This window comes from Bacteroidia bacterium (genome assembly GCA_020852255.1).
In the GTDB taxonomy this organism is placed as follows: Bacteria; Bacteroidota; Bacteroidia; order JADZBD01; family JADZBD01; genus JADZBD01.
This window is the reverse complement of the sequence record JADZBD010000003.1, coordinates 1-56,090: the sequence shown is the minus strand read 5'-3', so window position 1 is coordinate 56,090 and position 56,090 is coordinate 1. Positions and strand designations below refer to the sequence as shown.

The window sequence follows — 56,090 nt, the reverse complement described above, 5'->3', positions numbered from 1 at the left end:
TCACTATTTTAGCACCCACTTAAAATCGTCATAAACGTTAACAATCACCTTATGAGCATGAAAAACATCCGGGCCGCAGCGATCGTTCTCTTCCTTTCGGCTTCTGTGAGCCTTTTTGCACAGAAGAATTTCTACCGCGACGCCGAGAAAGCATTCAACAGCCATGAATATTTTACGGCCATTGAACTATATAAGAAGGCACTCTCTAAAGCAGGAAAAGCGAAGAAGGCAGAGATCCTTTTCAAGACGGCGGAGTGTTACCGGATGATCAACGATATGAAGCAGGCCGAAACGTATTATGGAAAGGCCATCAAAGCAAAGTATTCAGACCCGATCGCAATCCTGTACTATGCAGATGCCAAGAAGATTCAGGAGAAATATGCAGAGGCCATTGCCGAATACAACAATTACAAAAAGGAAGTTCCCTCCGATAAGAGAGGAGAAGACGGCGCAAAATCCTGCGAACTTGCTCAAAAGTGGAAAGATAATCCCACCCGTCACAAAGTGGAAAACGTGCAGCAGATCAATACAAAAGACTGGGATTACGCACCGGCCTATGCCGACAAGAAATACACCACGCTCTATATCTCCTCCACCCGCGACGGTGCAACCGGCGGTGTAACAGATGGAGGTGTAGGACAACTTTTCGCTGATATTTTTGAAACCAAGGTAGATAAGAACGGAAAGTGGAGTGCTCCCGCACCTCTTCCTGCTCCGCTGAATTCAAAATTCAATGAGGCGGCCTGTTTGATGAACAAGAAGCAGAATACAATGTATTTTACCCGCTGCGGAAATGAGAAGAACAAACATGTGAAGTGTCAGATCTACCGTGTGGCAAAAAAGGGAAATAACTGGGATGAGCCACAGCTTCTTCCGTTCAACATTGACACCAGCAACTTCGGCCACCCGGCTGTTGATAAAGACGAAACCATCATGATTTTCGCATCTGATATGCAGGGCGGTTTCGGCGGACTGGATCTTTGGATCTCCAAGTTCGACAAGAAAGCAAAAGAATGGGGTACACCCGTAAACCTGGGCCCTACCATCAATACACAGGGCGATGAGCTCTATCCGAGCATTCACGAAAACGGCGCACTGTATTTTTCATCTAACGGCCACCTTGGAATGGGTGGGCTGGATCTTTTTAAAGCGGATAACAAGGGCGATGCCAAATACGACAACGTAACCAATTTAAAATACCCGCTTAATTCTGCCGGTGATGACTTTGCGATCATCTTCGAAGGGAAGAGAGAAGATAAGGGCTACTTCACCTCTAACCGGATCGGCGGAAAGGGCGGTGATGATATTTATTCCTTCAGTCTCCCCCCCGTACTTTTTACACTTAGCGGAGTGTGCGTTGAGAAGGAAAGCCGTAAGCCCATTGAGAACGCCACGGTTACACTCATCGGTTCCGATGGCACCAAGTTTGAGCTGAAAACTGATAAAACAGGATTCTATAAATATGATATAAACGGAAATGCCCGTTACATCAATGCCCAGACGTCCTATGTGGTAGGCGCCTCCGGAATCGACATTAAAACGCAGGATGCACCCGACGGATACCTGGGTAATCCCAAAGGAAAACTTACCACCGTAGGAGTGGAAAAGGCGACCGATTTCAAGCAGGATTTTGAACTTCTTCTCGTGAAGAAGGAGATCCGCATGCCTTTGGTTCTGTTCAACCTCGACAAATATGACCTCCTGCACCCATCTAACCCCAAAGACTCTCTGGAGTTCCTGTATAAAGTTTTGGTGGAGAATCCAACCATCACTGTAGAGTTAGGTGCTCATACGGATTACCGCTCTGCTGCAGACTATAACCAGAAACTTTCCTTTAACCGGGCGAAAACCTGTGTGGAATACATTATTTCCAAAGGTGTAGCCGGCGATCGCATCACGGCGAAAGGATACGGAGAGTCTAAACCGAAAACACTGGATACCACCATTACCCTGCCTTCCGGAAAAACAGTTCCAAAAGGAACCGTGCTTACAGAGCAGGTTTGTAATAAGTATAAAGCAGATAAGAAGGATTTTGAATACATCATGCAGATCAACCGTCGTGTGGTATTCTCCATCCTCCGTAAGGATTATAAACCTAAGGATGGCGGTGTGAACGAAAATCCATTCCCGGAGATCCAACTCAATGACTCAGATTCAGAGGGAGGTGATGAGGACGGCGATTCCAACATTGGTGACACGAAAAATGAGAAGAAAGGGGAGGTACCCAATACTCCGCCAAAGGATACTCCGCCCAATAACACAACCACTCCCAATAAACCCAAAATGCAATAAAGGAGACAGCCCGGTGAAAATCGGGCTGCTTCGTTTTTAGACGGATATGAGTGATCAGAAATACCGGACACGGGGCGTTTCCGCAGGCAAAGAAGATGTTCACAATGCAATTCGTGGAATAGACAAGGGTCTCTTCCCGAAAGCATTCTGCAAAATAGTTCCCGACCTGCTTGGGAACAGCCCCGAACACTGCGTAGTGATGCACGCAGACGGGGCAGGAACAAAGTCATCGCTGGCATACGCCTACTGGAAAGAGACCGGCGACCTGCGGGTTTGGAAAGGCATAGCTCAGGATGCCGTTGTGATGAATACGGATGATCTTCTTTGCGTTGGAGCCTACACTCATATACTGCTCTCTTCCACCATCGGACGCAACAAAAGACTCATTCCCGGTGAGGTGATAGCTGCTATTATTAACGGAACGGAGGAAGTGCTGGAGATGCTGCGATCCTACGGAATGGATATCCGCTCTACCGGCGGAGAAACGGCCGATGTGGGCGACCTCGTGCGTACGCTGATCGTTGACAGCACCGTTGCCTGCCGTATGAAACGGAGCAGTGTGATTGATAACAGAAATATTAAAGCAGGTCAGGTGATCGTAGGACTGGCTTCCTTCGGAAAAACTTCCTACGAGGAAGAGTACAATGGCGGAATGGGTTCAAACGGACTAACCTCCGCACGGCACGATGTTTTCTCTGCAATGATGAAGGAGAAATTCCCCGAAACGTACGATGCTGCCATCCCTCCGGAACTAGCCTATTGCGGTAGCCGGTGGCTTACCGATGCAGTGGAAATTGAGAAAGGGCGATTCCATGAAGCATGTACAATGAACGCCGCCCAGCTTGTGTTGTCACCAACGCGCACCTACGCTCCGGTGATTATTCCCGTGCTGCAGGAATTCGGTCCTGCCATTAAGGGCCTTGTGCATTGCAGCGGCGGCGCACAAACCAAAGTGCTGCACTTTGCTGAGAATGTTCGCATTATTAAAGATAATTTGTTCGAAGTGCCCCCGCTCTTTCAGATGATCCGGAATGAAAGCAATACCGGATGGGAAGAAATGTATAAAGTGTTCAATATGGGACACCGCATGGAAATATATACCGATGAGCGTACGGCAGACCAGATCATTGCAGTGGCTGAGCAGTTCAGAATGGAGGCTAAAATTATCGGAAGAGTAGAGGCTCAGCCGGGAGGAAGTACAGGGGAGAGCCGGAGCAGTGTTACTATCGGGAACGACAAAGGGGAATTTGTGTATAAAGGCATGTAATGCGTTGATTCTCCGAATGATATATTTGGTTTTTAATCAAATTTCTTTGCATTATCTTTGTTAAGAGTGACCGGTTGGCTTTTTGCATCTCATGATCTTTCTGTATAAACGAAGAGGCTTTTTTCTCATCCTGTTTATCTTGTGCTGCGGGGGAAGGCTCAGTGCGCAGAAAATTGCAGAACCCGACTCTCTGCCCGGAGAGAAGGGAAAGAAAGAGTACCTCGAGATGCGGGGAGTGGTAAAAAGTGCCCGCACTACCGCCAAGGGCAGTGAGTATCCTTTAGACAGTGCGATCATACGCATCTATTCCGACACAACGAAGCCGGCACTGCTCACCGTTTTTACCGAAAAAAAGGGCAAGTGCGAGTTCCGCCTGCCATTCAACAAACGCTTTTTTATCAAAATATCTAAAAAGGGGTTTGTGACGAAAATAGTAGAGGTGAATACAAAGATCCCGCCCGCCAAAAAAGGCATTTACATATTTCCTTTCTCTGTGGATCTTTTCAAAGAGGTATACGAAGTGGATTTTTCCATTCTGAAAAGGCCCATCGCCAAAGTGGCCTTCTCCATCAATAATTCACAGTTTGATTATGATTACGTGTATACCGACAGGGTGAATGCCCAGCTCAAAGGAGTGTACAGCGATTATTTTCTGCTGGAAGATGCCCTGGATACCACAAAAACGGAGGTGATTGTGCCTCAGGATAGCAAGAAAAAAACGGATTCGAAGAAGAAAAAGAAATAGGTTACTTCTTCATTTTCACGAACAGGTCCCAGATCACAATACCGGCACTTACTGCTACATTCAGGGAATGCTTCATTCCGAATTGCGGAATCTCGATGGCCCCGTCGCATAAGCGGATTACTTCGCCGGAAACACCATTCACCTCGTGACCGAGTACAATGGCAATTTTTTCATCGGATGCAGGGAGGAAGGCACACAGATCCGTGGCGCCGTGCACCTGCTCCAAAGCGAAAACACGATACCCCAGCTTTTTTAACCGGATCACCGCCTCTGAGCCTGAACTAAAATGTTCCCAGTATACGCTCTCCGTTGCACCCAGCGCGGTCTTATGGATCTCCGGATCAGGTGGAACCGAGGTGATGCCGCAGAGAAATACTGCCTGAACAGAAAAGGCATCGGCCGTGCGAAATACAGAACCTACATTCATGGCGCTTCGAACCTGATCCAGAACAATAACCAATCGCAGCCGGCCCGCTTTCAGGGCTCCGGAAGCGGAAATTCTTCCCAATTCCTTCATGGTCTTCTTCTGCATACTCAAAGGTATGATTTTCGTTAACAACGTGTTTAAAACTAGCATCTTAGATCCCCCGGCGGATTCGTATTTTTAAGGAGTAGAATGAAGAACCGGCCTGCAAAAGCAAGCACCAAAAGCGAGGTGGAAACCCCGCTGATGAAGCAGTATTACAGCATCAAGGCGAAATACCCTGACGCATTGCTGCTCTTTCGTGTAGGTGATTTTTACGAAACCTTTGGCGAGGATGCAGTGAGGGCTGCCGGAATTCTGGGAATTGTTCTCACCCGGCGTGCCAACGGGGCAGCTCAGTTTGTAGAGCTTGCCGGATTTCCTCACCATTCCCTCGATACCTACCTGCCCAAATTGGTACGGGCCGGACAGAGAGTAGCCATCTGCGATCAGCTGGAGGATCCGAAGATGACAAAAACGATCGTTAAACGGGGCGTAACAGAACTGGTGACCCCCGGGGTTTCCTATAACGACAAAACACTTGACCACCGGGCGAATAACTTTCTCGCCGCCGTACATCTGGGGGATGAACTTTGCGGAGTGGCCTTTCTGGACGTGTCAACCGGGGAATTTCTTTGTGCCCAGGGTAATGCTGAATATGTGGATAAACTGTTGCAGGGATTCCGTCCCAGCGAAATTCTTTTTCATAAGCAGCGTAAAAAGGAATTTACAGAGCATTTCGGCGACCGCTTCTACACCTTTGGTATGGAGGACTGGACCTTCACCTACGAATTCGGATATGAGAAATTAACCCGCCATTTTAACACTCCAACGCTCAAAGGATTCGGCATAGATGAACTGGGCGCGGGCATCATTGCGGCCGGAGCTGCCCTGCATTACCTGGCAGATACCGCACACGACCGGGTGCAGCATATATCTTCCATCAGCCGGATAGAGGAGGAGAAATATGTTTGGCTGGACCGCTTCACCATCCGCAACCTGGAACTTTTTAATCCGGTAAATGAAAAGGCGAAAACATTGCTGGAAGTACTGGACCTTACTTCCTCGCCCATGGGTTCACGTATGCTCCGCCGCTGGGTGGCCCTGCCTTTAAAAGATCTGGCACCCATACAAGAACGCCTGGATGTGGTGGATCATTTTCTGGAACGCCCTGAATTGATTTCTTCACTTACTACACTGATCGGCGGAATGGGCGACCTTGAGCGTATGATATCCAAGGTGTCTACCGGCCGCATTTCCCCGAAAGAGCTAATGACGCTTAAACGTTCCTTACTGAGCATCGCCCCCCTGAAAGAAAGTTTCCTTGCTTCCGGTAATGTAGCTCTGCAAAAATTGGGCGAGCAGCTGAATCCCTGCAAATCTGTCACCGATAAACTGGAGATAGAATTAAATCCTGATCCCCCTTTCCTGGTGAACAAAGGAAATGTGATTAACAAAGGGGTTAATTCGGAGCTGGATGAATTGAGAAGTATCGCCTATTCGGGGAAAGATCATTTGCTGAAGATCCAGCAGCGCGAGAGTGAACGAACGGGGATTCCCTCATTGAAGATAGCGTATAACTCTGTGTTCGGATATTACCTGGAAGTCACCAACGCGCATAAGGAGAAGGTTCCGGCCGACTGGCACCGGAAGCAAACACTTACCAATGCAGAGCGATATATCACCCCGGAGTTGAAGGAATACGAAGAAAAGATCCTGGGTGCGGAAGAAAAAATCCTGGCGCTGGAAGCTAAATTATTTACCGAGCTGGTGCTTTGGATCACCGATTACATCCAGCCGGTTCAGCTGAATGCACAGCTGATCGCCAAAGCAGATTGTTTGCTTTCTTTTGCCCTGGTGGCACACCGGAATAATTATGTACGTCCACAACTGGATGAATCAAAAGCCCTGGAGATAAAGGACGGCCGTCATCCGGTGATTGAGCAGCTTATGGTGCCGGGAGAAGAATATGTAGCCAATGATATTTACCTCGACGATAGTGTTCAGCAGATCATCATGATTACCGGTCCGAATATGAGTGGTAAGAGTGCCTTGTTACGGCAAACCGCGCTGATTGTGTTGATGGCACAGGTGGGATGTTTTGTGCCTGCACGCGCGGCAAGGATAGGGTTGGTGGATAAGATTTTTACTCGGGTAGGAGCCAGCGATAATATTTCCAGCGGAGAGAGCACGTTCATGGTAGAGATGAATGAGACGGCGAGTATCCTCAACAATCTCTCTTCCCGAAGTTTGATATTACTGGATGAGATTGGCAGGGGAACCAGTACCTATGACGGGATCAGCATAGCCTGGGCCATTGCGGAGTTCATTCACGAACATCCCCAGCATAAAGCAAAAACATTGTTTGCGACCCATTATCACGAGTTGAATGACATGGCAGAGCAGTTTCCCCGCATCAGGAATTATAATGTGAGCGTAAAGGAGGCAGGAAAGAAGATCATTTTCCTGCGTAAACTGGTGCCGGGAGGAACGGAGCACAGTTTTGGAATTCATGTAGCCCGCATGGCAGGGATGCCAAAGCTTCTTCTGGATCGTGCAGAACAGATACTGAAACAATTGGAAAGCACACATGCCGGAAGCGGGGGAGGGAAGGGCGCTGTTTCTCTCCGGGACAACGAGATGCAATTGAGTTTTTTTAAGCTCGACGATCCGGTATTGGAAAATGTACGTAAGGAGATTTTAGATATTGATGTGAATAATCTCACTCCCGTGGAGGCGCTGAATAAGCTGAATGAGATTAAGAAGATTTTGAAGGGGTAGGTAAGTGGGCAGGTAAGCAAGTGAAGGGGAAAGGAGCGGACCGGACCCGCCGGACGTTGGGCGCAGCGGGACTCGAGCCCAGGAGCAGCTTTCACAAGCTATTCTATTTGAGCCAATTTCGTGCTTTTTCCGGTTTTTCTGAAACAGAACCTTCGGTAGAATGAAGGTGGCGCTGCGATGGCACAGAATAACATTTGAAATGCTACAATCATGCTTATTGCACCTGCCTATTGCCCACTGCCTACCAGTTCCTTCTTCTCCTTCACCTTATTCATCATCTCTACAAACTGATCAAAGAGATATCGGCTGTCGTGCGGGCCGGGAGCCGCTTCCGGATGATGCTGAACAGTGAAAACATTCCTGTCCGTCATGCGTAAACCTTCAATGGTACCGTCGTTCAGATTGATATGAGTGATCTCAACGTTCTTTATTTTACTCACATCCTCTGCCGTCACAGAAAATCCGTGATTCTGAGAAGTGATCTCCGACCTTCCGGTGATCAGGTTCTTTACCGGGTGATTGATTCCCCGATGTCCGTTGTGCATTTTATACGTACGGATCCCGTTTGCTTCGGCAATCAACTGATGCCCCAGACATATCCCAAAAACCGGCTTGCCGGAATGAATGATCTTTTTTAATTCGGCAATCACATTTTTCATCACCGAAGGATCTCCGGGACCATTCGAAATCATGAACCCGTCCGGATTCCATTTCATCATTTCTTCAAATGAAGTGTTCATTGGAAATACCTGGGCATAACAGGCCCGTTCCGCTAAACAACGTACAATATTTTTCTTAACACCAAGGTCAAGCACCGCAACTTTCAACGGAGATTCCGGATGACCAAGGAACCAGGGTTTCTTACAACTCACGCGTGAAGAAAGTTCAAGGCCCTGCATGGAAGGAACTTTATCTAAAATCTGTTTCAATTCTTTGATGTCCGTGATCTCTGAACTGATCACTCCGTTCATGGCTCCTTTACTCCGGATATGACGCACTACTGCACGCGTGTCAATGCCTTCAATGGCAATGATTTTATTTTTTTCAAAGTATTCGGCAATGTCTATCTCTGCTTCTGAACGTGAAAACTCCACATTGAACGACCGGCAGATGAGTCCTGCAATCTTGATGGAATCGGACTCTACTTCATCTTTATGAATTCCGTAATTGCCAATGTGAACATGTGTGTTCAGCATCAACTGTCCCGTGTAGGAGGGATCGGTAAAGATCTCCTGATAACCCGTCATTCCGGTATTGAAACAGATTTCTCCTGTGGCAGTTCCCTTCAATTTCCCTGCAGCCTGGCCGTAAAAAACAGTGCCATCTGCCAATAACAGAACAGCGGGTGAGGGTTTTTGATACTTCATCTGGGAAGAGTTTTGCAAAATTACGCCTTCACACGGAATTCTGATTTTTTTGGATTAACAAGTTTCTAACCAGTGCGAAGTTCGGAGTGAGAGGTGAGGAATTAGTTGAGAACGTGGAGTCGTAAATTGTTGAAAATCAGTGTAATAAAAAAAGGATGAAGTTTCCTCCATCCTTAATTCTACACTGCCTTCTGACTGCTACTTCCCCTCTTCGGCTTTCGCAGATCCGCCTTCGGTTTTCTTCTTTCCACGGCGGGTACCTTTCTTTTTGGTTTCTCCGGCGGCAGCCGATGCGCCCTTTCCTCCCAGCAGAACGTTAAAGTCTACCAGTTCAATCATCGCCATTTCGGCACGGTCGCCCGGGCGACTACCCAGCTTAATAATGCGTGTGTAGCCTCCGTTGCGTTCAGAGATCTTTTCTGCGATATCGCGGAACAATGCGCTCACAGCGGTTTTATCCTGGAGATGACTGAATACCACCCGACGCGAATGCATGGTGTCTGTTTTGCTCTTGGTGAGCAGGGGTTCAACGTATCGGCGCAGGGCCTTCGCTTTTGCCAGCGTGGTATTGATACGCTTATGCAGAATCAGTGAACTGGCCAGGCTCGACATCAACGCATCGCGGTGGCTTTTGGTTCTGCCTAAATGATTGTCTTTTAAACGGTGTCTCATGTGTTACATATTACAGATCACTGCGGATCGTTCATTAGTCTTTATCCAGTTTGTATTTCGCCAGATTCATTCCGAAATGCAGACCCTTTGCATGTACAAGATCCTCCAGTTCGGTCAGTGATTTCTTACCGAAGTTGCGGAATTTGAGAAGGTCATTCTTGTTGTACGAAACCAGGTCGGCGAGTGTTTCTACGTCGGCGGCTTTGAGGCAATTCAGTGCGCGAACACTCAGGTCCAGATCAACCAGTTTGGTTTTCAGGAGCTGACGCATGTGCAGGGAAGTTTCATCAAACTCTTCGGTAGCGCTTTTCTCTTCGGAATCCAGTGTAATGCGTTCATCAGAGAACAACATGAAGTGGTGGATAAGAATCTTAGCCGCTTCCTTCAGGGCGTCTTTGGGATGCACGGAACCATCGGAGGTGATGTCCATGATCAGTTTTTCATAGTCGGTTTTCTGTTCTACGCGATAGTTCTCCACTGCATATTTAACATTCTTGATGGGAGTGTAGATGGCGTCGATGGCTACAAAGCCCAGAGCTGAATTGCCGGGTTTGTTTTCATCCGCAGGAACATATCCGCGTCCTTTGCTAACGATGAGTTCGATCTTCAGTTTCACATTCGGCTCCATGTTCAGGATCACATGATCCGGGTTAAGTACCTGGAAGGAGGAGGTGAATTTTCCGATATCGCCGGCGGTGAACTGGCTCTTTCCGGTAACGGTTACCACTACGCGCTCGTTTTCGGTGGTAGTGATCTGACGCTTAAAGCGTACCTGTTTAAGATTCAGAACCACTTCGGTCATGTCTTCCGTTACTCCTTTAATGGTGGAGAACTCGTGTTCTACCCCTTCGATCTTCACGGCAGTGATCGCATATCCTTCCAGTGAAGAGAGGAGCACACGACGGATCGCGTTTCCTACGGTTATTCCATAACCCGGTTCGAGCGGACGGAATTCGAACTGACCTTCGATGTCAGTAGAATTAACCATGATCACTTTGTCGGGTTTGATGAAGTCGAGTATTGCCATGTTTTGGTTATATGTTGGTTAGATATTGATAAGGATATTTGCTAAGGGTAACGTCTATTTAGAGTACAATTCGACGATCAGTTGCTCCTTGATATTCTCAGGAATCTGCGCCCGTTCAGGAAGGTTGATGTAGCGGCCTTTCATGCTGGTTTTGTCAAATTCAATCCAGGAATATGAATTGGCACTGGCAGCAAGAGCGTTTACGATGGCATCATGGGAGCGGCTGCGTTCGCGCACGGCTACTTCGTCGCCGGGTTTGAGCGTAAAGGACGGAATATTGATTACCTGTCCGTTCACCGTAATGTGGCGATGACCAACGAGCTGTCGTGCAGCAGTTCGGGAGCCGGCAAGCCCCATGCGGTACACCACATTGTCAAGGCGTGATTCGAGAAGCTGAAGCAGCACTTCACCCGTAATTCCCTTTTTTCGTGCAGCGCGGTCGAAAATAACCGCGAATTGTTTTTCGAGCACACCGTAAGTGTATTTAGCTTTCTGTTTTTCCTGAAGCTGCACGGCATATTCGCTCTGCTTGGCTCTTTTCTTAGCCAGCCCGTGCATTCCGGGAGGATAATTCTTTTTCTCCAGCGCTTTATCGGGCCCGAAGATGGGCTCTTTGAATTTTCTGGCGATTCTTGATTTTGGACCTGTGTAACGTGCCATGTGTAATGGTTGTTGTTTTTAAAATGGTGGATTAAACGCGGCGTTTTTTGGGAGGACGGCATCCGTTGTGCGGAATCGGAGTGATGTCCATGATCTCCATTACTTCAATGCCGGTTGCGGCCAGGGAACGGATGGCGCTCTCGCGCCCGGCTCCCGGTCCTTTGATATACACTTTGACCTTCCGGAGGCCGGCATCATATGCCACCTTTCCGCAGTCAGCTGCAGCCATCTGCGCAGCATAAGGTGTGTTTTTCTTGGACCCGCGGAATCCCATTTTACCGGCACTGGCCCAGGAAATTACCTGTCCCTGGAGATTGGTAAGTGAGATGATAATGTTGTTGAAGTTCGCATTAATATGCGCTTCACCTACCGCATCCACTTTAACGGTTTTCTTTTTTGCTTTAACGGTTTTACCGGCAGCAGCTCCTTGTGTTGTTTCCTGTTTTGCCATCAGATTATAATGGTTATATGTGAATTTACTTGGTCACCTTTTTCTTGTTGGCCACTGTTTTCTTTCTTCCTTTCCGGGTGCGGGCATTGGTTCGTGTACGTTGACCGCGAACGGGAAGTCCGAGACGATGACGCCCGCCACGGTAGGTACCGATGTCGGTGAGTCGTTTGATATTCAGCTGTGTTTCTGAACGGAGCGCACCCTCTACTTTGAAGGCATCGTTGATAATGGAGCGGATCTTTGACGCTTCGTCATCGGTCCATTCTCCCACCTTTTTTTCCGGTTTTACCCCGGCTTGTGCGAGAATTTTACGCGCGGAACTGCGTCCGATGCCGAATACATACGTCAGACCGATGTGCCCTTGTTTGTTCTTTGGTAAATCAATACCTGCTATACGTGCCATGTTGAATTATTTCTGTCTTTGTTTGAATTTCGGATTCTTTTTGTTGATCACATAAAGGCGCCCCTTCCTGCGTACAATTTTGCAGTCGGCACTTCTTTTTTTGATGGAACTTCTGACTTTCATGACTCCTGTTATTATTTATATCTGAATATGATCCTTCCTTTGGTGAGGTCGTACGGACTCATTTCCAGCCGCACCTTATCGCCGGGCAGTATGCGGATATAATGCATACGCATCTTCCCGCTGATGTGTGCGGTGATGATATGTCCGTTCTCAAGCTCCACTCTGAACATTGCGTTCGAAAGTGCCTCAAGAATGGTTCCGTCCTGTTCTATATTTGGCTGCTTGGCCATACTTGCATTCTCTGTATTCCTGTTCTTTTTATTCTTTAATCTTACACTGTTTCCATACTTCTGGCATTTAACACGGCCTCAATCTCTTGGAATGAGGAGAGGATATCGGCTTTTTGTTTTCCTACCGCTACGGTATGCTCGTAATGAGCGGAAGGTTTTTTGTCTGCCGTTGAGATCGTCCACCCATCTTTCCAGGTTTTCACATTTCTGGTTCCCAGATTGATCATGGGCTCGATTGCGATCACCATTCCCTTCGTAAGCTTCGGTCCGCTTCCCCGTTTACCATAATTGGGAACTTCGGGAGCTTCATGAAGTGCTTTTCCCACTCCGTGCCCTACCAGTTCACGAACCACTCCGTATCCGAATTGTTCGACATGATCCTGAATGGCGGCGCTGATATCACCGATTCTTTTTCCCTCCACCGCGTTATCGATGCCCTTGTACAGGGCTTCTTTTGTCCGGCGAAGCAGGTCTCTTACTGCGGGATCCACCTCACCGATCATAAACGTGTAGGCGGAATCTCCGAAGAAACCGTTCAGGTTCACACCGCAATCCACGGAAAGAATATCTCCTTCCTTGAGGGTATAGTCGCCGGGGAATCCATGAACAACCTGATCATTCGGCGATATGCAAAGAGTAAACGGAAACCCGTGATACCCTTTGAACGCCGGTTTTGCTCCCTGGCGGAGGATATATTCCTCAGCCAGCTTATCGAGCGATCCGGTAGTCACTCCCGGCCCAACGGCTTTCGCCACCTCAGCCAGTGTATTGCCAACAAGCAAAGAACTCTTTCTTATTTGCTCTATCTCCTCATCGGATTTCAGGTACAGAGCCTTTCCCATCGTTACTTAAAATGAGGCGGAACTCGTCATTCCGACAGACGAGCGGCCTTTTATTCTTCCGGACTTCATCAGTCCGTCATAATGTCTCATCAGCAGATGACTTTCAATCTGCTGTAAAGTGTCCAGTACCACTCCCACAAGAATCAGCAGCGACGTTCCTCCGTAGAACTGGGAGAACCCGGTGCTTACGCCCATAAATACCTCGGCCAGTGCAGGTAGAATTGCCACAAAGGCGAGGAAAATGGATCCCGGAAGTGTAATTCTTGACATCACCTCATCAATATATTCTGCAGTTTTCTTGCCCGGTTTAACTCCCGGTATGAAACCACCGTTACGTTTCATCTCATCGGCCATCTGGTTAGGATTAATCATGATGGCGGTGTAGAAATACGTAAATACAATGATGAGCAGCGCAAAGGTTAAATTATAGAGGAATCCGGTATGAGTGGAGAAGGTGATGGTAAACCAGTTGGCCCCGTCTTGTGAGAATCCGGCAAGTGTGATGGGAATGAACATGATTGCCTGCGCAAAAATGATCGGCATTACACCGGCCTGGTTCACTTTCAGCGGTATATAGTTCCGTACCCCTCCGATCTGCTTGTTTCCGACAATTTTTTTGGCAAATTGCACCGGTATCTTACGTGTACCTTGTACCAGGAGAATACTCACAATTACCACCAGGAGTAAGGCTACCAGTTCAAGCAGGAGCATTACCAGGCCTCCGCTCTTACCCCATCGGTCTGCGAATTCCGTGATACCGGCAAAGGGCAGATCGGCAATAATTCCAATCATGATAATAAGAGAGATACCGTTGCCAAGGCCTTTGTCCGTGATTTTTTCACCCAGCCACATGATGAACATGGTTCCGGCACAAAGAATCAGCGTAGCGGTACTCAGCCATAACACGCCGTTATTCAATCTTGCTTCCAGCGGCACCTGGGAAGCAATATAGCTGGGAGCCTGGAAAAGTGTAATAATAACGGTCAGGTAACGGGTATACTGGTTGATTTTCTTTCTTCCGCTTTCTCCTTCTTTCTGCATGCGCTGGAAATAAGGTATGGCCATGGACAGAAGCTGGATAACGATGCTTGCCGAAATGTAGGGCATGATACCGAGTGCGAAGATGGATGCCTTTTCGAAGGCGCCACCTGTAAACATATTGATCACATTCACCAGTCCTTCCGCATTCTCCCGAACCCTGGAAAGAGCTTCGGAGTCAACGCCGGGAAGAATGATAAAGGTACCCAGGCGGTAAATCAGCAGGAAGAGGAGGGTATTGGTTATCCTCACCCGCAGATCCTCGATGGACCAGATATCACGTAATTTATTGATCAGTGTCTTCATACTGTTCTGCTGAAGCAGAGATTAGATAGTAGTTGCGGTTCCGTTTTTCGCTTCGATAGCAGCTTTTGCCGTAGCAGAGAAGGCATGTGCCTTTACCGCGAGTTTCGATTTGAGTTCTCCGCGACCGAGGATCTTCACGCGATCGTTTTTGTGCGCGAGTCCTGCGGATACGAGCACGGCGTGATCAATCGCATCGATTTTTTTGGCATCGGCAAGTTTCTGGAGCACATCCAGATTGATACCGGTGTAAGCGATACGGAACGGATTCTTGAATCCGAACTTGGGAACACGGCGCTGGAGGGGCATCTGTCCACCTTCCTGACCGTACTTATAGGTAAATCCGGAACGTGACTGGGCACCTTTGTGTCCGCGCGCCGAAGTTCCGCCTTTCCCGGAACCCTGTCCGCGTCCGAGACGTTTCTTCTCGTTCTTGGTAGAACCATTTGCCGGCTTAAGAGAATTCAGTTTCATTGGTATCTTTTTGAAAGATGATTAATCATTTCTGTATCTCCAGGAGATGTTTCACTGCGTTTACCATACCAAGCACCTGTGGAGTAGCTTCAAGTTCCACTACCTGGTTCATCTTGCGGAATCCAAGGGCGCGCAGCGTCCTTTTCTGACGTTCCGGGCGGTCAATACCGCTTTTCACTTGTTTTACTTTGATCTTGGCCATGTGCATCCGTATTATCCGTTAAACACTTTTCCCATCGAAACACCGCGGTGCTGAGCAACGGTGTAAGCATCCCGCAGCGAAGTCAGCGCATCAATTGTTGCCTTTACCACGTTGTGGGGGTTAGATGATCCCTGTGATTTTGCAAGCACATCGGTAATACCAACGCTCTCCAGCACAGCGCGCATGGCACCGCCTGCAATCACTCCGGTTCCGTGTGAGGCCGGTTTGAGCAGAACGCGTGACCCGCCGAATTTTCCGTATTGATCGTGCGGAATAGTTCCTTTCAGCACCGGAACCTTAATCAGGTTTTTCTTGGCATCATCAATGCCTTTGGTGATTGCGTCGGTTACTTCTTTTGCTTTTCCCAAGCCGTATCCTACTACTCCTTTTTCATTTCCCACCACTACAATAGCCGAGAAGCTGAAGGTTCTTCCTCCCTTGGTTACTTTGGTTACTCTTTGAACGGCCACAAGGCGATCCTTTAGTTCGATCTCCGAGGATTTTACACGTTTGATGTTTGCTGTTGACATATGTTTGCTTTCAGTTCGTTGAGTTAGAATTTAAGGCCGGCTTCGCGGGCAGCATCTGCAAGTGCCTTCACCCGGCCGTGATAGAGGTATCCGTTCCGGTCGAAGCGAACACTGGTGATTCCCTTCGCGATCGCTTTTTCAGCAATGGCTTTCCCGATGGATTTAGCCTGGTCAGTTTTATTGCCCTTGAAGTTTTTATTCTCCTTGGATACGGAACCGGCAGCCACCAGGGTTTTTCCGCTGAGGTCGTCCACCAGCTGAGCGTAGATCTGCTTGTTACTGCGGAATACGGTAAGGCGGGGAGTAGCTGAATCGCCGCTGACCACTTTACGGATACGCTTTTTGATCCGTTCTCTTCTGAATTCTCTTGTGATACCCATTGTAGTATGACTTTATAATTCGTTCTGTTATTTACCTGCCGCTTTTCCGGCTTTTCTGCGAAGCTGTTCATTGGCGAACTTGATACCCTTTCCTTTGTATGGCTCCGGCTTACGCAGGGAGCGGATTTTGGCAGCCACCATTCCGAGCAGCTGTTTATCCGCACACTCCATCGTGATGGTAGGATTCTTTCCTTTTTCCTGTGCTGTTGCCACTTTAATTTCTTTGGGAAGTTCGAAGGACACGTTATGGGAATATCCAAGCGTAAGTTCCAAAAGCTGCCCCTTCACTGCGGCACGGTAACCTACCCCTACGAGTTCCTGTTCTGTCTTAAAACCTTTGGACACGCCTTCAACCATTCCTGCAATGAGTGCGCGGTAAAGACCATGCATTGATTTATGGCGTTTTTGTTCCGTTGCGCGGCTCAGTGTTACCTTCCCGTCTGCAACGGCCACTTTAATTGCGCCGTCGATCTTGCGGGTAAGGGTTCCCATTTTTCCTTTTACGGTTACCAGGTTGTTAGCCACCGAAACCTCAACGCCCTGGGGTATACTTACCGGTAAATTTCCTATACGTGACATAACTGTTTGTCTTTAATCGTTATTCAATGATCAGCTTATATAGCAGAGTACTTCGCCTCCGACATTATCTTTTTTTGCCTGCTTATTCGTCATCAGTCCTTTTGAAGTGGAGATGATAGCGATACCAAGTCCATTCAGTACGCGGGGCAACGAATCTGCGCCGGAGTACTTACGGAGTCCGGGGCGTGAAGCCCGACGCAGCGAGCGGATGGCGCTTTCACGGGTAGTGGGATGATATTTCAGGGCAATTTTGATTTTGCCCTGAACTTTATCCTCTTCGAACTTATAGTTCAGGATGTATCCGTTTTCGTGAAGGATTTTGGTCATCGACTTCCGGATATTGGAAGCAGGGAGTTCCACCACACGGTGTTTTGCTTTGATGGCGTTCCTGAGATGAGTCAGGTAGTCTGCAATTGGATCTGTCATTTTTTTTCTTGTTTATATGTTACCCCCCGCAAGGGATAATTATATATTGTTTTTATTACCAGCTTCCCTTCGTTACTCCGGGGATTTTTCCGTTGAGTGCCATTTCACGGAACATATTCCTGCACAGCCCAAACTGGCGGATATACCCGCGGGGTCTTCCGCTGAGTTTACAGCGGTTGCGCATGCGCACTTTGGAAGAGTTCCTGGGAAGTTTGCTGAGTGCCAGGAAATCACCGGCTGCTTTCAGTTCTTCTCTTTTTTTGGCATACTTTGCGACAAGCTTGGCTCTTTTCACCTCTCTTGCCTTCATGGATTCTTTTGCCATCTCTTAGTTTTCTTTTTTAGCGTTTTTGAACGGGATCCCGAATTCACGAAGCAGGGCATACGCTTCGCGATCCGAACCGGCGGAAGTAACGAAGGTGATATCCATTCCCAGAATCTTGTTCACTTTGTCAATATTAATTTCCGGAAAAATAATTTGTTCGGTTACTCCGAGGGTATAATTTCCGCGGCCGTCAAATCCTTTTTCATTCACACCGCGAAAATCGCGGATACGGGGAAGGGCAGCAGCAATGAGGCGGTCGAGGAATTCATACATCTGATTTCCGCGCAGTGTTACGCGCACGCCGATAGCGGCCCCTTTGCGCAGTTTGAAATTGGAAATATCTTTCCGGGAATAAGTAGCAACCGCTTTCTGACCTGTAATGGCGGTTAGTTCATTGATGGCGCCTTCGATCAGTTTTTTATCAGAAACCGCATCTCCCACTCCCTGGTTAATACAGATCTTTTCCAGCTTCGGCACCTGCATAACTGAGGAGTATTTAAACTCATTTTTCAGCGCTGAAACGATCCGGTCGCGATAGACCGATTTCATTCTCGGGGTATATGTTTTCTTTTCTGCCATTGTATTATGCAATTACTTCGTTGGTCTTTTTGGAGAAGCGAACCAGTTTGTTGGTTTTTTCATCCCTTCTTTTTCCCACGCGTGTAGCGTTGCCTGCTCCGTCTATGAGCATGAGGTTGGAAAGATGAATCGGGGCTTCTTTTTTAATGATACCACCCTGCGGGTTTTTGGAGGTGGGCTTGGTATGCCGTGATACCATATTGATGCCTTCCACCAACGCGGTCACCTTTTCGCGGTTCACGCTGATCACTTTCCCTTTTTTTCCTCTGGAAACTCCGGTGATTACTTCTACCTGGTCACCTTTTCTGATCCTGAATTTTTTTGCCATGATCCGTTTTTTTTTGAATTAAAGCACTTCGGGTGCCAGTGAAACGATTTTCATGTATTGTTTTTCGCGAAGTTCGCGTGCCACGGGTCCGAAGATACGCGTGCCGCGCAGTTCATCCTGGGCATTGAGCAGCACCACGGCGTTATCGTCGAAACGGATGTAAGAGCCGTCCGGGCGGCGAATTTCTTTTTTCGTGCGTACGATCACGGCTTTTGAGACAGCTCCCTTTTTAATACCGCCGGAAGGCAGGGCATGTTTCACCGTTACCACAATTTTGTCGCCGATGCTGGCATACCGTCTCTTGGTTCCTCCGAGTACTCGAATGCAAAGGGCTTCCTTTGCTCCGCTGTTGTCGGCCACTACCACTCTTGACTCTGACTGTATCATTGTTCTGTTATTGTATCGTTAACAATTACTTCGCCTTTTCGATGACTTCCACCAGTCTCCAGCGTTTTGATTTGCTGATGGGCCGGGTTTCCTGGATTCTGACGGTATCGCCGATTCCAGATTCATTCTTCTCGTCGTGAGCCATGAAGGTAGACGTGCGTTTAATGAATTTCCCGTATTTGGGATGTTTTACCTTACGCTCTACGGCCACAACGATGGATTTGTTCATCTTGTTGCTCGTTACGAGACCTACTTTTTCTTTTCTGAGTGCTCTTTCCATGTGGAAGGATTATTTCTTGTTTGCCTTTTCTGTGAGTTCCCTCAGGCGCAGTTCCGTTGCCAGCCGTGCGATGGTACGGCGCGTGATGCGGAGGCGGATGGGGCTGTCGAGCGGAGACACAGAGTGATTGAATGCCATTTTTACGTAGGATTCCTTCTCTTGCGTGATCTTTTCGCGCAGGTCACCGGTAGACATTTGTTTTATTTCTTTTGCCTTCATGGTATTTTACTTTTAGGCGGTTTTTTCTTCAGCGTAGTCTCTTCTCACCACGAATTTAACCGGGATGGGAAGTTTTTGAGCAGCGAGCCTGAGGGCTTCCTTGGCCGTAGCCATGGGAACACCTTCGGCTTCAATCATAATGCATCCGGGTTTCACCACTGCTACCCAGAATTCGGGATTTCCTTTTCCTTTTCCCATCCTTACTTCGGCGGGCTTACGAGTGATAGGTTTATCCGGGAAAACCCGAATCCACACCTGGCCTTCACGCTTCATGAAACGGGTGATTGCAATACGGGCCGCTTCGATCTGACGGGCAGTGACCCAGGAGGTTTTCAGGGCTTTGATCCCGAAAGATCCGAATGCCAGTGTGCTGCCGCGTTTTGCGTTTCCGCGGGGCACCATCTTGTGCATTTTCCGGAATTTGGTTCTCTTAGGCTGTAACATTGTTTATTAGATTGTGTTCAGTTTATTCAGCTTTTGCTTCTCGTTTTCCTTTGTGACCACCATGACCGCCGTGGCCTCCTTTGGGCATCGGACGATCTGATCCGCCGGGTGATTTCTTTTCTTTCGCATTTCCGATATTGGGAGATAAATCTCGTTTTCCAAAAACTTCTCCTTTACAGATCCATACTTTAACCCCGATGCGTCCGTAGGTTGTATGTGCTTCTGCGGTGGCATAATCAATGTCGGCACGGAACGTGTGCAGGGGTACACGCCCTTCGCGGTATTCTTCCACCCGCGCGATCTCAGCTCCGGCCAATCGTCCGCCGACCTTTACTTTGATTCCTTCTGCTCCCATGCGCATTGTGGAGGCAACGGACATTTTCATGGCGCGCTTGAAGGAAATGCGTCCCTCGATCTGACGGGCAATGCTGTCTGCAACCAACCGGGCATCCAACTCCGGGCGCTTAATTTCAAAGATGTTGATCTGAACGTCCTTCCTGGTTACTTTTTTCAACTCTTCTTTCAGTTTGTCCACTTCCTTGCCGCCTTTTCCGATGATAATACCCGGACGGGCGGTATGAACGGTAACGGTGGTCAGTGGCTTATTGGTTCCGGTACGCTCAATAACAACGCGGGAGATTCCGCCTTTTGCCAAACGGGCGCGGATATAATTGCGGATCTTCTCATCTTCCACGAGTTTCTCGGAGTAGGTTCTTCCACCATACCAGTTCGAGTCCCATCCCTTGATGATACCCAGTCTGTTCCCGATCGGATTTGCTTTTTGTCCCATTCAGATTATTCTTGATTTTCTGTTTTTGTTACTACTGTGTCCACATAGAGCATCACGTGATTCGAACGTTTACGAATCCGGTGTGCACGTCCTTGCGGAGCAGGACGGATCCTCTTGAGCTGAAATGCTCCGTCAACCTGGATGCGTGTAACCACCAGGTTTCCTTCGTCGGCTCTTTTTCCGGACTTCGCTTCGTAATTCGCGATAGCGGAGCTTAACAATTTCTCCAGCTTACCTGCGGCGTCCTTCTTGGTATAGCGAAGGATGCTCAGTGCTTTTGAAACTTCTTTTCCGCGGATCAGATCTGCTACCAGTCGCATTTTAACCGGGGAGGTAGGACAGTTTCTCAGGAAAGCGTAATACTGTGTTTTGCGCTCTTCTTTCAATCTGTCGGCCATTATTTTTTTTCTTCCTGCCATAATTATTCAGGTTTGCATTATTTGGAAGCAGGAATTGCACCTGCTGCTTTGTCCTTGTTTCCGGAATGACCGCGGAAAATGCGGGTAGGGGAGAACTCACCGAGTTTGTGTCCTACCATATTCTCCGTTATATACACGGGTATGAATTTGTTGCCGTTATGAACCGCAATGGTCAGTCCCACAAAATCGGGAGTGATCATTGACCGGCGCGACCAGGTTTTGATAACGCTTTTTTTGCCGGACTGCTGCATCTTCAGGACTTTATCCTGAATATGATAGTCTACAAACGGACCTTTTTTAAGTGATCTTGCCATGTTGAATTATTTCTTTCTTCGTTCGATGATATAACGGTTAGAAGCTTTTTTCGGGTAACGGGTTTTAGCGCCTTTGGATTTGAGTCCTTTGCGCGAACGGGGGTGACCTCCGGAGGCACGTCCTTCTCCACCGCCCATCGGGTGATCCACCGGGTTCATGGCTACTGCGCGGTTGCGCGGGCGCCGACCCAGCCAGCGTTTGCGGCCGGCTTTTCCGTGACTCTGAAGGTTATGATCGGGGTTTGAAACGGAGCCGATAGTAGCCATACAGGAGACCAGCACCTGGCGAAGTTCACCGGAAGGCATACGAAGCACGGCGAATTTTCCTTCGCGGGAAGCCAGTTGTGCATAAGCGCCGGCAGAACGTGCGATACCGCCTCCTTCTCCGGGGCGAAGTTCAATGTTGTGAACAATGGATCCCAGAGGAATATCTTTCAGATACAGGGCATTGCCGATTTCGGGGCTTGCCTTGGTACCGGATAGTATGGTTTGTCCGACTTTTAGTCCCTGCGGTGCCAGAATATAACGCTTCTCTCCGTCCTTATATACCACAAGCGCAATGAAAGCGGTACGATTCGGATCGTACTCAATGGTTTTTACCACTGCCGGAACGTCGTGTTTGGTACGGCGAAAATCCACCAGGCGGTATTTTTTCTTATGTCCGCCACCGATGTAGCGCATCGTCATTTTTCCGGTGTTGTTTCTGCCGCCTGATCTTTTCCGTTCAACCAGCAGGCTTTTTTCAGGACGGTCGGTGGTGAGCTCATCGTATGAGTTCACGGTCTTGAAGCGTGTGCCGGGTGTCAGGGGTCTGAATTTCTTAAGTCCCATTTTGTTCTATTATTTAAATACCGCTGAAGAAGTCGATGGTCTCGCCTTTCTTCAGCGTTACGATTGCTTTTTTGTAACGTTTTACACGGCCGAACACATATCCGCTGCGGGTAGTGCGCGCCTTGATTTTTCCGTTGTTCACAAGGGTATTAACGCCGGTCACAGTAACACCGTAAAGTTTCTCCACAGCTTGTTTGATCTGGACCTTGTTGGCATCCTGCTGTACCACGAATGCATAACGTCCCAGCTTTTCGCTAAGATTCGTCATCTTTTCTGTAACAACCGGCTTGATAATGATGCTCATGGTTATTTGCTTAAAAGATTTTCAATTGCTTTTACTGAATTCTCGGTGAGAACCAGGCTGGCAGCGTTGAGGATATCGTAGGTGTTGAGGTCTTTGGCCACCACCACTTTCGTTCCGGGGATATTCCGCGAGGCGAGGTGCAGGTTTTTGTCCTTTTCTCCCACCACCACCAGTGATTTTTTGTTTTTCAGTTCGAGTGCTCCGAGGAACGCGTTATAATCTTTTGTTTTCGCTGCACCGAAGGTGAAGTCTTCCACCACAATGATGTTGTTTTCCTTGGCCTTATAGGTTAGCGCAGAGGCACGGGCCAGTCGCTTCACTTTAATATTCAGCTTGAAGGAGTAGTCGCGCGGGCGCGGACCGAAGATTCGTCCTCCTCCGCGGAACTCCGGATTTTTGATGCTGCCGGCACGGGCTCCGCCGGTACCCTTCTGGCGCTTGAGCTTGCGGGTGGATCCGGAGATCTCGTTCCGCTCTTTGGATTTGTGTGTACCCTGGCGCTGGTTGGCGAGGTGCTGTTTTACGTCAAGATAAATAGCGTGGTCGTTCGGTTCAATTCCGAATACCGCTTCGCTGAGCTGCACTTTTTTGGAGCTCTTCTTGCCGTCTGATTTTAATACTGCGATTTCCATGACTGTTTTCTGAGCAGTGAATTATTTTTCGATCAGTACGTAACTTCCTTTGCTTCCGGAAATGGAGCCTTTGATCACGAGAAGATTTTTCTCGGGATAGACTTTCAGCACCTCCAGGTTAATGTTCTTCACACGTTTGCCTCCGGTACGTCCGGCCATGCGCATACCTTTACGAACACGGGCAGCGGTGGAAGCCGTTCCCAATGATCCGGGTGCACGCTGCCGGTCATGCTGACCATGCGTTTGTCCGCCAACGCCGGAGAAGCCATGGCGTTTCACCACTCCCTGGAATCCTTTTCCCTTGGAGGTTCCGATCACGTCAACAAATTCTCCTTCGGAGAAAAGGTCAACGGTGACCACATCACCGGGATTTTTCTCAACGCTGAAGCCTTTGAATTCGGCTACACGGCGTTTAGGAGTAGTGTTGGCCTTTTTAAAGTGACCGGCCAGGGCTTTGGTCGTGTGTTTTTCTTTTTTCTCGCCATAGGCGAGCTGGATCGCACTGTACCCGTCTTTTTCAACGGTCTTCACCTGAGTTACTACACAGGGGCCGGCTTCAATTACGGTGCAGGGAACATACTTTCCTGCCGCATTGAAAATGCTGGTCATGCCGATCTTCTTTCCGATAATTCCTGACATTGTATTGATGTCTTTAATGATGAACCTTCAGAACTGATTAAACTACTTTGATGTCTACATCCACTCCGCTGGGAAGCTCGAGTTTCGATAAGGCATCCACTGTTTTACTGTTCGCGTAAATATCCAGCAGTCGCTTATAGGCGCAAAGCTGGAACTGTTCGCGTGCTTTTTTATTTACGTGCGGAGAACGCAGTACGGTATAGATGCGCTTGTGGGTAGGGAGGGGAATGGGTCCGCTCACCACGGCGCCGGTCTGTTTCACCGTCTTCACGATCTTTTCGGCCGACTTATCTACCAGATTGTAGTCGTACGATTTTAATTTGATCCTGATTTTCTGACTCATGCTTTTTGGTATAGTGTTTATACTTTTTCTGCTTTTTTTCCGTTGGCTTTAGCGATCACTTCTTCCGAAATGTTACGCGGGGCTTCCTGATAATGAGAGAATTCCATTGTGGATGTTGCGCGTCCGGAAGTAATGGTGCGAAGCTGTGTCACGTATCCGAACATTTCGGCCAGCGGCACCCTGGCTTTAATCACCTGCGCTCCGGCTTTGCTGTCCATACCTTCGATCTGTCCGCGGCGCTTGTTCAGGTCACCCACCACATCACCCATATTTTGTTCCGGGGTGATTACTTCCACTTTCATGATTGGTTCCAGCAGCACCGGTTTTGCTTTCGGAACCGCTTCACGGTAGGCATTTTTCGCGCAGATTTCGAAGGAGAGTGCGTCAGAGTCAACTGCGTGATAGGAGCCGTCAATAAGGGTAATCTTCATTGTGGTTACCTGGTAACCGGCCAGCACTCCATTTTCCATGGATGCCTTGAATCCTTTTTCAACTGCCGGGATGAATTCGCGGGGGATGTTACCACCGGTAATCTCATTCTCGAATTGCAATCCTTTATTCTTATCGGTAGTTTCAAAGTCGGCATCAACTGGGCTGACAATAAACTTGATGTCGGCAAATTTTCCTTTACCACCGGTTTGCTTCTTGTACACTTCACGGTGTTCAACACTTCCGGTGATCGCTTCCTTATAATTAACCTGGGGAGCACCCTGGTTCACTTCCACTTTGAATTCGCGGAGCAGGCGGTCTACAATGATCTCCAGGTGAAGCTCACCCATTCCGGAAATAATGGTTTGTCCGCTGTCTTCATCCGTCTTCACGCGGAACGTAGGATCTTCTTCTGAAAGTTTGTTCAGGGCCGTTCCCAGTTTATCGAGGTCGCCCTGCGTTTTCGGCTCAATGGCGATACCGATCACAGGCTCCGGGAAGTTCATGGCCTCAAGTACGATGGGAGAATTTTCAGCGCAGAGGGTATCTCCGGTCCGGATGTCTTTAAATCCCACCACAGCACCGATGTCACCAGCTTCGAGGCAGTCAATGGCGTTTTGCTTATTGGCGTGCATCTGGAAAATACGGGAGATACGCTCTTTATTTCCGGAGCGGGTATTCAGCACATAGGAGCCGGAATCCAGTTTGCCGGAGTAGGCGCGTATAAAACACAAACGCCCCACAAACGGATCGGTTGCGATCTTGAATGCGAGAGCGGTGAAGGGGTCGGTGATTACCGGTTTGCGGGATACTTCTTCTCCGGTATCAGGATTCGTACCTTTAATATTATCTCTGTCGAGCGGGGAAGGAAGGATTTCCATAACCAGGTCGAGCATGGTTTGTACTCCTTTGTTTTTGAAAGCAGATCCGCAAACCATTGGAACTACTTTTCCGGAGATACACGCCTGGCGGAGTGCTTTGAGAACCTCTTCTTCAGTGATTGAATTCGGGTCTTCAAAGAATTTCTCCATTAATTTATCATCGAATTCAGCGATCTGCTCCAGAAGTTTAGCGCGGTATTCTGCCACTTCCTCTTTCATATCGGCCGGAATCTCCACCACTTTATATGTCATTCCCTTATCGGCTTCATTCCATTCGATCGCCCGGTTGTTGATTAGATCTACCACGCCTCTGAAATTTTCTTCAGCACCCAGAGGTAACTGAAGCGGGAGTGGGTTAGATCCCAGAATGGTTTTCACCTGGTTACAGACATTCAGAAAGTCGGCACCGGCACGGTCCATTTTATTGACAAAGCCGATACGCGTTACATTATAATTATTGGCCAGGCGCCAGTTTGTTTCTGATTGAGGTTCCACGCCATCAACGGCGGAGAAAAGAAACACCAGGCCATCGAGTACACGCAGGGAACGGTTCACTTCCACTGTAAAATCTACGTGGCCGGGGGTGTCAATAATATTGACTTTGTACTTATTTCCGCGGTAATTCCAGAAGCAGGTGGTGGCAGCGGAAGTAATGGTGATACCACGTTCCTGTTCCTGCACCATCCAGTCCATCGTTGCCGCTCCATCGTGCACTTCACCGATTTTGTGATTCACCCCGGTATAATAGAGGATACGCTCGGTGCAGGTGGTTTTACCTGCGTCGATGTGTGCCGCAATACCGATGTTCCTTGTATATTTTAAATCTGCCATCTCTGTTAGCCTTTTCGTCTACGGTTATAAGCGGAAATGAGAGTAAGCCTTGTTGGCTTCTGCCATTTTATGGGTATCTTCTTTCTTTTTAAACGCAGCACCTTCTTCTTTTGCAGCAGCGATGATCTCCCCGGCGAGTTTTGCTGCCATTGATTTTTCACCGCGAAGGCGGGAATAGGAAATCATCCATTTGATTCCGAGTGCCACCCGGCGCTCAGGGCGAATCTCCTGCGGGATCTGGAACGTAGCTCCACCCACGCGGCGGCTGCGGACTTCCACCGCAGGCATCACATTGTTGAGTGCCTTCTTCCAGGTGTCGAGCCCGGGCTGCCCGGTTTTCTCCTCCACGATGGAAATCGCATCATAGAAAGAATTGAATGATTTACCTCGTTTCCCATCGTACATCATGTTGTTCACGAAACGCGTTACAAGCGTATCGTTGAACTTCGGGTCGGGGAGAAGAATCCGTTTCTTTGCTCTAGCTTTTCTCATGTTATTCTGAAAATATTTATTGCCGAAGGCTGTGGCCGTCGGTTACGTTATTGCCTTATTAATTACTTCGCAGCAGGTTTGGCGGCGCCGGCCTTGGGCTTCTTTGCGCCATACTTGCTTCTGCGTTGCTTTCTTCCTTCTACACCTGCCGTGTCGAGCGAACCACGAACAATGTGGTAACGCACACCTGGCAGATCCTTTACCCTTCCGCCGCGCACAAGCACGATCGAGTGTTCCTGCAGGTTATGTCCTTCCCCCGGAATGTAAGCAATCACTTCCGTTTGATTGGTGAGACGCACCTTGGCAACTTTACGTAACGCAGAGTTTGGCTTTTTGGGAGTAGTTGTGTACACGCGCGTGCAAACGCCACGTCGCTGTGGACACGAATCCAGAGCCGCACTCTTGCTGCGGTTGGGCAACTTTTTACGTCCTTTCCGGACAAGTTGTTGAATGGTTGGCATAGTACTTTAACTAGCTTTCGGTTCTGCGTATTACTGAAAAAAATATCCCTCTTTTTTTAAGGGACGGCAAAGGTACAAGAATCTTTTGATTATCAACAGGAAATGTTGAAAAAATCTAGCGCGGAAAGCAGATAAAGTACTTGTTTACCTTGCCTTTAAGTCCTTTGAGATATCCTTGATCGCTGGCCCGTGTGAGATCCTTCAAACGGCCGTCTTTTCCCAGTATATTGATCCTGACAGAATCCGGACGGTACGCTTCATTGTTCACTTGCCCGGAGAAAACAAAATATTTTGCTTGTAATTTATTGAATCTCATTTTTTTATGTAGCTTTTCGGTCTGGGAAACCAGTGCTTTCCGTGGAACCGGGCGGTCTGAAAGGCGAATATTGTACAAGTTTCTGTTTATCAGCCATTTACATAAAGTCGCCAGCACCCGGTCGGGATGATCCTGCCATACTTTTACACAGGCCATAATATCGTGATCATCCAGCGCTGCAAAATGCTCCAACACCTCCTGGCCGGCATAAAAGTCTTTCTTCTTCACCTTTCTTTCCAGGAAAAACGCCAGTGCAGGAGTCGAAAAAAGCGGTACTTCTTCTCTTGCTAACTCCTTGGCCCTTAAGAGTATATTCTCCAGCATTTTCTCACCGGCCAGCACCGTCTTATGCAGGTATACCTGCCAGTACATCAGCCGCCTTGCGATAATGAATTTCTCGATAGAATAAACCCCTTTTTCCTCCACCACCAGGTCGGCTCCGGCCACGTTGAGCATCTTTATTATACGTTCCGATGAAATAACACCCTCGGAAACTCCGGTAAAAAAGCTATCGCGCAGCAGGTAATCTAAACGGTCCATATCCAATTGGGAAGAAACCAGCTGATGCATGAACCTCTTGGGATACAGGTCGTTAAATATTCTTATCGCCAGCGTGAGCTTCCCCTTAAATTCCTTGTTAAGCCTCTGCATGAAAACATCAGAAATATGCTCATGGGAAACACCTTCTACAATGCTGTGTTCAAGAGCGTGCGAAAAAGGGCCATGACCAATGTCGTGCAGTAATATTGCAATGGAGGCTGCTTCTTTTTCTTTTTCGGAGATCCGGACACCTTTTGCCCTCAATACTTCTATGGTTTCGCGCATCAGGTGCATTGCACCCAGGGCATGATGAAACCGGGTATGCAGGGCACCTGGATAAACCATGTTGGTCATTCCCAGCTGTTTGATCCTTCTCAGTCGCTGGAACCAGGGATGGTTGATCAATTCAAAAATCACCCCGCCCGGCAGTGAGATAAACCCGTAGATGGGGTCATTGAAGATCTTGATTTTCTTGTCGGCTGTCATTAGAAGGGGGCGTAAAGGTAGGTTTTTGATAATATCCTGAAAAATAGTAGGTTTGCACCCGTTTTTTACCAAAGGATTCAGTATTCTGATTTTTAAGCGTTTATATCTTATACCATGAATGAAATCGTGATTTACCTTGTACCGGCCGTTGGTCTTTTTGGGCTTCTTATTATGGGTCTTAAGTCTGCATGGGTAAGCAGGCAGGAGGCCGGCGATAGCAAAATGCAGGAGCTCGCAGGCTATATTGCTGCCGGAGCGCTGGCATTTTTAAAAGCGGAATGGAAGATACTGGGAGTTTTCGCGGCTGTTGCGGCAGTGCTGTTGGGATGGTCGGGCACGTTGGTGGAACACTCAAGTCCGGTAATAGCCATTGCCTTTGTGATTGGAGCTGTGTTCTCTGCATTGGCAGGTTACATCGGGATGAAGATCGCCACCAAGGCCAATGTGCGAACCGCACACGCTGCCAGAACTTCGCTTGCTAAAGCGCTTGCTGTTTCTTTTAACGGAGGAACGGTAATGGGATTAGGGGTAGCAGGTTTGGCTGTTCTTGGTTTGGGTGGACTCTTTATTGTTCTGACAAATATGTTTGTTGCACCCGGCGATGCTGTTACAGGATCGAGCATGCGTACGGCAATTGAAGTGCTTGCCGGCTTTTCGCTTGGTGCTGAATCCATAGCCTTGTTTGCACGTGTGGGTGGCGGAATATATACGAAAGCGGCAGACGTTGGCGCTGACCTGGTTGGAAAAGTGGAGGCCGGCATACCGGAGGATGATGTTCGCAACCCCGCTACCATTGCAGATAACGTAGGTGATAACGTAGGTGATGTGGCAGGTATGGGCGCAGATCTTTTCGGGTCCTATGTTGCCACCATCCTGGCCACCATGATTCTGGGAATTGAAATAGAGGCAAAAGATCAGTTTGGCGGGATGGGGCCCATTTTGCTTCCGATGGTGATTGCAGGACTGGGGCTGGTGTTCTCTGTTGTGGGAACTTTTTTTGTACGCATCAAGGGAGAGAACTCCAGTGTGCAAAATGCCTTGAATATGGGGAACTGGTCGTCCATCATCTTCACCGCAATTGCTTCTTATTTTGTAGTGCAGTGGATGATTCCTGCGGATCTCACATTTATCCGGGACGGAAGCATTATCACAGCAAATGGAATTTTCTACGCAATTATCACCGGCCTGGTGGTGGGAACGCTGATGAGTTTCATCACAGAGTATTATACTGCCATTGGCAAGCGTCCGGTGAGCAGCATCGTGCGGCAGTCATCTACCGGACATGCTACCAACGTGATCGGTGGTCTGGCAGTTGGAATGGAGTCAACACTTATCCCGGTCATTGTATTGGCCGCCGGAATTTATGTGTCGCATTACTTTGCCGGTCTGTATGGAGTATCCATTGCTGCAGCTGGCATGATGGCCACTACTGCAATGCAGCTGGCTATTGATGCATTTGGCCCGATTGCCGATAATGCCGGAGGCATTGCGGAAATGTCAGGGCTTCCGAAGGAAGTGCGGGGCAGAACCGACAATCTGGATGCAGTGGGAAATACAACTGCCGCAACGGGGAAGGGATTTGCCATTGCATCTGCGGCGCTGACCTCACTGGCTCTCTTTGCGGCATTCGTTGGAGTAGCAGGAATCAGTCATATCGACATATACAAAGCCGATGTACTGGCCGGATTGTTTATTGGCGCGGTGATACCTTTCATTTTTTCTTCGCTGGCCATTGCTGCGGTGGGAAGAGCGGCCATGGCGATGGTGAATGAGGTCCGCCGGCAGTTTCGGGAGATACCCGGTATTATGGAATACAAGGCCAAGCCGGAATATGAGAAGTGCGTGGCCATATCAACGCAGGCTTCGATTCGTGAGATGATCGCCCCGGGATTGATTGCTCTTATCACACCGGTGATTGTAGGATTTGCATTTGGTCCGGAAGTGCTGGGAGGTCTGTTGGCAGGCGTTACGGTATCCGGCGTACTGATGGGAATGTTTCAAAGCAATGCAGGCGGCGCATGGGATAATGCCAAGAAATCATTTGAGAAAGGAGTAGAGATCAACGGTCAGACTTTTTACAAGGGATCTGAACCTCACAAGGCCGCTGTAACCGGCGATACCGTAGGAGATCCCTTTAAGGATACTTCAGGTCCGTCAATGAACATTCTAATCAAACTCATGTCTATTGTTTCACTTGTGATTGCACCACATATTGCGGTGGTTTCCGCGGGCGAGGAGGAGCATAAGGGGCATGATCATTCCACTGTTGTGTTACCGGGCGCCGCCATCGATTCACTCAGCGGAATGTATGCGTTCGATGGTTCCCACGCGTTCGTTGAATTCAACGTACGCCACTGGCTTTCCAACGCCAAGGGAACAATCTCGCTGGATTCGGGCATTGTTCATTTTACCGGTGATCCTTCCACTTCCTCAGTAGACCTCGTTCTTTCGGTTCGTACAATCAACACACAGAATAAGGACCGCGACGATCATTTGCTCAAGTCTGATTATTTTGCAGCGGACAGTTTTCCGAGTATTACATTTAGTTCTAAAGGGGTACTGGCTTCTGAAAATCCGAGTTTCCGTTATAAAACTTCCGGAAGTCTTACAATGCGCGGCATCCGGCTTCCCGTGGATGTGTACTTTAATTATGTGGGAGAGGCCAGGCGTGAGGGGAAGCCGAGCATTTTCACATTTGAAGGAGAGTGCAGGATCGACCGTACCTCGTTCAAGGTAGGAGAGGAGAGTAAAGGCGTGGGAAGTGAAGTGCTGATCAAATTTTCGGCGGAAACAAGAAAAGCGGAGTAACCGCATTTTTCTGAACAATTACCGGCCCGTCTGAAAGGACGGGCTTTTTTTATCCGGGGTGTCTTAAGAAACGTTTCTGGCCGGGAAATCAAACGGGAGTTACCACCTTCGTCGGTTCTTTCCTGTGAAATCCTTTCCGTGTCATTTCGCCCCACGACTTCCGGCCGGTGAGCAGATCAACATTTCCCAGAATAGCGTTCCAAACGGACCACGGGTGGAAAAGCACCGGTTCCAGCATACCGGTAAGGATGAGTTTGAAGATGTCGCTTTTCTTTTTGTACTGATGGTAGGTCAGTTCTTCTGAAACCAGGGCGAAAATTGAAAACATGATCGCGAAGGAATACACCATGGCCAGCAAGGCCAGGAAGAAGGGCCAGTTTACGTATCCCAGCAGGGCAAGGAAAAAGAAGTAGAGGATCCCGAAGAATTCTACAATGGGTGCAAGCCATTCAAAGAGGAACCAGTACGGATAGCTGATCATTCCCAGGAATCCGTGAGAAGGGTTAAAGAAAAGTTTTTTATGCAGCCACAAGGTTTCAGCCGTACCGCGGGTCCACCGGTTCCGCTGCCGGGCAAGAATTTTATACGTGTCCGGCGCTTCGGTCCAGCACAAGGGATCAGGAATGTAAATCACTTTATAGGGCTGTTTCATGGCATGCATATAACGCCGCATGCGAACAACCAGTTCCATATCTTCTCCTACGGTTGCTGTGTTGTATCCGCCGCAATCAATACAAATGCGTTTATCGAATAAACCGAAGGCTCCTGAAATCAACAGCAATCCGTTCATTTTGCTCCAGGCCATCCTCCCCAGTAAAAACGCACGTATGTATTCCAATGTTTGTACTCTGGGAAGTAACTTTTTCGGCAAGTTCACTTTTACCAGTCTCCCATCCTGTACCACGCAGGAATTGGCAATGCGCACCACCCCTCCTGTTGCAATCACCCGGCCTTCACCATCATCCAAAAATGGTTTTACCATCTTCAGCAGCGAATCCTGCTCCAGAATGCAGTCCACATCTACGCAGGCAACATATTTATTCCGCGAAATATTCAAACCGGCATTAAGGGCATCGCTTTTTCCACCGTTTTCCTTGTCCACTACCAATAGTTTACTGTAGATCGGGTTCCTGGACCGGTACACCGCCCTGACTTGTTCTGTGTTTAACTGTTCTTCATAGGCATAAGGAAATTTTTCAAGTGCATAGGCCTGAATCAGCTTCTGCATGGAATCATCTTTACTGCCATCATTCACTACAATCACTTCATAATTACTATAGCGTATCGATAGCAGCGATTTCACATTCTCGGTGATGGTTCGGCCCTCGTTGTACGCAGGAGCTATAATGGAGATGGACGGGGAAATGGGAGAATTCGAGATGGCTTTGTAATCAACAAAACTCTGGCGGCGCATGTAAAGGGCAGATTCGCGGATAGACATGATTCCCAATACAAGGTAGCAGCTGATCAGTGTGAAGGAATACACCAGTAATCCGTAATAAAAGAAGTTGGATAATATGTCGAAAAACTCAATCATGATTCGGCTTCATGGAGTGCGTTGCGTATAATACCTTTCAGATGTTCGTCGGCGTACGTACTATAAATTCCTTTCAGGAGTTGCAGCCCTGAGTCAGAATTTCCGGCCAGTGCGTAGGCGGTAGCCTGACTGATATCCCGGTCGTCGCTCAGCAGTTGTAACTCTAAAAAGGGGAAGTCTTTTTCAATGGCGATCTTACGTGAAACACCGATCACAGCCAGTTTAAAATCTTTCTCATAATTATAAAATCTTTTTTTCAGCAAGCCGAGTGCGGAGGCGGCATCCAGGTCTCCGATTGTTTGTACTACGGCCTTTCTTACCTTGAGACTGGGATGATTTAGCATCCGGGTAACTTCTTTAGTGAGATTCATAAGAGAAAAATAGGAGATCATTTTGAGCGTAAAAATGATCACCGATTCATTGGCGGAGCGCAGCCATTTGCTGATGTCCGGCAGATTCATGTTTCTGTCCAGTGAAGCCATTACCCCCAGCAGGTTGATCTGCTGCCATTCCGAGATAGGGTACCGTGTATCGTCAAGGAATGTAAGCGCGCGGAAATCCATTATTTTGACTAATGCCAGTTGAGCTTCCATGCGAAGAATAGGGTTGGAATGATTGACCAGCCGGTATATTCTTGAATAGCCCTGTTTTGCTTCCATCGCACTGAGTTCTTTCACACCTTTGGTTTTAATATGCCAGCGCGGATCTTTCAGCTTACGAATAGAGTCATTATACAGGCTGAGAGAGAGGTACAGGTGACGGAGAGCACGGGCAGGAGCGCCTGTAAAATCGCGGTAGAGATGAAGAATTTCATCAATAAGCACCTGTCGCGATTCAGAGGTACGGAGATAGTTCCTTTTATAGTGATCCAGTAATTTATAGCGCTGGGTGCGCTGTTCCAGATTCAGGTCTTCGGGATCAAAAATGACGGATGTAATGAGCAGTTCAAATTTCTTCCGGAGTTTTCCGACCCGTTTTTCCTTCCGGTTTTTACTGATCCTTGAAAAGATAATAAAGAGAAAAAAGAAGACAGAAAGAACAATAAAGCACAGCGTGATGGCAACCAGCAGTAAAATTTCCCGCGGAACAAATTGTTGTGCCCCGAAGAAAAAATCACGTATAAAAAGAATCGAACCGGTGCACATGAACATCAGGCTTCTGGTTCCGCATCAAACATTTTCCGGTTTTTCAGTTCGCGGATAATGTGGTTACGGCGTTTTATTATAAAAGACTTAAGCCCCGGGGTGAACGCTCCCGGATCGGTGGGATCTCCGAGGTGATCCTGCAGATTCTTATCAAAATCTTCGGTGCTGCAGGCTTTGAGCGAATCAGCCGCCACATGCGGTCGAATGATCACGGCCCAGCGATCGATCTTTCCGCCCAGGCGGTCAATGGAGAATGGACCTTTTACGAGCTCTGCCATGTAGCGTAGGTAGCGTTTTCTCAGGTAGGAATTCCCCAGCACCCTCTTCTGGAAATGTTCTCCTTCGAAATCTTCCGTGTGGTCCGGAGCAAGAGTGTATACCTGCTCCAGGGTATATTTCGGATTCCAGGCAGCAAAGGCGAGATTATGATCCCATGTTACCCACTGCCATTTTCCGGAGGAAGGTTCATGGTAGAGGGCGTAGTTATGCCTGTACATCATGTTGAAAGCGTCGGCGTCGGCCAGCAAGTTGCAGATGGCCCATGTTTTCAGCAACTGATCGGTGTTCAGGATGCTTTCGAGGTGCTCCATGTACTTCTTGTCCTTGTTTTTTTTGAACCCGCGGTTCAATTCTCCGATAAATAAGGCAATGTCCGTATAGGTGGTATCCTTCCCGGTACGTTTCTTTTTATATTTTCTCTGGTACGCGGAGGGGTCGGGACCGAGGTCCTGCAGCAGGGCATTCGGTTCGCCCAGGTACAAGTTACCATCGTGATTGGTGAAGTGGGTATCCAGGAAATGCTTTCCGATTTCTTCTACTGCCAGATAAAGGCCGAGGTATTCGTCATTGACGTATACTTTAACAAAGGCAGACGCGGGTGCCGGCAGGCCCTGGTCGCGGAGAAGATCAAGCATGAGTTTTTCTCTCAGAAAGGTGGGATCTTTGAAGCAGTTGTTCAGATTGAAGGTTCGCACCTTACCATAGGAGGATTCTTTTCTGAAACGGGCCAGTGAAACTTTGAAGGACTTTTTGTTTCCCTTCGTGTAGAGGAAGGAAGATTCGCCCTTGAACCGCAGTCCGGCGGAGTCGATCTTAAAGCTGTCGATTACAATTTTTACGGGCAGATAACGGGTCATCTCCAGGGAGTCCCGCAATTTTTTATTACGGTAGAGATTTTCCCATCCATTTTCGTCGTAGAAATAGAAACGCAATTCATGCACCTGTGTGTCGTCGAACAGGTTGCCGGCTGTTGTTTTATAATGGCCTTCAGCGGCATTGCCGCCACAGGAACTCAGGAGAACCCAGGCAGAAAGAAGGAGGATGTTTATAATTTTTCTCATCAGAAGCGGTATCGGATTCCCAGTTGAAAAACTCCATCAAATATAGTAAGGCCGGGCAGGTTATTCAGGCGTTGGGTTTCAAAGCATATTCCTGCCAGAAGGAAATAATTATCGGCCAGAACTTTTTGAAGATCCGCTCCCAGCCGGAGAGCACTAACCTGATAGAATTCCGGATTGTCTCCCAGAAAAACACGGTTGTCGGGGGTGAGTCCGTAACCCGCTGTTAGCGTAAAATGATTCTCTGTATCCCGTAGATATCGGCGGGCATGGGCCAGCAGAGAAACAGCGGCTCCAGTTCCGCGGGGTGTAATGAAGGGGCGCAATCCGAACCAGTAGTGTGAATAGTATTTGCCGACAGAACCGGTTAGAATGAAAATTTCTTTAGTTCCGGTTCCGGTGAGTACAAAATGAAGGTACCGCAAGCCGATGGAGGCGTCCATATTGCGCGGAAGACGGCGATATACCTCAAAGCCGGACCGGAACCTCGGAAAGATGGCAGAAGGGCTGAATCCGCCGTTGAGATACAGATAGGTGAGTTTGTTCAGCTTATAGTAGAGATCCGCTTCTCCCATCAATCCGGTGCGTTCAAAACGCTGAGCGGCAGAGCCCCGCACGATGGCCGTTGTTTTTCCGAAGCGGTGCTTGCCTTCGAGTTCCAGCAGATGTCGGGGGGCATACACATCGCTGAACAATTCAAGGGTATACATTGCACCGGCGTGATTTCGCTTGCGCTTTAACTCGATGTCGTGAATCATTTTGTCAATCTCATTCATCACGTCCTCGGGAGGTAATACCGTCTGCCCGCTGTTTGCACCACCCGGCTTATTCTTCGGTTTTTTCAACTCTTCCAGCAGCACCAGCGCTTCATCATATTCTTCCAGCTGATCCAGAATCTTTGCCTTGGTGAGTTTAAAGTAATATTCATTCGGAAAAAGTTCAATTCCCTTGTTAGCAACCTGAAGTGCGGCACGAAGATTACCCGACCAGAATTCGATATTGAGCAGAACAGTTACAGCATCGTAGTATTCGGGTTTCTTCTCCAATACTTTGATGATTTCGGCGCGTGCTTCCTGAAAGCGCCGTTCCCAGGAAAGTGTATTGGCAATCAGTACACGGGCATCGTGGTAATCAGGATGTTTTTCCAGTATTTTTTTACAAATATCTCTGGCATCCTGATTATTCTTTTCGGTAAATGCCGATCTCCTCGCTCTTTCAAATACCTTATCTACATCGAAAAAGATAGTATCCTGGGAATATGCAGAGGTGACAAAGAGAAAGAGGATCAGCGTGATCCGCCTGAAAGAGCGAGGCATAGGAGGGATCAGACTTCGGAGAGGTATCGCTTTACGCGAATGGAAAGTTCGTTGGGAGAAAATGGCTTGGTAATGAAATCATTTGCACCGGTCTTAAACGCCTCCAGGATAACCGCCTCTTTATCCACATCCGTCAGTATGATGACAGGAAGCCGGGGGGTGCCATTCTTCCTGACATAATCAATGATCTCAAGTCCGTTGAAAAAGGGCAGGGTCATGTCGGTGATCAACAGGTCAGGAGGAGTGTTTTTAATTTTTTCAATAGCGTCTTTACCGTTGGAGGCTGTCATCACTTCATATCCGTCCTTCCTCAGTTTAAATTCAAGCACCTTGAGCATCATCGGCTCATCCTCTGCAATCAGGATGGTGTTTTTACGGCTCATTTAAAGACCTTTATTCAGACATGTAAAAATAGCCAAAAAATGCCAGTGAGTCCACATTTTTTGTCGACCAAACTCAGAAAACGTACAGACAAGAATTACTTTGGATTCACCGTGTTATTATCGGTGCTTTTTGACTTGTTTCCCTTCTTCTTTTCATCCTCTGCGCCCTCATCTCCAATGGCCATGCTTTTCTTCTGGCTGTTGGGATCCACGAGATTACCACTGGGAGGCGGGGTGGTGGTTCCGTTAGGAGATCCTTTGGAGTCCTTAATAAATTCTTTGCTTTGCTTCACTTTACCGCCCTTACCGTCTTTGTTCTTTTCGTCGCCTTCTTCGCCTATGGCCAGATTATCAGTCTTCTGGCCGTCTGTTTTTACCGGATCGTTCTTTTTTTTGGTGGTGTCCTGAGGTGTTTCCTGAGGTGTTTCTTCCTTCTTCTCAACGATCGGATCAACTTTTTGCTTTGTATTTTTTACCGTATTCACCTTCGTTTTGGTATCTCTGATCACATCCCCGAACTTCACCTGTGAGAAGGCGGAGAAGGATAGAAAAACCAACAGAGCCGGAAGTATACGGAACATCATCAGTTCTTTTTGGGATTACGGGTAGTATTCGGAGTTACCACGGGATTTTTGGAGCTCTTACCATCGCTGGTGGTGCTCTTTTTCTTCGTGTCATTGGAATCACCTTCTTCTCCGATTGACATTTTTTCGGAAGTGCCGCGGTCGGTGGTATTCTTCTCTTTATTCTTCTCCTCGTCTTTCTTCTCGGGATTTACCACCTTGTTGTCTTGCTTCACAGTGGGATCCTGCGCAAAAGATTCTGCAGAGAAGAGGAGGCCGAAGGCCAGGGCGGAAAAAAGTACGGTCTTTTTCATGAGGTCAGGTATTACGTGTGAATATCAAAGAAAATGCCATATATGCAAAGGTAACCCAAATGGACACGGGGTTCAGGAAAAAAATATCAAAAACTTACCCATACTATTTCAATATATCAAGAGCTTCTTTAATGGAAATCAGCTGATTATCATAAAAGGCAAGGATAAAGGCATCCTTGAAACCATATTTATCTATTACCTCGTCGCGGAACAGCTGCGCGGCCTTGTAATCGTTATAATTACCGCTCAGGTACTGGTTTAACCCCGACGAGGTGGTCTGTTTGCTCACCCCCGGTACCTTGTTGATCCGCTGAGTAACATCTGCAGGAGGTTCTCCTTTAAAAACTCCCAGCTGTATCCGGAAAACTACTTTGCTCTTATCTTTTTTGGAAGTGTCGGTATTCACCGGTGGCGTTGGATCATTCGTGTGCTGCATTGGCTGCTTCACTCCTACACTCTCCAGGCTTACCCGCTTTCCGTCTTTGTACACAACCACAAAGGCATCTTTGTACCCGTTTGCAATCATTTTTTTACGCAAAACACTGGCATCTTCAAAGTTGTCGAAGCTGCCGGTGAGATATTTATAATAGCCATTCTCAGTTTTTAAAGTAATCACGCCCTCGGATGAATTGAAAGAGGAGGCAGACACCTTGGTCTTTAACGCACCTATCTGAACTCTGTAAATAATACCCGGTTTATTCAATTCGGGAGGTATAACGGGATTGGTAGGGTTAGTAGGGTTAGTAGGGTTAGTGGGATTAGTAGGGTTAGTGGGATTAGTAGGGTTAGTAGGATTAGTAGGGTTAGTAGGGTTAGTAGGGTTAGTAGGGTTAGTAGGGTTAGTAGGGTTAGTAGGGTTAGTAGGGTTAGTAGGGTTAGTGGGATTAGTGGGTGATGGATCTTTGTAAACCTTGTTAAGGTCGTAGATCTTTCCATTCTCAATATAAATTACCCGTGCGTCTTTAAAGCCCGTATTTTTTATTTCCTCTTTTCGCTGATTCGCCACGTCAATGGAATTAAAGGAGCCCGCAGTGTAAACGGTAGAGGAGTCAGAAAGGATATTTGATTTAACATCAGAAATGCCCAGCAGTTTTTCCATTATCTCCAGAGGTACTCCGCCGCTGTATTGAGCTACCTGCACAGTGAATTCCCGTTTCTTAAGTGTGATGCCGCCGAATCCTCCTACGCTTTGTGTAGCAAGAATCACAACATTCCTCTCAATAAATTCACCCGTAGAATCAGAGTAGACCAGCCAGCGTTTCTCAAGAACGGAATCGGGAATGGTTACACCGTATTCATCCACGATGGCTCCCGGAGCAGAGTTCATTTCTTCATCCATGTAGTCTGGCACAAGGTCTTCATCTCCGTCCAGCGGACAACCTTTGTTGTCAACGGCCACTCCGGGGGGAGTGAACTGGCAGGAGTCCTGCGGATCTTTTACGCCGTCGCCGTCCCGGTCTTCCATGTCAAGTGCAAACCAATCAACATCAGAGAAGTCGGGATTGTTTTTTCCTCCCTTCCGGTTTTTCTGTTTGAATTCATAATGCAGCGAGACGGACGACATAAGGAAGCGGTCGTTTTTCACATCTCCTTTTCGGATGCCTGTGCCGTTCCCGGCAACACCATCCACATAATCTGTGAGTGTGAAATGCCAGACTGCTCCCAGTTTCATAATCATCTGCTTATGCAGTTTGAGATTAATTCCTGCACCGGCGGTGTACGCGAAGGATCGTTCTGGATATTTTCCGAAGCCGTCCAGATTCAGTTCGCGGATGTCGGATTCATAAATATAATCGCGGGAAAGGGGAATGGCGGTAGGAGCGAAGGGATCGTTTTCGTCCATATTCATGATGGAGCCGTCGGACCAGAAATAATACCTGTTCCCTGCCCGGTCATATAAATCGGTTTTAGATAAAAACTCGAATGATTCAAATCCGACGGAAATCCAAGGTTCTGTGGAGCGGGTATCTTTCAGCAGATGATCAAAATTATAGGTGAGTGCCAAACCTCCCATTCGGATATGACTCTGGAAATTCAGGTTTCGTTCAATGCTGCGTTCGTTGGCACCTACTTGTCCGAAGAGTGCACACAGCCGGAGGTTGAAGGCGGGACTCAGGTTCTGGGAAAGACTCAGTTCGTATCCGATCCTGGAGGTTTGCGGCAGAACAAGTGCTTTATTATTGATGTCTCCATACCAGGTGAACATTCCCACTCCTGCTCCCACCACGGGTTTGAAAATAAATCCGGAATCAACCGGTGGAAGAGAATCTTTTGAAGTTACCGGGAAACGGGAGGAGCCGGAATGACTTGTGCTGTCCTGTGCGTGAGCGGAGAACATGCAAAGCAATGGCAATATCCGTAAGAAAATACCGGGCGACATCGTACTACAAAGATAATCAACGAAGGTCAAATTCCCTCAAAATCAGTTGATTGTCAAAAAAGTGTCGACGAAGCAGTAAATTACTGATACCACTGCTGCTTCGTGATCATCAATGCTTCTTGTACGGTAATCCTGGTGCCGGAGTTATAAGCAGTTACGAAAGCATCTCCAACACCCTTATTCCTAATACCATTGCGGTGATCCCTGGCTCCTTTATAGGTGTTGAATTTTCCCACGGTGAGCTTGGTCCATCCTTCGTGATTTTCCCAATTGATGTTTTCCGTGATACCATACCGGTTTTGAAAATAGGTGTTATCCGGTGCTGTACTCCGCAGGGCGCATATCTGGACTTTGTAAGCAACATTGGTATTGGTGGGAGGAGGGTCGGGGGTAGTAATAGTAGTGGTATTATTATTAGTAGTAGTAGTAGTGGTGTTAGTGTTAGTAGTGTCAGGTGGTGTAGTGGTGTTGTTGGGATTATTTTGGCTTGTATTTGTGGTAGTGGTCACCGTGTTGGTGGAGGACTCGCGCGTTACGTTAACGAATGAAGGAGTGAGGATGATCTTCTTAGGTTCATCGTTCTCAACGTAAGAGAAAACGCCTTCAATAGTAAGTGAGCCGGAGGCAGAGGCATCCGGGCGAAGTTTATAAGTAATGGTGAATGTTTCATCCGAGGGAACATTCTCCCAAACAATTTTCACTTTCTGATCCAGAAAACTGAAGGATCCCCCTCTGGATTCTGCTGCTAATGCAGTGAGTCCTTCCGGAATCACATCCTGAAAGCGTGCGAAACCTTTTAATCCGCCTTTATTGATCGTTACTTCAACCAGAAACTCTTCGCCGGCTTTCACTTCACCGGGTAGTTTTCTTGATGCGGTAACGTTCACAGGAGGAGCGGAGCTTTTCTGATCGCCGGTGGGAGGAGGGTCGGGGGTAGTATTATTAGTAGTAGTAGTGGGAGTGGTGTCAGGGGGAGGTGGGGTGTTATTCTCCGGCGGCGTATTGGTGGTGGTGGTGGTGGGCTGAGGGTCGGGAGGCGGAGGAGCTGAAACCGTTTCTGTTTTGCCTATTTCGATTTCGATTGGAGGAATGTCTGCGAAGGTCTTGTTATTATCTACCAGGTAGGAGAATTTGCCGGAAAGCGTCACTTTTCCCGTATTACCCTGCGGCGGTGTAAGCTTCAGGCTTACCTTAATTTCTTCCTGCGAAGGAAGACTGGTCCAGGTGAATCGTACGGTGGTACCGCTCATTTTAAAGTCAGCTCCTCCCTTTTCACCTGGCGCAGCGGTGAAACCGCCCGGCAGTTCCATTTTTAGCTGGGCAAATCCGGCTATGCTTCCCTTTTTGATATTGACTTCCACGGTGAATTCCTGGCCGGGTTCTGCCTGTTTGGGGGCATTAACGGAGAGGTTTACATCGGGCGAGAAAAAGGCATTGTAAATAAGAATCCCGGTAAAGTTTAGCAGCAGTACAGCATACTTTATCATATAGCGCGTATTAAGGTTTCATGCCTAAAATTCCGGGGGACCGAACCTGCTTCCTTTTTCGGGGAGCAGGCTGGTTCGCCATTGGCGATGAAACTTACGCGCCTGCTACCCTACTGCTCGAAGAAGAAATCGATCAGCCGGTGTATTTTCTCAACTGTATAATCAGTTGATCCGTCAAAGAAGGCATCAATCATTCCGTTGATTTCGGAAGATGAAATAATGCCGTCTTTATTCGTATCAGCTGACTGAAATTCTGCCGGGATATTAGAAGTGACCTTGAGCTGTTGCTCATTGACCTTCTTCTGTTCCACAATTTGTTTGTCGATCTCCTTTAGGGTTTCGGTGGATGGTTTTTCCACCACTACTTGTTCCCTGACATTGGAGAGTGAGTCCTTGATCCTGTTAAGTTCCGCGATTCGGGCGTCGGTCAGCATGATTCCGTGTTCATCTACTGCCACTCCCTTTTTTGAATCTGCCTCTTTGTCTTTGTAGTCCGGAACACCATCGTCATCTGCATCGGGCGGGCAACCTTTGCCGTTTACCTTCACGCCCTTTTCAGTACCCTGACAATAATCTTCTGTGTCTGTTACTCCGTCTCCGTCCTCATCCATGTTCATAATGGCCTTCCAGTCAACGTTGGAGTATCGTTCATTTTCGGCTTTCTTGTCTGAATTGCCAAAGTGGAACCGGAGCCCTACCCAGTTATACCAGTAGTTGTCTTTACCGGCATCAACTTTATTATCAATTTCATCCGAAAAGGTAATATGCCAGGCGGTATTGAGGTTCACCTCTATATGTTTGTTCACCTTCAATTTGAATCCTAAGCCGGCCGGTATTGAAAAGGTGGTCAGTCCTTTTTGCAGCGAAGTCTCAAAAGTGTAATCGCGCTTGATATGGCGGGAGATGAATTCATTTCCGGGAGCTTCCGGAAGATCGCGGATACTTCCATCTGTCCAGTAGTAATACGGCAGACCATTTGCGTCCTTCAGGTCGGTATTTACATCGCCCATGAAGTAGTTAAAGCCTGTAAATACATAGGGGGCAACAGGAAATTCTGCGTCCATAATGGCCCCGTTGTCCAGATAGAAGGTGAGTCCGAGTCCGAACTGTTTGAACTTTGTTTCGAAGTTCAGGTTCAGCGTGGTGTCCTGGGACCGTTGTTCTTTCCCGAGAGAACCCATCGTTACATTGACAGAAATTCCCAGCATGTTTTTAATGCGCTGTTCAACAGATAGCGAGTATCCGCTGCGGATCGCAGAGAAAGCACTGGCAGGATTTTCCTTACCAACATCGCCGTGGAAGGTGAGCATTCCGGCGCCGATTCCCAGTGAGGGATAAACTTTCGGCGGTTTCGGTGCGGGTGTAGGTGTTTGGGCAGATAGTGAACCCATAGTGGTGATCACCATCGCTGAAAACAATACGGACGTTTTCAACATCGTTTTTCGATTTGATTGTACTTAATTGAGACTAAGCACAATAAAAATACGACAAATTGCCCAATAGGGGGAAAGGCTCCCATTACACAAAACTATTTCAACAGGAGGGGCGATCTGAGGCGTAAGTGCCTCAGTTGCAAACAGGTAATTGTTAATAAGGGAAAGGGGTCAGGACATGCCCCTCATGATACCGTCCCGGGAGCTCCGTATGAACTCCAGTATTTGGGCTTTTTCGGGAGATTCCGGGGCCTCCTGTTCAATGATGGAGAGGGCGTTGGATACATTATGTCCGCGCACATACAGGGTCCGGTAGATGTCTTCGATGGCGAGAATGGATTCGTTGGAGAATCCTCTGCGGCGGAGACCTACGGAATTTACGCCTACATATGAAAGGGGTTCACGTGCGGCTTTCACAAAGGGCGGCACATTTTTCCGCACTCCTGTTTGTCCGGAAACAAAGGAATGCGCGCCGATTCGCACGAACTGACTTACGCCAACATAACCTTCCAGTATCACATGATCTTCGATCAGCACATGACCTGCAAGGTTAACACTGTTGGCAAGAATGATGTTATTCCCCAGGGTACAGTCGTGTGCGATATGAACATAAGCCATCAGCAGGCATTGGTTACCGATAACCGTTTTCCAGCGGTCCTGTGTGCCGCGGTTAATGGTCACACATTCACGGATGGTCGTATGATCTCCGATTTCTGTAGTGGTTTCTTCACCTGCGAATTTGAGGTCCTGAGGAATGGCGGAAACTGAAGCTCCCGGAAAAATGCGGCAGTTTTTTCCGATTCTTGCACCGGGAAAAATTACCGCGCCCGAGGCTACCCATGTGCCGTCGCCGATCACGGTATTTTCGTGAATCACGGCGAAGGGATCAATGCGGCATCCTTTGCCGATCTTAGCGTCAGGATGAATGTACGAGAGCTGGCTCACCGGGATTTTTCACTTTTACGATTTGTGCCATCAGCTCCGCTTCCAGCACCGGTTTTCCATTTACATAAGCCACCCCGCGCATCTGACAAATGCCCCTGCGGATGGGGGCCATAAGGCGAAGGAGGAAAACCATGGTGTCGCCGGGCAACACTTTTTGCTTGAATTTTACCCCGTCTATTTTCATGAAGTAGGTAAGATAATTCTCGGGGTCGGGAACGGTTTTCAAAACCAGAACACCTCCCACCTGGGCCATAGTTTCCACTTGTATTACCCCCGGCATCACAGGTGCTCCCGGAAAGTGTCCGGCAAAAAAGGGCTCATTCATCGCCACATTTTTTACACCAACCACGTGCTCCTTGCTCATCTCCATGATCTTGTCCACGAAAAGAAACGGCGAACGGTGGGGAAGAATCTTCATGATGTCGTTGATGTCGTAGAGCGGCTTACCGGACAAATCATAGTGAAATTCATCTTTTCTGGACTTTTCCGCTTTTATGACCTCTTTGATTTTTCCTGCGAACGAAACATTTCCGGCATGACCCGGACGGGCGGCGAGAATATGCGCTTTCACAGGCATTCCCACCAGCGCAAGATCGCCTACAATGTCTAACAGTTTATGCCGGGCAGGCTCATTATAGAAATGCAGTTTCGTATTGTTGAGAACACCCCGGCCTTTCACTTCCACGCTCTCCTTGTTAAATACCTTTCTCAAATGATTAAGCCGGTCATCCGGGATAGGCTTATCCACCATCACAATGGCATTATCCAGATCGCCGCCTTTAATGAGGTTATGCTGCAGCAGCATTTCCAGCTCATGCAGAAACACAAAAGTCCGGCACATGGAGATCTGATCCTTGAACTCTTTCAGATGGTACATGCTGGCATGTTGCGTTCCTAGGAGGTCGCTGTTGTAATCCACCATTACGGTGATGCGGAAGTCGTCCTGAGGTACGGCAAGCATCTCCACCTTTTTTTGAGGATCTTCAAAGGTGAGATTGTGTTTCAGTTCAAAATATACTCTTTCGGCATTCTGCTCGGCTATACCCGCTTTTTCGATCGCGTGCACAAACGGTTTGGAACTGCCGTCGAGGATGGGTACTTCGGGGCCGTCCACATCAATAAAACAGTTGTCTACTTCCATTCCGAGCAATGCGGCCAGCACATGCTCTGTGGTGCTGATGGAGGCCCCGTTCTGCTCCAGTTTGGTTCCGCGGGCAGTATCCTTCACATTATCGGCATCAGCGAGAATGGACGGGCATCCTTCCAGGTCGGTTCTGCGGAAAACGAACCACGTGTTTTCCGGAGCCGGGTTAAGCGTGAGGGTGCACACCTTTCCGGTATGCAGTCCAACGCCTTTCACACTCACCGGCTGCTTAAGGGTACGTTGATTTGGCATGGGTCAAAGGTAGGAGGAATCCCGGAATTAAATGAAAGTGGAATTACTTGCTTTCCTGCAGGGACTTTAATTCCTGAAGAAGTCCTTCCAGGTCCTTGATTCTTTTAGCAATTTCGGGGAAGTTCCTGAAATGAACATAGGACCGCTTGTATTCTCCGATGGAAAAAGCCGGTGAACCCTGAATGGTTGTATTGGGTTCTGTGATGTTTTGTGTAACACCGGACTGAGCGGCGATCTTCGTGCCGTCGGCAATGCGGAGATGTCCTACAATCCCAACCTGGCCACCGATCATGCAGTTCTTTCCGATCTTGGTGCTTCCGGCGATACCGGTTTGAGCTACGATCACCGTATTCTCACCTACCTCCGCATTGTGGCCTATCTGAATAAGATTGTCCAGCTTGGCACCCTTTCGGATAAGGGTGGAGCCCAGGGTGGCACGGTCGATTGTGGTATTGGCACCAATTTCCACGTGATCTTCTATGATTACGTTGCCGAGGTGGAGAATCTTGGAATAATTATTTTCCGCATTGGGAAAAAATCCGAACCCGTCTCCGCCGATTACAACCCCGGCGTGCAGTGTTACGTGATTTCCCAGAACAGAGTCGGCGTAGATGCGTGTGCCGGGATAGAGAAGGCAGTCATCCCCGATCTTTACATTATCTGCGATCATCACTCCCTGATAGATCCTGCTGTTCTTGCCGATGCGCACATTTTCCCCGATGTAGGTGAGATCTCCAATAAATACATTCTCACCGACCTGGGCAGAAGGGGCTACTACGGCCGAAGCAGCAATGCCCGCTTTGGGAACGCGGGTTTTGGCATACATTTCCAGCAACTTGCTGAAGGCGGCGCGTGGATCAGCCACGCGTACAAGGGTGCAGCCGGAAGGAACCGGCCGAGCGGGCTTAAAATCCCTGTTCACGATCACAACGCTTGCCAGGGTATCATAGAGGTACTTCTCGTACTCCATTTTCTCCAGGAAGCACAATCCTCCCTTTACGCCTTCCTCAATGCGGGTAAGCGTATGAACCGAGATGTCGGGATTTCCCTCCACCTGTCCTTCCAGTAACGCAGCAATCTGAGAAGCAGGGAATTGCATCTACCAAATATAGCGATTTTTCCCCAACCTGAAAAGGGGAATCCTCTCATTTATCAATATATAGATGTGAAAAATGTAAAAGGGTTTACTGCCGGCAGAAAATATTTCCGGTTCCCTTATTTTTTAACCCGGTATTTCTCCAATTCCTGCTCCAGTGCGGGTCCGCGAAGGTTCTTGGCAATAATTACACCGCGGCCGTTGATCAGGAAGTTGGCAGGAATAGAAGACACGCCGTAAAGAGCAGAGGCGGAGGTACTCCATCCTTTTAGCTCAGAACCGTGATAGGGCCAGTTCAGTTTATCTTTTTCGATTGCGGCCATCCACTTGTCTTTGGTTTGGTCCAGCGAAACATTAAAAACGATAAATTTTTTGCCATTGGTAAACGTTTCATTCCTGTATTTCTCGTGAGCCGCCACTACGGCAGGGTTTTCCATTCTGCAGGGTCCGCACCAGCTGGCCCAGAAGTCAATGAGTACAAGGTTTCCGCTCAGGGAGGAGAGTTTGAGTACACTGTCTTTGAACAAACCTGAAATGCCATCTCCGGGAGGAATATCTCCCTTGCCTCCAGGGTTAGGAAAGCTTTTCGCTTTGGGAGTCTTCACGATTATCTCCGGAGCGATTTGTCCGATAGCCGGACCAATGGTTTGCTGACGATGAGAGAAAATAGTACTCATCAGACTAATACAGAGGAGCGTGAGCGCTACGGTATAGAGAAGTGTTTTCATCCGGGGTCGGTAGTCTGTCATCGGAGCAAAGATAAGGCCAAAGTGGCAAGCAAGGCGTTAAACAATGTTATTACTCTTTCCGGGTAATAAGGGCACCCAGAGATTTGAGTCGCGTGTCAATATTCTGATATCCGCGATCGATCTGGTTGATATTGAAGATGGTACTTTTTCCTTCAGCGGAAAGTGCTGCTATCAGAAGGGATACGCCGGCGCGGATGTCGGGAGAGGCCATGGAAATTCCGCGCAGGTTGTATTTTCTTCCCAGTCCGATCACTGTTGCCCGGTGGGGGTCACACAGAATGATCTGTGCACCCATATCAATCAGTTTATCTACAAAGAAAAGGCGGCTTTCAAACATTTTCTGATGAATCAGCACACTTCCTTTAGCCTGTGTGGCGGTTACGAGCACAATAGAGATCAGGTCGGGAGTAAATCCCGGCCATGGTGCGTCTGCGATGGTCATGATAGAACCGTCAATGAACGTTTCTATCTCATAGGATTCCTGCGAAGGGATGAACATATCATCGCCGCGCTGTTCAATCCGGATGCCCAATCGCCGGAACGTATTGGGAATAACACCCAGATTTTCCCAGGAAACATTTTTTATTGTGATCTCGCCCTGGGTCATGGCGGCCAGCCCGATAAAACTTCCCACTTCTATCATATCGGGCAGGCAGCGGTGTTCGGTGCCTTTCAATTCTCTGACGCCCTCGATGGTCAGCAGGTTGGAACCGATGCCGGATATTTTTGCTCCCATACGGTTGAGCATCTTGCACAGTTGCTGCAGGTAAGGTTCACAGGCGGCATTGTAGATAATCGTGGTTCCTTTTGCCATCACAGCGGCCATAAGAATGTTGGCTGTACCGGTTACCGAGGCTTCGTCCAGCAGCATGTATGCTCCTTTCAGGTCAGAGGCCTCCACCTTATAAAACTCGCTTTTGTTGTCGTAAATAAATTTTGCTCCGAGTGTCTGGAATCCGATAAAGTGCGTGTCCATTCTCCTTCGGCCGATCTTGTCGCCACCGGGTTTTGGAATATATCCTTTTCCGTAACGGGCAAGCAGCGGGCCGATGATCATCACCGAACCGCGGAGTCCGCCTCCCTTTGTTCTGAATTCTTCCGAATTCAGGTGATCAATATTCACATGATCTGCCTGAAAGGTGTATTGTTCATGACCGCTCTTTTCTACTTTTACTCCCAGGTCGCGCAGCAATTGGATCAGTTTGTTCACATCCACGATATCGGGGATATTGCTGATCGTAACTTTTTCCGGTGTGAGAAGTACGGCGGAAATAACCTGCAGCGCTTCGTTCTTGGCGCCCTGCGGCAGCACTTCCCCTTTTAGTTTTTTACCTCCGGTGATTTCGAAAATGGCCATATTACGGAGCGTTCTGAAGTTCGCGCATAAGGGCATCCAAATCAGGAATTACTTCCTGTACCTGTCCGTCTTTCCAGATAAGGCCCTGGTTGGATCCGTATTGCCAGAGCGTAATACTTTCAACAGTGCCATCGTTGCCCATACGGCTGGCGGGAAATACCTCGTCAGGGTTACCCATAATTTCGATCACTTGCTGCTGGGTCATCCCGGGTTTAACTTTATCAATATCACCACCGTCGCAGGAAAGGAGAACGAGGGTCAGGCACAGGAGGACGACACGCATCTCAGTACTTTTTACGGAATTTGCCGCGTTTGTGAAATTGTTTTTTCCCTCCGAAGCCACTGCCCTGCTGAGGCCGTTGCTTGTTCTGAATTATGATATCCTGAGTAGCCTTGAAATTAAATGACTCATCCAGTTTCAGTTTTCCTTTGGAGAGTTCTTTTAGGTGCTGCACAATCACTTCATCGTTCACACTGTCGCGGTTCCAGTTCAGGTAGTGCCGTTTCATAAGGTTGGCGAGCAACTCTACAAAATACTTCTTCATGTCGCCGTCCGGCATTTCGGCACCTTCGTTAATCAGCTTTTCCACAATGCGTCCGTAGTGCTTGTAGCGAATGTCGAGGGAGGGATATTTCATCCGATCGGGTTTCGACTGGAATGTCTCCCTGCTGGGTTTCGTATAGGGAGCATCCACATCGAGATCAAAGTCGGCCATTACAAAAAGATGATCCCACAATTTGTGTTTGAAATCAGGTACATCTCTTAGTTGCGGATTCAGGGTTCCCATTACGGTGATGATGGAATTTGCACAGCGGTTTCGCTCATCCCTGTTTTTAATGGCCTTGCAGTGCATTACCATCTTGTGTACGTGCCGGCCGTATTCTGCCAGAGTAAGGTGAGGCTGTTGTGTGTTGTATTCCATATCGGACCAGGTAAGGACTAAGATAATAATTTCCGCGTTTTAGCTTTGCTTTTCGGGTTTAGGGAGCAGGGCCTTCCGGGAAAGTTTCACTTTTCCGGTCTTGGGATCTACCCCTATCAGTTTTACCTGTATGCGGTCTCCTTCTTTAAGAACCCCGTCGAGGGATTCCAGGCGTCGGTGTTCTACTTCGCTGATGTGCAGGAGTCCGTCCTTGCCTGGCATGAATTCCACAAACGCGCCGAAGTTGAGGATACTTTTTACTTTTCCTTCGTAGACTTCGCCTACTTCCGGAACCGCAGTGATGGCTTTGATGCGTTTCAGTGCCGCGTCAATACCTTCTTTATTATCGGAAGCAATGTCGATCATTCCAACGCCGTCTTTTTCTTCGATCACGATCACGGTATTGGTTTCGCGCTGCATTTCCTGTATCACTTTGCCGCCCGGCCCGATCACAGCGCCGATGAATTCCTTGGGTATAGTGATCTGGATGAGTCGGGGCGCATGGGGCTTGTAATCTTCCCGTGGTTTTTCAATGGCTTTTGTCATTTCTTTCAGGATGTGCATACGGCCGCGCTTGGCCTGTTCCAGTGCCTGTTCCATTACTTCGTAGGGAAGCCCGTCTACCTTCAGATCCATTTGGCAGGCAACAATTCCGTTTTCGGTGCCGCATACCTTGAAATCCATGTCTCCCAGGTGATCTTCATCGCCGAGAATATCTGAAAGAATGGCGAAGCGTTTGGTCTTATTGTCTGTTATCAGACCCATTGCGATACCGGATACCGGTTTTTTAATCTGGACACCGCAATCCATGAGGGCGAGTGTTCCTGCGCATACAGTAGCCATCGAGGAGCTTCCGTTGGATTCGAGGATATCGGAAACGATGCGGATGGTGTACGGATTTTCTGAAGGGATTACCCGCTTGAGGGCTCGCTGTGCCAGGTTCCCGTGTCCGGTTTCACGGCGGGAAGTGCCGCGGTTGGGCTTCACTTCTCCTGTGGAAAACCCGGGAAAATTGTAATGCAGGAAGAAATTATTGGATCCCTGTAAAATAGCTCCGTCTATGGTAAGCGTGTCCATCTTGGTACCCAGCGTAACGCTGGTAAGCGACTGGGTCTCTCCGCGTGTAAAGAGTGCAGAGCCGTGTGCAGATGGAAGATAATCCACCTCGCACCAGATGGGACGAATATCTGTGGTTTTTCTGCCGTCCAGTCGAACGCCTTTATCCAGCACCGCGTTCCGCATGGCATCCTTTTCCACATCGTGGTAATACCGTTTCGCCAGTGATTCCACCTTAGCTCTTTCTTCTTCGCTGTAGGAGGAGAGGAATTCTTCCAGTGCCTTACCAAATGCTTCCTTGCGTTCGGATTTGTTGGGGTTGGCAGACTGTGCTACGGCATACGCCTTCGCGTAGAGTTCTTTCTTTACCTTCTCGCGAAGGGTCTCGTCATGTGTTTCGTGGGAGTATTCCCTCTTTTTTCCTTTTCCTGCTTTTTTGGCAAATTCCTTAATGGCGAAGATCTGCTTCCGGATGGCCTCATGCGCAAACTTGATCGCAGCGATCATATCGTGTTCTGCAATTTCTTTCATTTCTCCTTCCACCATCACAATGTCCTTCTCTGATGCGGCCACGATCATATCAATGTCCGAATTCTCCATGTCGGAGATGGTCGGGTTAATCCGGAACTCCCCGTTGATCCGTGATACTCTAACTTCACTGATGGGGCCATTGAACGGAATGTCGGAGAGCTCGAGGGCAGCGGAGGCAGCCAAACAGCAGAAACAGTCCGGTAACTGGTTCCTGTCGCCGGAAATCAGGGAGATCATCACCTGCGTATCTGCATGGTAGTTATCAGGGAAGAGCGGCCGTAAGGCACGGTCCACGAGGCGACAGATTAGTACCTCATAATCCGAGAGTTTTGCTTCCCGTTTGAAGAATCCGCCGGGATATCTTCCTGTTGCGGCAAATTTTTCCTGATAATCAACGGTGAGCGGCATGAAGTCAACGCCGTCTTTTGCATTTTTTGCAGACACAGCGGTAGCAAGCAGCATGGTATTGCCGCAACGAAGTACAACGGCGCCATCAGCCTGCTTGGCAAGTTTTCCTGTCTCGAGGATCACGGTACGTCCGTCTCCTAAATCAATGGTATGTGAAATGGGATTCATTTTCTTTTTTTTAAGGGTAAAATAGAAGTAAGCGCCAAAAGCACCGCGAGGGTGCATGGTGGGAACTTACTTTAACAACATTTATTATTTGCGGATATCAAGTTCCTTGATGATCGCACGGTAGCGGGTAATGTCCGTACGACGAAGGTAGTCCAGCAGGCTCTTGCGCTTTCCCACCAGATTGATGAGGGAACGCTGGGTGTTCATGTCCTTCTTTTTGGATTCGAGGTGACTCGTGAGATGATTGATACGATGGGTGAAAAGCGCGATCTGCGCTTCGGCAGCTCCGCTGTTCTTTTCGTTCCCTCCGTGCTTCTTGAAGAAATCTTTCTTTTTTTCTGTGGTCAGATACATTGGTTTGATCATTTTGGCGGACCTTCCGCCGGTTTTTGTTTTTCTTTATTTAGGCCGGCAAAGATAGCCAATCTGCGCCTATTACCAAGCTGAGGATGAAGATTTTATATAGCAGCCCGAGTTCCGTTTCCGGGCGGGAATGAGTTATAAGTGTTTGATTATAAGAAGGATATAATCAATGCCTTTCAGGAATCAGTTCGCGAAAGTCATGGTTCTGCTTCCCACCGTTTTTCCTTCTACCTCCAGCTTCCAGGTAAGAATGCCGGTCATTCCATATCCATGTTCATAAAGCACCTCATTCATGCCGGCATTGATCTGTACGATTATTCTTCGAAGTTCCTTTCCAGCGATATCATGTATAAACAGGGTTCCTTTTATACCGCCCCTGGTTGAATAGAACGTGAGCCAGGTGGCTTCGTCAAAGGGATTCGGTTTGTTGTACATCAGCTCTATGTCTTTTGAGCCGTGCAGTACATCACCGGTGCTGCTTACGTTGATGAGTCGTTCCACAGACGGCACGCTTTCTACAGAATCTGCATCCACCGACATTACCTGCACATAAATGTTGAAATTAGTCGGCGGCACCACCGTGAAAGTATCAATCAGTGTATTGGTCATTGTAAAAACAGTATCCCAGTCGTGCGTAGAGGTTCGGATTCCGACGCGGTATTGCCCATACTGAGTTTGCTGGGTGACCTGCACCCGGATCTGGTTCACTCCTATAGCAGTCACCTGAAAATCGGGTTGCTTCGGGCCAAGTGCGCACATGGCAAGGGCATTTCCGTTGATCACGGCATTTCGCTTCAGATAATTGAAATCAACAAAAAAGCTGTCCACCACCTGGTCGTTGTTCGTATCTACTCCTAATGTATCCCGTGTGGTATGCTGCCTGTCGGCATAACTCATGTTGCTGACATTGGCATCTCCGTGTTCATTGGCGGAGGTAAGACGCATGGCAGTATAGTTGTGCTGTCGGAAAGGAATGTGATCGCCGCCCCTGCCGGTACGGTCTTCCGGACTCATAATATTGATGATGTTAGGATAAGCGAGGTACGGAATCAGCTGTTCCTTGTATTCCAGTTTGATAAATCGGCAGTATCCTTTATGAGGCGAGTTAAAACTTCCGTAGGAGAAAAGACGGACGTTGGTGGAGTCAATATGGTTCAGGAAAGGGCAGGAGGGAGGGGAGGATGTTTGTCCGCATATAATCCCGCCAATCACATCGTTATTCTGTACGGCTTTCATCAGAATTCCTTTTTGCTGCACGTAATCAGCAAATGCTTCTGCGCCGTACAGCCCTTGCTCTTCGCCGATAGTAGCTACAAAAACAATCGTATGTTTGAATGTAAATTTAGACATCACACGGGCTAATTCCATTACTAATGCTGTTCCGCTGGCATTGTCTTCAATTCCTTGTGCATTGCAGTTGATGTCGCAGGAGCCTTCACATCGGCTGTCGATGTGCCCTTCAATGAGCAGAATGGATTTATCTGTAGTGTCGCTTCCGGGGAGCACACAAAATATGTTCCGGTGCTGGCTCATGGAACAGATACTCTGGTTGAATTGCAGATACGATGGAATGAGTCTGTTTTCGCTGGAGGCGGAAAACTGCTGAAATTTGGAATAGACCCAGCGTCTGGCAGCGCCCACCCCCGTTATATTGCTTAGTGTATCTGCTCCGGTATTCCGGTTGCGAAAGGTAGAAAGCTGAATGATATAGGCTTTAAGAGAATCCGGATTGACCCACTGATTAATTTTCCGGCTGATACTGTCGGGGTGCGTAATGGGTGTGACTTGTGCGTAGGTGGCGGGATTGTAGTTTCCAAGCATGATCTGCTCTGCCAGCGGATTGGTGGAAAGGATGTTGGTGGACTGGGAAAAAGATTCAAGAATCAAGAATAAAAGGAACAAAAGGGCTAATTGTTTCATCGGACTATGATTAGTTTTTTACTTTTTGTGATTACGTCTTCCTGCTCCATGCAAACAAAATAAATCCCCGGGCTTAAATCACTAACCTTAATGTTCATTTCTTCTGATCCTTCCTCTAACTTTATAACCTTCATGGTTTGCCCCAGGTTATTCATGAGCCTCGCCTTTGAATCTTGAATCTTGATGGCTGAATATGTTATGGTGATTTCTTCTGCTGAGGGATTAGGAAAAATGTTCCAGGAAATAGTATCTTCATTCAAATTGTTAATCCCCACCGTTAAGCAATTTGGCCCCATGCAGGCGATGTATTTGATGGTGCTGGTGTCTACCTGGGTGAAACCTCCCACTACATATAAATTACCGCTGAATGCTTTAATATCTAAAATTGTTGCATTGAAATCAGAAACAGAGCTCCAATCGTTCCCGTCCCATTTGGCTAAAAATTTAATGGTGTCGCCATTATAGATGGTCCATCCCGCAACTCCAGATGCATACAGGTCACCATTATACATCTCTAATGATTCTCCTGCAGGAACACTATCCGTACCCATGGCTGACCAAATAGTATCATTCCATGCTCCAACTCCAAGTAAAGGAGTTACACCAGATGCTCCGAAACCCCCACCTGCATATAAAAAATTTCGAATAGTATCTGCAACCATTGCACCAACAGCCCCGGTCAATCCCGCCGCTACGCTATCCCATTGCATTCCATCCCAGCGGGCAATGTTGTAAGCGGTAACACCACCGGCGTTGTTGAACATGCCACCAACGTATAGTTTTCCGTTGTAAACGCTCATGGCATAAACTGTAGGAATGCTCCCAGTAACACCGCTGCCCACCGCGCTCCAGTTTGTGCCGTTCCATTTGGCTATGCGGTTGCAGGGTACTCCGCCCATTACCGTAAAATCTCCCCCCGCATAGAGTTCTCCGTTGTAAACGCAGAGGGAGTAAACCCAGCCTGATGCTTGTGCATTTCCTGCGGTTTTCCACTGTGAACCGTCCCATCGGGCAATGATTATTGTGGAAGGAGCACCGCCCATATCAATAAAATTTCCACCTGCATAAAGCTCACCATTATACTCAGTCATGGCCAATGGTATTCCGCTGGTAGTTCCAGTACCCATTGCTGCCCAGTTCCCATTATAGCAAGCCACCCTGCTTGCATTAACCCCGCCAATTTGACTAAAATATCCTGCGGCTGTCAGTTTTCCGCTAAATACTCCGAGACAGGATGGATAGGTGTCTGTATTATTATTGTTAACAGAAAACCATTGCTGCGATGACAAGGTTTGAAACAGAACAAGAAAAAATGCGCTAATAGTTGTTTTCATGATTATTTTATTACTACCAGTTTACGTTTGGAAACAATTTCTCCGTCTATCTCCATTTCATGGAGATACACCCCGGACTGCAATGCCGAAACATTCAGCTCAAGGGTATGAGCTCCTTCTTTTATTACCGTTTCTGATAAAATCTTTCCGCTCAGCTCTGTTACCCGTATGTACCCGCCGCTGCCTGAAGGGAGTGAATAGGGGATAAACACCTTATCCCGGGCAGGGTTTGGAAAACAATTTCCCAGGTATTCATTCTCCGCGTTTTTTTCCTGTATGCTCTGCTCGCTTGTTCTCAGATTATTTGCAGTGGGAAAGATCAGTTCGCATTCATACCCAAACAATAATTTCAGGATGGTACAGGCATTTAAGGTAAGGTTATGAAAATGAGCAGTATCCGAAAGGATGTTAGGCGGCTCAACCGCCAGGTTCATGCATTGTCCTGTGGCTACAAAGCTGAACCAGGCCGTATCCTGCCCCGGCGGCTGGGAGAATCCGAAAGAAGTTTCCTGGGAAATAGTGTCGAGGTGAATAGCACCCGTACAGAGGTTGTTTTGAGCGTTTAGGGAGCCGGTAAAAATGGTGAGAAGGATAACGAAGTATCGCATACGGATAA

The 56,090-nt window shown here is 48.1% G+C and carries 63 protein-coding genes; 5 read left to right on the top strand and 58 right to left on the bottom strand.

All coding sequences use genetic code 11. The annotated features are described in order from the left end of the window. Positions 1–57 precede the first annotated feature (57 nt). The 3 genes from IT233_03530 to IT233_03520 all read left to right on the top strand — a co-directional run bounded on the left by IT233_03530 (position 58) and on the right by IT233_03520 (position 4,304). The gene (locus IT233_03530; GenBank protein MCC7301693.1) at positions 58–2,292 is read left to right on the top strand and encodes an OmpA family protein; all 2,235 of its coding nucleotides are present in this window, start codon (positions 58–60) and stop codon (positions 2,290–2,292) included. A 46-nt stretch (positions 2,293–2,338) separates the two neighbouring features. Then, positions 2,339–3,559, top strand: coding sequence for a phosphoribosylformylglycinamidine cyclo-ligase (locus IT233_03525; GenBank protein MCC7301692.1), 1,221 nt, complete (start codon positions 2,339–2,341; stop codon positions 3,557–3,559). 91 nt (positions 3,560–3,650) lie between these two features. After that, on the top strand, positions 3,651–4,304 hold the full coding sequence (locus IT233_03520; protein ID MCC7301691.1) for a hypothetical protein: 654 nt from the start codon (positions 3,651–3,653) through the stop codon (positions 4,302–4,304). A gap of 1 nt (position 4,305) precedes the next feature. Here the strand turns inward: IT233_03520 and IT233_03515 are convergent, their stop codons facing one another. Beyond that, the gene (locus IT233_03515; GenBank protein ID MCC7301690.1) at positions 4,306–4,836 is read right to left on the bottom strand and encodes an RNA methyltransferase; all 531 of its coding nucleotides are present in this window, start codon (positions 4,834–4,836) and stop codon (positions 4,306–4,308) included. Between the two features lie 84 nt (positions 4,837–4,920). Between IT233_03515 and mutS the strand changes: the two genes are divergently transcribed. Next, complete coding sequence (mutS, locus tag IT233_03510; GenBank protein MCC7301689.1) at positions 4,921–7,548, top strand: DNA mismatch repair protein MutS; 2,628 nt, start codon at positions 4,921–4,923, stop codon at positions 7,546–7,548. 227 nt (positions 7,549–7,775) lie between these two features. On the opposite strand, the gene carA is transcribed toward mutS, so the two are convergent. The 35 genes from carA to IT233_03335 all read right to left on the bottom strand — a co-directional run bounded on the left by carA (position 7,776) and on the right by IT233_03335 (position 28,525). Beyond that, positions 7,776–8,915, bottom strand: a complete 1,140-nt coding sequence (gene carA, locus IT233_03505; GenBank protein MCC7301688.1) for a glutamine-hydrolyzing carbamoyl-phosphate synthase small subunit — start codon at positions 8,913–8,915, stop codon at positions 7,776–7,778. A 198-nt stretch (positions 8,916–9,113) separates the two neighbouring features. Beyond that, entirely contained in the window at positions 9,114–9,587 is a 474-nt protein-coding gene (rplQ, locus tag IT233_03500) for a 50S ribosomal protein L17 (protein MCC7301687.1), read from the bottom strand. A 34-nt stretch (positions 9,588–9,621) separates the two neighbouring features. Then, a complete protein-coding gene (locus tag IT233_03495; GenBank protein ID MCC7301686.1) occupies positions 9,622–10,614 on the bottom strand; it encodes a DNA-directed RNA polymerase subunit alpha in 993 nt (330 codons plus the stop codon). Between the two features lie 54 nt (positions 10,615–10,668). Continuing rightward, complete coding sequence (gene rpsD, locus IT233_03490) at positions 10,669–11,274, bottom strand: 30S ribosomal protein S4 (protein MCC7301685.1); 606 nt, start codon at positions 11,272–11,274, stop codon at positions 10,669–10,671. 31 nt (positions 11,275–11,305) lie between these two features. Continuing rightward, positions 11,306–11,725, bottom strand: coding sequence for a 30S ribosomal protein S11 (gene rpsK / locus IT233_03485; protein ID MCC7301684.1), 420 nt, complete (start codon positions 11,723–11,725; stop codon positions 11,306–11,308). A 25-nt stretch (positions 11,726–11,750) separates the two neighbouring features. After that, the gene (rpsM, locus tag IT233_03480; protein MCC7301683.1) at positions 11,751–12,128 is read right to left on the bottom strand and encodes a 30S ribosomal protein S13; all 378 of its coding nucleotides are present in this window, start codon (positions 12,126–12,128) and stop codon (positions 11,751–11,753) included. Positions 12,129–12,134: 6 nt separating this feature from the next. After that, positions 12,135–12,251 (bottom strand): 50S ribosomal protein L36, encoded by a 117-nt coding sequence (gene rpmJ / locus IT233_03475; protein MCC7301682.1) that lies wholly within the window; start codon positions 12,249–12,251, stop codon positions 12,135–12,137. 11 nt (positions 12,252–12,262) lie between these two features. Then, on the bottom strand, positions 12,263–12,481 hold the full coding sequence (infA, locus tag IT233_03470; GenBank protein MCC7301681.1) for a translation initiation factor IF-1: 219 nt from the start codon (positions 12,479–12,481) through the stop codon (positions 12,263–12,265). 41 nt (positions 12,482–12,522) lie between these two features. Next, positions 12,523–13,323, bottom strand: a complete 801-nt coding sequence (gene map / locus IT233_03465; protein MCC7301680.1) for a type I methionyl aminopeptidase — start codon at positions 13,321–13,323, stop codon at positions 12,523–12,525. A gap of 6 nt (positions 13,324–13,329) precedes the next feature. Continuing rightward, complete coding sequence (gene secY / locus IT233_03460; protein ID MCC7301679.1) at positions 13,330–14,667, bottom strand: preprotein translocase subunit SecY; 1,338 nt, start codon at positions 14,665–14,667, stop codon at positions 13,330–13,332. Positions 14,668–14,688: 21 nt separating this feature from the next. Further along, positions 14,689–15,138: a 50S ribosomal protein L15 gene (gene rplO, locus IT233_03455; GenBank protein MCC7301678.1), complete on the bottom strand. Its 450-nt coding sequence runs from the start codon at positions 15,136–15,138 to the stop codon at positions 14,689–14,691. Positions 15,139–15,163: 25 nt separating this feature from the next. Continuing rightward, positions 15,164–15,340, bottom strand: coding sequence for a 50S ribosomal protein L30 (rpmD, locus tag IT233_03450; GenBank protein ID MCC7301677.1), 177 nt, complete (start codon positions 15,338–15,340; stop codon positions 15,164–15,166). A gap of 11 nt (positions 15,341–15,351) precedes the next feature. After that, on the bottom strand, positions 15,352–15,870 hold the full coding sequence (gene rpsE / locus IT233_03445; protein ID MCC7301676.1) for a 30S ribosomal protein S5: 519 nt from the start codon (positions 15,868–15,870) through the stop codon (positions 15,352–15,354). Positions 15,871–15,893: 23 nt separating this feature from the next. Next, positions 15,894–16,250, bottom strand: a complete 357-nt coding sequence (locus IT233_03440) for a 50S ribosomal protein L18 (protein MCC7301675.1) — start codon at positions 16,248–16,250, stop codon at positions 15,894–15,896. Positions 16,251–16,277: 27 nt separating this feature from the next. Next, the gene (gene rplF, locus IT233_03435; GenBank protein MCC7301674.1) at positions 16,278–16,829 is read right to left on the bottom strand and encodes a 50S ribosomal protein L6; all 552 of its coding nucleotides are present in this window, start codon (positions 16,827–16,829) and stop codon (positions 16,278–16,280) included. Positions 16,830–16,859: 30 nt separating this feature from the next. After that, on the bottom strand, positions 16,860–17,255 hold the full coding sequence (gene rpsH / locus IT233_03430; protein MCC7301673.1) for a 30S ribosomal protein S8: 396 nt from the start codon (positions 17,253–17,255) through the stop codon (positions 16,860–16,862). 55 nt (positions 17,256–17,310) lie between these two features. Further along, positions 17,311–17,580 (bottom strand): 30S ribosomal protein S14, encoded by a 270-nt coding sequence (gene rpsN, locus IT233_03425; protein ID MCC7301672.1) that lies wholly within the window; start codon positions 17,578–17,580, stop codon positions 17,311–17,313. 3 nt (positions 17,581–17,583) lie between these two features. After that, on the bottom strand, positions 17,584–18,159 hold the full coding sequence (gene rplE / locus IT233_03420) for a 50S ribosomal protein L5 (protein ID MCC7301671.1): 576 nt from the start codon (positions 18,157–18,159) through the stop codon (positions 17,584–17,586). Positions 18,160–18,163: 4 nt separating this feature from the next. Next, positions 18,164–18,487 carry a 50S ribosomal protein L24 gene (gene rplX / locus IT233_03415; GenBank protein ID MCC7301670.1) on the bottom strand — a complete coding sequence of 108 codons (324 nt, stop codon included), beginning with the start codon at positions 18,485–18,487 and terminating at the stop codon, positions 18,164–18,166. An 18-nt stretch (positions 18,488–18,505) separates the two neighbouring features. Beyond that, the gene (rplN, locus tag IT233_03410) at positions 18,506–18,874 is read right to left on the bottom strand and encodes a 50S ribosomal protein L14 (protein ID MCC7301669.1); all 369 of its coding nucleotides are present in this window, start codon (positions 18,872–18,874) and stop codon (positions 18,506–18,508) included. A 25-nt stretch (positions 18,875–18,899) separates the two neighbouring features. Further along, complete coding sequence (gene rpsQ / locus IT233_03405) at positions 18,900–19,154, bottom strand: 30S ribosomal protein S17 (GenBank protein ID MCC7301668.1); 255 nt, start codon at positions 19,152–19,154, stop codon at positions 18,900–18,902. A 9-nt stretch (positions 19,155–19,163) separates the two neighbouring features. Then, positions 19,164–19,373 (bottom strand): 50S ribosomal protein L29, encoded by a 210-nt coding sequence (gene rpmC, locus IT233_03400; GenBank protein ID MCC7301667.1) that lies wholly within the window; start codon positions 19,371–19,373, stop codon positions 19,164–19,166. Between the two features lie 12 nt (positions 19,374–19,385). Further along, a complete protein-coding gene (gene rplP, locus IT233_03395) occupies positions 19,386–19,817 on the bottom strand; it encodes a 50S ribosomal protein L16 (GenBank protein ID MCC7301666.1) in 432 nt (143 codons plus the stop codon). A 22-nt stretch (positions 19,818–19,839) separates the two neighbouring features. Next, positions 19,840–20,607, bottom strand: a complete 768-nt coding sequence (gene rpsC, locus IT233_03390) for a 30S ribosomal protein S3 (GenBank protein MCC7301665.1) — start codon at positions 20,605–20,607, stop codon at positions 19,840–19,842. Positions 20,608–20,612: 5 nt separating this feature from the next. Continuing rightward, a complete protein-coding gene (gene rplV, locus IT233_03385; protein ID MCC7301664.1) occupies positions 20,613–21,026 on the bottom strand; it encodes a 50S ribosomal protein L22 in 414 nt (137 codons plus the stop codon). A gap of 17 nt (positions 21,027–21,043) precedes the next feature. Beyond that, positions 21,044–21,340, bottom strand: coding sequence for a 30S ribosomal protein S19 (rpsS, locus tag IT233_03380; protein MCC7301663.1), 297 nt, complete (start codon positions 21,338–21,340; stop codon positions 21,044–21,046). Between the two features lie 6 nt (positions 21,341–21,346). After that, the gene (gene rplB / locus IT233_03375; GenBank protein ID MCC7301662.1) at positions 21,347–22,171 is read right to left on the bottom strand and encodes a 50S ribosomal protein L2; all 825 of its coding nucleotides are present in this window, start codon (positions 22,169–22,171) and stop codon (positions 21,347–21,349) included. 13 nt (positions 22,172–22,184) lie between these two features. Beyond that, positions 22,185–22,475 (bottom strand): 50S ribosomal protein L23, encoded by a 291-nt coding sequence (gene rplW, locus IT233_03370; GenBank protein ID MCC7301661.1) that lies wholly within the window; start codon positions 22,473–22,475, stop codon positions 22,185–22,187. A 2-nt stretch (positions 22,476–22,477) separates the two neighbouring features. After that, complete coding sequence (gene rplD / locus IT233_03365; protein ID MCC7301660.1) at positions 22,478–23,107, bottom strand: 50S ribosomal protein L4; 630 nt, start codon at positions 23,105–23,107, stop codon at positions 22,478–22,480. A 21-nt stretch (positions 23,108–23,128) separates the two neighbouring features. Continuing rightward, positions 23,129–23,746, bottom strand: a complete 618-nt coding sequence (rplC, locus tag IT233_03360) for a 50S ribosomal protein L3 (protein MCC7301659.1) — start codon at positions 23,744–23,746, stop codon at positions 23,129–23,131. Between the two features lie 37 nt (positions 23,747–23,783). Then, complete coding sequence (rpsJ, locus tag IT233_03355) at positions 23,784–24,089, bottom strand: 30S ribosomal protein S10 (protein ID MCC7301658.1); 306 nt, start codon at positions 24,087–24,089, stop codon at positions 23,784–23,786. Positions 24,090–24,106: 17 nt separating this feature from the next. Beyond that, positions 24,107–26,230, bottom strand: coding sequence for an elongation factor G (gene fusA, locus IT233_03350; protein MCC7301657.1), 2,124 nt, complete (start codon positions 26,228–26,230; stop codon positions 24,107–24,109). Between the two features lie 24 nt (positions 26,231–26,254). Further along, complete coding sequence (gene rpsG / locus IT233_03345) at positions 26,255–26,722, bottom strand: 30S ribosomal protein S7 (GenBank protein MCC7301656.1); 468 nt, start codon at positions 26,720–26,722, stop codon at positions 26,255–26,257. Between the two features lie 62 nt (positions 26,723–26,784). After that, complete coding sequence (locus tag IT233_03340; GenBank protein ID MCC7301655.1) at positions 26,785–27,183, bottom strand: 30S ribosomal protein S12; 399 nt, start codon at positions 27,181–27,183, stop codon at positions 26,785–26,787. Positions 27,184–27,298: 115 nt separating this feature from the next. After that, complete coding sequence (locus IT233_03335; protein MCC7301654.1) at positions 27,299–28,525, bottom strand: HD domain-containing protein; 1,227 nt, start codon at positions 28,523–28,525, stop codon at positions 27,299–27,301. A gap of 114 nt (positions 28,526–28,639) precedes the next feature. Between IT233_03335 and IT233_03330 the strand changes: the two genes are divergently transcribed. Further along, positions 28,640–31,333, top strand: a complete 2,694-nt coding sequence (locus IT233_03330) for a sodium-translocating pyrophosphatase (protein ID MCC7301653.1) — start codon at positions 28,640–28,642, stop codon at positions 31,331–31,333. A gap of 88 nt (positions 31,334–31,421) precedes the next feature. Here IT233_03330 and IT233_03325 read toward each other — a convergent pair whose 3' ends face one another. The 22 genes from IT233_03325 to IT233_03220 all read right to left on the bottom strand — a co-directional run bounded on the left by IT233_03325 (position 31,422) and on the right by IT233_03220 (position 56,082). Continuing rightward, positions 31,422–32,870, bottom strand: a complete 1,449-nt coding sequence (locus IT233_03325; GenBank protein ID MCC7301652.1) for a glycosyltransferase — start codon at positions 32,868–32,870, stop codon at positions 31,422–31,424. Beyond that, entirely contained in the window at positions 32,867–34,015 is a 1,149-nt protein-coding gene (locus IT233_03320; GenBank protein ID MCC7301651.1) for a hypothetical protein, read from the bottom strand. The genes IT233_03325 and IT233_03320 overlap by 4 nt, the downstream gene beginning before the upstream one ends. A gap of 5 nt (positions 34,016–34,020) precedes the next feature. Then, positions 34,021–35,355, bottom strand: a complete 1,335-nt coding sequence (locus IT233_03315; GenBank protein ID MCC7301650.1) for a CotH kinase family protein — start codon at positions 35,353–35,355, stop codon at positions 34,021–34,023. Then, positions 35,355–36,668, bottom strand: a complete 1,314-nt coding sequence (locus IT233_03310) for a YaiO family outer membrane beta-barrel protein (GenBank protein ID MCC7301649.1) — start codon at positions 36,666–36,668, stop codon at positions 35,355–35,357. Before IT233_03310 ends, IT233_03315 begins: the two co-directional genes overlap by 1 nt. An 8-nt stretch (positions 36,669–36,676) precedes the next feature. Beyond that, positions 36,677–37,051: a response regulator gene (locus IT233_03305; GenBank protein MCC7301648.1), complete on the bottom strand. Its 375-nt coding sequence runs from the start codon at positions 37,049–37,051 to the stop codon at positions 36,677–36,679. 95 nt (positions 37,052–37,146) lie between these two features. Then, entirely contained in the window at positions 37,147–37,632 is a 486-nt protein-coding gene (locus IT233_03300; protein MCC7301647.1) for a hypothetical protein, read from the bottom strand. A 2-nt stretch (positions 37,633–37,634) separates the two neighbouring features. Next, the gene (locus IT233_03295) at positions 37,635–37,928 is read right to left on the bottom strand and encodes a hypothetical protein (GenBank protein ID MCC7301646.1); all 294 of its coding nucleotides are present in this window, start codon (positions 37,926–37,928) and stop codon (positions 37,635–37,637) included. Between the two features lie 103 nt (positions 37,929–38,031). Further along, entirely contained in the window at positions 38,032–40,308 is a 2,277-nt protein-coding gene (locus IT233_03290; protein ID MCC7301645.1) for an SPOR domain-containing protein, read from the bottom strand. Between the two features lie 80 nt (positions 40,309–40,388). Continuing rightward, positions 40,389–41,795 carry a hypothetical protein gene (locus IT233_03285; GenBank protein MCC7301644.1) on the bottom strand — a complete coding sequence of 469 codons (1,407 nt, stop codon included), beginning with the start codon at positions 41,793–41,795 and terminating at the stop codon, positions 40,389–40,391. A gap of 110 nt (positions 41,796–41,905) precedes the next feature. Beyond that, the gene (locus tag IT233_03280) at positions 41,906–43,231 is read right to left on the bottom strand and encodes a hypothetical protein (protein ID MCC7301643.1); all 1,326 of its coding nucleotides are present in this window, start codon (positions 43,229–43,231) and stop codon (positions 41,906–41,908) included. 168 nt (positions 43,232–43,399) lie between these two features. Next, positions 43,400–44,173, bottom strand: a complete 774-nt coding sequence (gene lpxA / locus IT233_03275) for an acyl-ACP--UDP-N-acetylglucosamine O-acyltransferase (GenBank protein ID MCC7301642.1) — start codon at positions 44,171–44,173, stop codon at positions 43,400–43,402. Further along, on the bottom strand, positions 44,145–45,569 hold the full coding sequence (locus tag IT233_03270; protein MCC7301641.1) for a bifunctional UDP-3-O-[3-hydroxymyristoyl] N-acetylglucosamine deacetylase/3-hydroxyacyl-ACP dehydratase: 1,425 nt from the start codon (positions 45,567–45,569) through the stop codon (positions 44,145–44,147). Before IT233_03270 ends, lpxA begins: the two co-directional genes overlap by 29 nt. A 43-nt stretch (positions 45,570–45,612) precedes the next feature. Then, complete coding sequence (lpxD, locus tag IT233_03265) at positions 45,613–46,668, bottom strand: UDP-3-O-(3-hydroxymyristoyl)glucosamine N-acyltransferase (protein ID MCC7301640.1); 1,056 nt, start codon at positions 46,666–46,668, stop codon at positions 45,613–45,615. A gap of 116 nt (positions 46,669–46,784) precedes the next feature. Then, a complete protein-coding gene (locus tag IT233_03260; protein ID MCC7301639.1) occupies positions 46,785–47,414 on the bottom strand; it encodes a TlpA family protein disulfide reductase in 630 nt (209 codons plus the stop codon). Positions 47,415–47,463: 49 nt separating this feature from the next. Beyond that, on the bottom strand, positions 47,464–48,771 hold the full coding sequence (murA, locus tag IT233_03255; GenBank protein ID MCC7301638.1) for a UDP-N-acetylglucosamine 1-carboxyvinyltransferase: 1,308 nt from the start codon (positions 48,769–48,771) through the stop codon (positions 47,464–47,466). 1 nt (position 48,772) lies between these two features. Beyond that, a complete protein-coding gene (bamE, locus tag IT233_03250) occupies positions 48,773–49,054 on the bottom strand; it encodes an outer membrane protein assembly factor BamE (protein MCC7301637.1) in 282 nt (93 codons plus the stop codon). 1 nt (position 49,055) lies between these two features. Next, positions 49,056–49,694, bottom strand: a complete 639-nt coding sequence (locus IT233_03245; protein ID MCC7301636.1) for a DUF4290 domain-containing protein — start codon at positions 49,692–49,694, stop codon at positions 49,056–49,058. A gap of 39 nt (positions 49,695–49,733) precedes the next feature. Beyond that, complete coding sequence (pnp, locus tag IT233_03240) at positions 49,734–51,857, bottom strand: polyribonucleotide nucleotidyltransferase (GenBank protein ID MCC7301635.1); 2,124 nt, start codon at positions 51,855–51,857, stop codon at positions 49,734–49,736. Between the two features lie 84 nt (positions 51,858–51,941). Beyond that, positions 51,942–52,211: a 30S ribosomal protein S15 gene (gene rpsO, locus IT233_03235; GenBank protein ID MCC7301634.1), complete on the bottom strand. Its 270-nt coding sequence runs from the start codon at positions 52,209–52,211 to the stop codon at positions 51,942–51,944. Between the two features lie 192 nt (positions 52,212–52,403). After that, positions 52,404–54,140, bottom strand: a complete 1,737-nt coding sequence (locus IT233_03230) for a M28 family peptidase (GenBank protein MCC7301633.1) — start codon at positions 54,138–54,140, stop codon at positions 52,404–52,406. Continuing rightward, entirely contained in the window at positions 54,137–55,474 is a 1,338-nt protein-coding gene (locus IT233_03225) for a T9SS type A sorting domain-containing protein (GenBank protein MCC7301632.1), read from the bottom strand. Before IT233_03225 ends, IT233_03230 begins: the two co-directional genes overlap by 4 nt. Before the next feature lie 2 nt (positions 55,475–55,476). Then, complete coding sequence (locus IT233_03220; protein ID MCC7301631.1) at positions 55,477–56,082, bottom strand: T9SS type A sorting domain-containing protein; 606 nt, start codon at positions 56,080–56,082, stop codon at positions 55,477–55,479. Positions 56,083–56,090 lie beyond the last annotated feature (8 nt).

What these genes read in the sequence shown, in the direction of transcription:
- IT233_03325 (MCC7301652.1), bottom strand. Translation starts at nt 32,870, where the DNA reads ATGATTGAGTTTTTCGACATATTATCCAACTTCTTTTATTACGGATTA.
- rpsH (MCC7301673.1), bottom strand. Translation starts at nt 17,255, where the DNA reads ATGACAGATCCAATTGCAGACTACCTGACTCATCTCAGGAACGCCATC.
- rplV (MCC7301664.1), bottom strand. Translation starts at nt 21,026, where the DNA reads ATGGCAGGAAGAAAAAAAATAATGGCCGACAGATTGAAAGAAGAGCGC.
- map (MCC7301680.1), bottom strand. Translation starts at nt 13,323, where the DNA reads ATGGGAAAGGCTCTGTACCTGAAATCCGATGAGGAGATAGAGCAAATA.
- IT233_03525 (MCC7301692.1), top strand. Translation starts at nt 2,339, where the DNA reads ATGAGTGATCAGAAATACCGGACACGGGGCGTTTCCGCAGGCAAAGAA.
- IT233_03310 (MCC7301649.1), bottom strand. Translation starts at nt 36,668, where the DNA reads ATGCCTCGCTCTTTCAGGCGGATCACGCTGATCCTCTTTCTCTTTGTC.
- rpsC (MCC7301665.1), bottom strand. Translation starts at nt 20,607, where the DNA reads ATGGGACAAAAAGCAAATCCGATCGGGAACAGACTGGGTATCATCAAG.
- IT233_03225 (MCC7301632.1), bottom strand. Translation starts at nt 55,474, where the DNA reads ATGAAAACAACTATTAGCGCATTTTTTCTTGTTCTGTTTCAAACCTTG.
- IT233_03285 (MCC7301644.1), bottom strand. Translation starts at nt 41,795, where the DNA reads ATGATAAAGTATGCTGTACTGCTGCTAAACTTTACCGGGATTCTTATT.
- rplF (MCC7301674.1), bottom strand. Translation starts at nt 16,829, where the DNA reads ATGTCACGTATAGGAAATTTACCGGTAAGTATACCCCAGGGCGTTGAG.
- rplB (MCC7301662.1), bottom strand. Translation starts at nt 22,171, where the DNA reads ATGGGACTTAAGAAATTCAGACCCCTGACACCCGGCACACGCTTCAAG.
- rplN (MCC7301669.1), bottom strand. Translation starts at nt 18,874, where the DNA reads ATGATACAGTCAGAGTCAAGAGTGGTAGTGGCCGACAACAGCGGAGCA.
- IT233_03305 (MCC7301648.1), bottom strand. Translation starts at nt 37,051, where the DNA reads ATGAGCCGTAAAAACACCATCCTGATTGCAGAGGATGAGCCGATGATG.
- IT233_03315 (MCC7301650.1), bottom strand. Translation starts at nt 35,355, where the DNA reads ATGAGAAAAATTATAAACATCCTCCTTCTTTCTGCCTGGGTTCTCCTG.
- rpsG (MCC7301656.1), bottom strand. Translation starts at nt 26,722, where the DNA reads ATGAGAAAAGCTAGAGCAAAGAAACGGATTCTTCTCCCCGACCCGAAG.
- rplC (MCC7301659.1), bottom strand. Translation starts at nt 23,746, where the DNA reads ATGTCAGGAATTATCGGAAAGAAGATCGGCATGACCAGCATTTTCAAT.
- pnp (MCC7301635.1), bottom strand. Translation starts at nt 51,857, where the DNA reads ATGAATCCCATTTCACATACCATTGATTTAGGAGACGGACGTACCGTG.
- IT233_03280 (MCC7301643.1), bottom strand. Translation starts at nt 43,231, where the DNA reads ATGTTGAAAACGTCCGTATTGTTTTCAGCGATGGTGATCACCACTATG.
- IT233_03340 (MCC7301655.1), bottom strand. Translation starts at nt 27,183, where the DNA reads ATGCCAACCATTCAACAACTTGTCCGGAAAGGACGTAAAAAGTTGCCC.
- rpsK (MCC7301684.1), bottom strand. Translation starts at nt 11,725, where the DNA reads ATGGCAAAACAGGAAACAACACAAGGAGCTGCTGCCGGTAAAACCGTT.
- IT233_03245 (MCC7301636.1), bottom strand. Translation starts at nt 49,694, where the DNA reads ATGGAATACAACACACAACAGCCTCACCTTACTCTGGCAGAATACGGC.
- rpmC (MCC7301667.1), bottom strand. Translation starts at nt 19,373, where the DNA reads ATGAAGGCAAAAGAAATAAAACAAATGTCTACCGGTGACCTGCGCGAA.
- IT233_03335 (MCC7301654.1), bottom strand. Translation starts at nt 28,525, where the DNA reads ATGACAGCCGACAAGAAAATCAAGATCTTCAATGACCCCATCTACGGG.
- IT233_03260 (MCC7301639.1), bottom strand. Translation starts at nt 47,414, where the DNA reads ATGACAGACTACCGACCCCGGATGAAAACACTTCTCTATACCGTAGCG.
- rpsQ (MCC7301668.1), bottom strand. Translation starts at nt 19,154, where the DNA reads ATGGAAAGAGCACTCAGAAAAGAAAAAGTAGGTCTCGTAACGAGCAAC.
- rplX (MCC7301670.1), bottom strand. Translation starts at nt 18,487, where the DNA reads ATGGCAAAAAAATTCAGGATCAGAAAAGGTGACCAGGTAGAAGTAATC.
- IT233_03295 (MCC7301646.1), bottom strand. Translation starts at nt 37,928, where the DNA reads ATGAAAAAGACCGTACTTTTTTCCGCCCTGGCCTTCGGCCTCCTCTTC.
- IT233_03230 (MCC7301633.1), bottom strand. Translation starts at nt 54,140, where the DNA reads ATGAAACAATTAGCCCTTTTGTTCCTTTTATTCTTGATTCTTGAATCT.
- murA (MCC7301638.1), bottom strand. Translation starts at nt 48,771, where the DNA reads ATGGCCATTTTCGAAATCACCGGAGGTAAAAAACTAAAAGGGGAAGTG.
- IT233_03300 (MCC7301647.1), bottom strand. Translation starts at nt 37,632, where the DNA reads ATGTTCCGTATACTTCCGGCTCTGTTGGTTTTTCTATCCTTCTCCGCC.
- IT233_03290 (MCC7301645.1), bottom strand. Translation starts at nt 40,308, where the DNA reads ATGTCGCCCGGTATTTTCTTACGGATATTGCCATTGCTTTGCATGTTC.
- rplD (MCC7301660.1), bottom strand. Translation starts at nt 23,107, where the DNA reads ATGGAAATCGCAGTATTAAAATCAGACGGCAAGAAGAGCTCCAAAAAA.
- IT233_03220 (MCC7301631.1), bottom strand. Translation starts at nt 56,082, where the DNA reads ATGCGATACTTCGTTATCCTTCTCACCATTTTTACCGGCTCCCTAAAC.
- IT233_03530 (MCC7301693.1), top strand. Translation starts at nt 58, where the DNA reads ATGAAAAACATCCGGGCCGCAGCGATCGTTCTCTTCCTTTCGGCTTCT.
- rpsO (MCC7301634.1), bottom strand. Translation starts at nt 52,211, where the DNA reads ATGTATCTGACCACAGAAAAAAAGAAAGATTTCTTCAAGAAGCACGGA.
- IT233_03440 (MCC7301675.1), bottom strand. Translation starts at nt 16,250, where the DNA reads ATGGGTATCACAAGAGAATTCAGAAGAGAACGGATCAAAAAGCGTATC.
- rpmD (MCC7301677.1), bottom strand. Translation starts at nt 15,340, where the DNA reads ATGGCCAAGATCAAAGTAAAACAAGTGAAAAGCGGTATTGACCGCCCG.
- rpsN (MCC7301672.1), bottom strand. Translation starts at nt 17,580, where the DNA reads ATGGCAAAAGAATCCATGAAGGCAAGAGAGGTGAAAAGAGCCAAGCTT.
- IT233_03270 (MCC7301641.1), bottom strand. Translation starts at nt 45,569, where the DNA reads ATGCCAAATCAACGTACCCTTAAGCAGCCGGTGAGTGTGAAAGGCGTT.
- IT233_03515 (MCC7301690.1), bottom strand. Translation starts at nt 4,836, where the DNA reads ATGCAGAAGAAGACCATGAAGGAATTGGGAAGAATTTCCGCTTCCGGA.
- rpsM (MCC7301683.1), bottom strand. Translation starts at nt 12,128, where the DNA reads ATGGCACGTATAGCAGGTATTGATTTACCAAAGAACAAACAAGGGCAC.
- mutS (MCC7301689.1), top strand. Translation starts at nt 4,921, where the DNA reads ATGAAGAACCGGCCTGCAAAAGCAAGCACCAAAAGCGAGGTGGAAACC.
- IT233_03495 (MCC7301686.1), bottom strand. Translation starts at nt 10,614, where the DNA reads ATGGCAATACTCGACTTCATCAAACCCGACAAAGTGATCATGGTTAAT.
- rplQ (MCC7301687.1), bottom strand. Translation starts at nt 9,587, where the DNA reads ATGAGACACCGTTTAAAAGACAATCATTTAGGCAGAACCAAAAGCCAC.
- rplO (MCC7301678.1), bottom strand. Translation starts at nt 15,138, where the DNA reads ATGAAACTGAATTCTCTTAAGCCGGCAAATGGTTCTACCAAGAACGAG.
- IT233_03320 (MCC7301651.1), bottom strand. Translation starts at nt 34,015, where the DNA reads ATGTGCACCGGTTCGATTCTTTTTATACGTGATTTTTTCTTCGGGGCA.
- IT233_03520 (MCC7301691.1), top strand. Translation starts at nt 3,651, where the DNA reads ATGATCTTTCTGTATAAACGAAGAGGCTTTTTTCTCATCCTGTTTATC.
- rpsE (MCC7301676.1), bottom strand. Translation starts at nt 15,870, where the DNA reads ATGTCAACAGCAAACATCAAACGTGTAAAATCCTCGGAGATCGAACTA.
- rpmJ (MCC7301682.1), bottom strand. Translation starts at nt 12,251, where the DNA reads ATGAAAGTCAGAAGTTCCATCAAAAAAAGAAGTGCCGACTGCAAAATT.
- rpsS (MCC7301663.1), bottom strand. Translation starts at nt 21,340, where the DNA reads ATGGCAAGATCACTTAAAAAAGGTCCGTTTGTAGACTATCATATTCAG.
- rplE (MCC7301671.1), bottom strand. Translation starts at nt 18,159, where the DNA reads ATGGCAGAAAAGAAAACATATACCCCGAGAATGAAATCGGTCTATCGC.
- carA (MCC7301688.1), bottom strand. Translation starts at nt 8,915, where the DNA reads ATGAAGTATCAAAAACCCTCACCCGCTGTTCTGTTATTGGCAGATGGC.
- rpsJ (MCC7301658.1), bottom strand. Translation starts at nt 24,089, where the DNA reads ATGAGTCAGAAAATCAGGATCAAATTAAAATCGTACGACTACAATCTG.
- secY (MCC7301679.1), bottom strand. Translation starts at nt 14,667, where the DNA reads ATGAAGACACTGATCAATAAATTACGTGATATCTGGTCCATCGAGGAT.
- infA (MCC7301681.1), bottom strand. Translation starts at nt 12,481, where the DNA reads ATGGCCAAGCAGCCAAATATAGAACAGGACGGAACCATTCTTGAGGCA.
- IT233_03330 (MCC7301653.1), top strand. Translation starts at nt 28,640, where the DNA reads ATGAATGAAATCGTGATTTACCTTGTACCGGCCGTTGGTCTTTTTGGG.
- fusA (MCC7301657.1), bottom strand. Translation starts at nt 26,230, where the DNA reads ATGGCAGATTTAAAATATACAAGGAACATCGGTATTGCGGCACACATC.
- rpsD (MCC7301685.1), bottom strand. Translation starts at nt 11,274, where the DNA reads ATGGCACGTTACACAGGTCCAAAATCAAGAATCGCCAGAAAATTCAAA.
- bamE (MCC7301637.1), bottom strand. Translation starts at nt 49,054, where the DNA reads ATGCGTGTCGTCCTCCTGTGCCTGACCCTCGTTCTCCTTTCCTGCGAC.
- rplP (MCC7301666.1), bottom strand. Translation starts at nt 19,817, where the DNA reads ATGTTACAGCCTAAGAGAACCAAATTCCGGAAAATGCACAAGATGGTG.
- lpxD (MCC7301640.1), bottom strand. Translation starts at nt 46,668, where the DNA reads ATGCAATTCCCTGCTTCTCAGATTGCTGCGTTACTGGAAGGACAGGTG.
- rplW (MCC7301661.1), bottom strand. Translation starts at nt 22,475, where the DNA reads ATGAGCATCATTATCAAGCCGGTTGTTACAGAAAAGATGACGAATCTT.